General features: G+C 44.7%; 52 protein-coding genes (2 of these 52 cut by a window edge). 15 read left to right on the top strand and 37 right to left on the bottom strand.

Annotated features, from left to right (window positions below; translation table 11 throughout):
- Together ACAM39_RS01840 and ACAM39_RS01835 are read right to left on the bottom strand one after the other, a co-directional pair.
- Window positions 1-623, bottom strand: partial view of a metallophosphoesterase gene (locus ACAM39_RS01840; protein WP_369628018.1) — the 5' portion only. Its footprint begins 313 nt before the window's first position; the window shows 623 of its 936 coding nt (coding positions 1-623); it begins with the start codon at window positions 621-623; its stop codon lies off the left edge, out of view.
- Between the two features lie 105 nt (window positions 624-728).
- Window positions 729-1358: a rhomboid family intramembrane serine protease gene (locus ACAM39_RS01835; RefSeq protein WP_128680960.1), complete on the bottom strand. Its 630-nt coding sequence runs from the start codon at window positions 1356-1358 to the stop codon at window positions 729-731.
- A 517-nt stretch (window positions 1359-1875) separates the two neighbouring features.
- Between ACAM39_RS01835 and ACAM39_RS01830 the strand changes: the two genes are divergently transcribed.
- Window positions 1876-3087 carry an OmpA family protein gene (locus ACAM39_RS01830; RefSeq protein ID WP_369628017.1) on the top strand — a complete coding sequence of 404 codons (1212 nt, stop codon included), beginning with the start codon at window positions 1876-1878 and terminating at the stop codon, window positions 3085-3087.
- A 74-nt stretch (window positions 3088-3161) separates the two neighbouring features.
- Here the strand turns inward: ACAM39_RS01830 and ACAM39_RS01825 are convergent, their stop codons facing one another.
- Window positions 3162-4409, bottom strand: a complete 1248-nt coding sequence (locus ACAM39_RS01825) for an FAD-dependent monooxygenase (RefSeq protein WP_369628016.1) — start codon at window positions 4407-4409, stop codon at window positions 3162-3164.
- On the bottom strand, window positions 4406-5677 hold the full coding sequence (locus ACAM39_RS01820) for an FAD-dependent monooxygenase (protein ID WP_369628015.1): 1272 nt from the start codon (window positions 5675-5677) through the stop codon (window positions 4406-4408). Before ACAM39_RS01820 ends, ACAM39_RS01825 begins: the two co-directional genes overlap by 4 nt.
- Window positions 5678-5811: 134 nt before the next feature.
- Here ACAM39_RS01820 and ACAM39_RS01815 point away from each other — a divergent pair, with 134 nt between their 5' ends.
- The 7 genes from ACAM39_RS01815 to argG all read left to right on the top strand — a co-directional run bounded on the left by ACAM39_RS01815 (window position 5812) and on the right by argG (window position 14689).
- Entirely contained in the window at window positions 5812-6045 is a 234-nt protein-coding gene (locus tag ACAM39_RS01815; RefSeq protein ID WP_060995074.1) for a hypothetical protein, read from the top strand.
- 256 nt (window positions 6046-6301) lie between these two features.
- Window positions 6302-7495: a glutamine-hydrolyzing carbamoyl-phosphate synthase small subunit gene (gene carA / locus ACAM39_RS01810; RefSeq protein WP_369628014.1), complete on the top strand. Its 1194-nt coding sequence runs from the start codon at window positions 6302-6304 to the stop codon at window positions 7493-7495.
- Entirely contained in the window at window positions 7496-8359 is an 864-nt protein-coding gene (locus ACAM39_RS01805; RefSeq protein WP_369628013.1) for a PhzF family phenazine biosynthesis protein, read from the top strand.
- 111 nt (window positions 8360-8470) lie between these two features.
- Window positions 8471-11716 carry a carbamoyl-phosphate synthase large subunit gene (gene carB / locus ACAM39_RS01800; protein ID WP_369628012.1) on the top strand — a complete coding sequence of 1082 codons (3246 nt, stop codon included), beginning with the start codon at window positions 8471-8473 and terminating at the stop codon, window positions 11714-11716.
- Window positions 11717-11871: 155 nt separating this feature from the next.
- Window positions 11872-12423 (top strand): phosphatase PAP2 family protein, encoded by a 552-nt coding sequence (locus ACAM39_RS01795; protein WP_036594540.1) that lies wholly within the window; start codon window positions 11872-11874, stop codon window positions 12421-12423.
- 262 nt (window positions 12424-12685) lie between these two features.
- The gene (gene greA / locus ACAM39_RS01790; RefSeq protein WP_007116148.1) at window positions 12686-13162 is read left to right on the top strand and encodes a transcription elongation factor GreA; all 477 of its coding nucleotides are present in this window, start codon (window positions 12686-12688) and stop codon (window positions 13160-13162) included.
- 162 nt (window positions 13163-13324) lie between these two features.
- A complete protein-coding gene (argG, locus tag ACAM39_RS01785; RefSeq protein WP_159374191.1) occupies window positions 13325-14689 on the top strand; it encodes an argininosuccinate synthase in 1365 nt (454 codons plus the stop codon).
- Between the two features lie 56 nt (window positions 14690-14745).
- Here argG and ACAM39_RS01780 read toward each other — a convergent pair whose 3' ends face one another.
- From ACAM39_RS01780 to ACAM39_RS01770, 3 genes are all read right to left on the bottom strand, one after another.
- Window positions 14746-15285, bottom strand: coding sequence for a YecA/YgfB family protein (locus ACAM39_RS01780; protein ID WP_159374190.1), 540 nt, complete (start codon window positions 15283-15285; stop codon window positions 14746-14748).
- Window positions 15286-15366: 81 nt separating this feature from the next.
- Window positions 15367-15603, bottom strand: a complete 237-nt coding sequence (locus ACAM39_RS01775; protein ID WP_060995306.1) for a PA3496 family putative envelope integrity protein — start codon at window positions 15601-15603, stop codon at window positions 15367-15369.
- A gap of 109 nt (window positions 15604-15712) precedes the next feature.
- Window positions 15713-17098: a hypothetical protein gene (locus tag ACAM39_RS01770; protein WP_312276894.1), complete on the bottom strand. Its 1386-nt coding sequence runs from the start codon at window positions 17096-17098 to the stop codon at window positions 15713-15715.
- 81 nt (window positions 17099-17179) lie between these two features.
- On the opposite strand from ACAM39_RS01770, the gene serB reads away from it, so the two are divergent.
- A complete protein-coding gene (gene serB, locus ACAM39_RS01765; protein ID WP_369628011.1) occupies window positions 17180-18175 on the top strand; it encodes a phosphoserine phosphatase SerB in 996 nt (331 codons plus the stop codon).
- A 254-nt stretch (window positions 18176-18429) separates the two neighbouring features.
- Here serB and purC read toward each other — a convergent pair whose 3' ends face one another.
- The 4 genes from purC to ACAM39_RS01745 all read right to left on the bottom strand — a co-directional run bounded on the left by purC (window position 18430) and on the right by ACAM39_RS01745 (window position 21905).
- Window positions 18430-19158 (bottom strand): phosphoribosylaminoimidazolesuccinocarboxamide synthase, encoded by a 729-nt coding sequence (gene purC, locus ACAM39_RS01760; protein WP_050325481.1) that lies wholly within the window; start codon window positions 19156-19158, stop codon window positions 18430-18432.
- A 141-nt stretch (window positions 19159-19299) separates the two neighbouring features.
- Complete coding sequence (locus ACAM39_RS01755) at window positions 19300-19599, bottom strand: hypothetical protein (protein ID WP_369628010.1); 300 nt, start codon at window positions 19597-19599, stop codon at window positions 19300-19302.
- Window positions 19596-20489: a 4-hydroxy-tetrahydrodipicolinate synthase gene (gene dapA, locus ACAM39_RS01750; protein ID WP_369628009.1), complete on the bottom strand. Its 894-nt coding sequence runs from the start codon at window positions 20487-20489 to the stop codon at window positions 19596-19598. Before dapA ends, ACAM39_RS01755 begins: the two co-directional genes overlap by 4 nt.
- A gap of 225 nt (window positions 20490-20714) precedes the next feature.
- The gene (locus ACAM39_RS01745; protein ID WP_369628008.1) at window positions 20715-21905 is read right to left on the bottom strand and encodes a metallophosphoesterase; all 1191 of its coding nucleotides are present in this window, start codon (window positions 21903-21905) and stop codon (window positions 20715-20717) included.
- 510 nt (window positions 21906-22415) lie between these two features.
- Here ACAM39_RS01745 and nadB point away from each other — a divergent pair.
- Window positions 22416-24113, top strand: a complete 1698-nt coding sequence (gene nadB, locus ACAM39_RS01740) for an L-aspartate oxidase (RefSeq protein WP_369628007.1) — start codon at window positions 22416-22418, stop codon at window positions 24111-24113.
- Between the two features lie 96 nt (window positions 24114-24209).
- On the opposite strand, the gene tmk is transcribed toward nadB, so the two are convergent.
- The 4 genes from tmk to ACAM39_RS01720 form a co-directional block, all read right to left on the bottom strand.
- Window positions 24210-24851 carry a dTMP kinase gene (gene tmk, locus ACAM39_RS01735; RefSeq protein ID WP_369628006.1) on the bottom strand — a complete coding sequence of 214 codons (642 nt, stop codon included), beginning with the start codon at window positions 24849-24851 and terminating at the stop codon, window positions 24210-24212.
- A gap of 12 nt (window positions 24852-24863) precedes the next feature.
- Window positions 24864-26180 (bottom strand): endolytic transglycosylase MltG, encoded by a 1317-nt coding sequence (gene mltG / locus ACAM39_RS01730; protein WP_369628005.1) that lies wholly within the window; start codon window positions 26178-26180, stop codon window positions 24864-24866.
- An 86-nt stretch (window positions 26181-26266) separates the two neighbouring features.
- Entirely contained in the window at window positions 26267-27223 is a 957-nt protein-coding gene (locus ACAM39_RS01725; RefSeq protein WP_369628004.1) for an aminotransferase class IV, read from the bottom strand.
- A 60-nt stretch (window positions 27224-27283) separates the two neighbouring features.
- The gene (locus ACAM39_RS01720; protein ID WP_369628003.1) at window positions 27284-28075 is read right to left on the bottom strand and encodes a hypothetical protein; all 792 of its coding nucleotides are present in this window, start codon (window positions 28073-28075) and stop codon (window positions 27284-27286) included.
- Window positions 28076-28301: 226 nt separating this feature from the next.
- Between ACAM39_RS01720 and aroE the strand changes: the two genes are divergently transcribed.
- Window positions 28302-29120 (top strand): shikimate dehydrogenase, encoded by an 819-nt coding sequence (gene aroE / locus ACAM39_RS01715; protein WP_369628002.1) that lies wholly within the window; start codon window positions 28302-28304, stop codon window positions 29118-29120.
- Window positions 29121-29268: 148 nt separating this feature from the next.
- Here aroE and ACAM39_RS01710 read toward each other — a convergent pair whose 3' ends face one another.
- The 6 genes from ACAM39_RS01710 to rlmE form a co-directional block, all read right to left on the bottom strand.
- Window positions 29269-29991, bottom strand: a complete 723-nt coding sequence (locus ACAM39_RS01710) for a YidB family protein (protein ID WP_369628001.1) — start codon at window positions 29989-29991, stop codon at window positions 29269-29271.
- A gap of 169 nt (window positions 29992-30160) precedes the next feature.
- The gene (locus ACAM39_RS01705) at window positions 30161-30682 is read right to left on the bottom strand and encodes a hypothetical protein (protein ID WP_369628000.1); all 522 of its coding nucleotides are present in this window, start codon (window positions 30680-30682) and stop codon (window positions 30161-30163) included.
- A 9-nt stretch (window positions 30683-30691) separates the two neighbouring features.
- Entirely contained in the window at window positions 30692-30958 is a 267-nt protein-coding gene (locus ACAM39_RS01700) for an FAD assembly factor SdhE (protein WP_369627999.1), read from the bottom strand.
- A gap of 50 nt (window positions 30959-31008) precedes the next feature.
- A complete protein-coding gene (folP, locus tag ACAM39_RS01695; RefSeq protein WP_369627998.1) occupies window positions 31009-31887 on the bottom strand; it encodes a dihydropteroate synthase in 879 nt (292 codons plus the stop codon).
- 104 nt (window positions 31888-31991) lie between these two features.
- A complete protein-coding gene (gene ftsH / locus ACAM39_RS01690) occupies window positions 31992-33893 on the bottom strand; it encodes an ATP-dependent zinc metalloprotease FtsH (protein WP_040403605.1) in 1902 nt (633 codons plus the stop codon).
- Between the two features lie 243 nt (window positions 33894-34136).
- Complete coding sequence (gene rlmE, locus ACAM39_RS01685) at window positions 34137-34769, bottom strand: 23S rRNA (uridine(2552)-2'-O)-methyltransferase RlmE (RefSeq protein ID WP_135888532.1); 633 nt, start codon at window positions 34767-34769, stop codon at window positions 34137-34139.
- Between the two features lie 326 nt (window positions 34770-35095).
- Here rlmE and ACAM39_RS01680 point away from each other — a divergent pair, with 326 nt between their 5' ends.
- The gene (locus tag ACAM39_RS01680) at window positions 35096-35413 is read left to right on the top strand and encodes a YhbY family RNA-binding protein (protein WP_369627997.1); all 318 of its coding nucleotides are present in this window, start codon (window positions 35096-35098) and stop codon (window positions 35411-35413) included.
- Window positions 35414-35420: 7 nt separating this feature from the next.
- On the top strand, window positions 35421-36191 hold the full coding sequence (locus ACAM39_RS01675; protein WP_369627996.1) for a DOMON domain-containing protein: 771 nt from the start codon (window positions 35421-35423) through the stop codon (window positions 36189-36191).
- A gap of 103 nt (window positions 36192-36294) precedes the next feature.
- On the opposite strand, the gene ACAM39_RS01670 is transcribed toward ACAM39_RS01675, so the two are convergent.
- Entirely contained in the window at window positions 36295-36990 is a 696-nt protein-coding gene (locus ACAM39_RS01670) for a M23 family metallopeptidase (protein ID WP_369627995.1), read from the bottom strand.
- Between the two features lie 174 nt (window positions 36991-37164).
- Between ACAM39_RS01670 and ACAM39_RS01665 the strand changes: the two genes are divergently transcribed.
- A complete protein-coding gene (locus tag ACAM39_RS01665; protein ID WP_369627994.1) occupies window positions 37165-37653 on the top strand; it encodes a DciA family protein in 489 nt (162 codons plus the stop codon).
- Between the two features lie 339 nt (window positions 37654-37992).
- Here the strand turns inward: ACAM39_RS01665 and lpxC are convergent, their stop codons facing one another.
- The 7 genes from lpxC to murG all read right to left on the bottom strand — a co-directional run bounded on the left by lpxC (window position 37993) and on the right by murG (window position 46669).
- The gene (gene lpxC / locus ACAM39_RS01660; RefSeq protein ID WP_369627993.1) at window positions 37993-38868 is read right to left on the bottom strand and encodes a UDP-3-O-acyl-N-acetylglucosamine deacetylase; all 876 of its coding nucleotides are present in this window, start codon (window positions 38866-38868) and stop codon (window positions 37993-37995) included.
- Window positions 38869-39065: 197 nt separating this feature from the next.
- A complete protein-coding gene (gene ftsZ / locus ACAM39_RS01655; RefSeq protein ID WP_369627992.1) occupies window positions 39066-40283 on the bottom strand; it encodes a cell division protein FtsZ in 1218 nt (405 codons plus the stop codon).
- A gap of 149 nt (window positions 40284-40432) precedes the next feature.
- On the bottom strand, window positions 40433-41713 hold the full coding sequence (gene ftsA, locus ACAM39_RS01650; RefSeq protein WP_369627991.1) for a cell division protein FtsA: 1281 nt from the start codon (window positions 41711-41713) through the stop codon (window positions 40433-40435).
- A 25-nt stretch (window positions 41714-41738) separates the two neighbouring features.
- On the bottom strand, window positions 41739-42617 hold the full coding sequence (locus tag ACAM39_RS01645) for a cell division protein FtsQ/DivIB (RefSeq protein WP_369627990.1): 879 nt from the start codon (window positions 42615-42617) through the stop codon (window positions 41739-41741).
- A gap of 197 nt (window positions 42618-42814) precedes the next feature.
- Window positions 42815-43738 carry a D-alanine--D-alanine ligase gene (locus ACAM39_RS01640; RefSeq protein ID WP_369627989.1) on the bottom strand — a complete coding sequence of 308 codons (924 nt, stop codon included), beginning with the start codon at window positions 43736-43738 and terminating at the stop codon, window positions 42815-42817.
- A gap of 254 nt (window positions 43739-43992) precedes the next feature.
- Entirely contained in the window at window positions 43993-45402 is a 1410-nt protein-coding gene (gene murC, locus ACAM39_RS01635; RefSeq protein ID WP_051499983.1) for a UDP-N-acetylmuramate--L-alanine ligase, read from the bottom strand.
- Window positions 45403-45550: 148 nt separating this feature from the next.
- Entirely contained in the window at window positions 45551-46669 is a 1119-nt protein-coding gene (gene murG / locus ACAM39_RS01630) for an undecaprenyldiphospho-muramoylpentapeptide beta-N-acetylglucosaminyltransferase (RefSeq protein ID WP_369627988.1), read from the bottom strand.
- Between the two features lie 354 nt (window positions 46670-47023).
- Here murG and ACAM39_RS01625 point away from each other — a divergent pair, with 354 nt between their 5' ends.
- Window positions 47024-48997, top strand: coding sequence for a PhoX family protein (locus ACAM39_RS01625; protein ID WP_369627987.1), 1974 nt, complete (start codon window positions 47024-47026; stop codon window positions 48995-48997).
- 71 nt (window positions 48998-49068) lie between these two features.
- Here ACAM39_RS01625 and gshB read toward each other — a convergent pair whose 3' ends face one another.
- The 8 genes from gshB to ACAM39_RS01585 all read right to left on the bottom strand — a co-directional run.
- Entirely contained in the window at window positions 49069-50019 is a 951-nt protein-coding gene (gene gshB / locus ACAM39_RS01620; RefSeq protein WP_369627986.1) for a glutathione synthase, read from the bottom strand.
- A 41-nt stretch (window positions 50020-50060) separates the two neighbouring features.
- Entirely contained in the window at window positions 50061-50642 is a 582-nt protein-coding gene (locus ACAM39_RS01615; protein ID WP_369627985.1) for a hypothetical protein, read from the bottom strand.
- A gap of 126 nt (window positions 50643-50768) precedes the next feature.
- On the bottom strand, window positions 50769-51476 hold the full coding sequence (gene pyrE, locus ACAM39_RS01610; protein WP_369627984.1) for an orotate phosphoribosyltransferase: 708 nt from the start codon (window positions 51474-51476) through the stop codon (window positions 50769-50771).
- Window positions 51477-51512: 36 nt separating this feature from the next.
- Window positions 51513-52448, bottom strand: coding sequence for a hypothetical protein (locus tag ACAM39_RS01605; protein WP_369627983.1), 936 nt, complete (start codon window positions 52446-52448; stop codon window positions 51513-51515).
- Window positions 52449-52518: 70 nt separating this feature from the next.
- Window positions 52519-53385 carry an NAD-dependent epimerase/dehydratase family protein gene (locus tag ACAM39_RS01600; protein WP_369627982.1) on the bottom strand — a complete coding sequence of 289 codons (867 nt, stop codon included), beginning with the start codon at window positions 53383-53385 and terminating at the stop codon, window positions 52519-52521.
- A gap of 66 nt (window positions 53386-53451) precedes the next feature.
- Window positions 53452-54345, bottom strand: coding sequence for a carboxylating nicotinate-nucleotide diphosphorylase (gene nadC, locus ACAM39_RS01595; RefSeq protein ID WP_369627981.1), 894 nt, complete (start codon window positions 54343-54345; stop codon window positions 53452-53454).
- Between the two features lie 62 nt (window positions 54346-54407).
- Window positions 54408-56099: a DUF3999 family protein gene (locus ACAM39_RS01590; RefSeq protein WP_369627980.1), complete on the bottom strand. Its 1692-nt coding sequence runs from the start codon at window positions 56097-56099 to the stop codon at window positions 54408-54410.
- Window positions 56100-56623: 524 nt separating this feature from the next.
- On the bottom strand, window positions 56624-57671 hold the end of the coding sequence (locus ACAM39_RS01585; RefSeq protein ID WP_369627979.1) for a DUF2339 domain-containing protein. Its footprint extends 2081 nt past the window's final position; the window shows 1048 of its 3129 coding nt (coding positions 2082-3129); its start codon lies beyond the right edge, outside the window; its stop codon occupies window positions 56624-56626.

The raw sequence follows: 57671 nt of genomic DNA, 5'->3' as shown, positions 1-57671 counted from the left end.
CGTTGATGACCTTCTTTATCGACTAGAAGAATGCCTTCAGGTAGCGGTGCTTCCACACCTTTAAGCACTCTTTCCAGTGCCTCAAAAGGTGGCGTACCTTCCTCACTGGTTTTTTGTAGCGCAACGGGCGTCAAGCGATTGTCTATCGTTAACAGCGGTTTTAAAATCGCCATCGCGTCACTGTCCCAACAAGCATGCACAAAACACGCATCATCCAACGCTAGCCACAGTGGTAATTCATAAAACCGCTTGAGCCAAAACTGGTGCAACTCACTGCCAAACCCTACTTCATCAAGGAACGCTTGATGCTGCGAGGTATGTTTATCATCATGTTGTCGTAGATATTGGCTTGCATCGCGGGCATCGGGTGTGGCGTAAGCTAACGCATTATACTCGTGATTACCCATCACCGCGAGCGCTTGCCCGTGGTCAATCATCGCAAATACGATAGATAAGGTTTGCAGCTGTTGACTGCCCCGATCAATCAAGTCGCCGATAAAAATCGCTTGGTGATTGGGAGGCGCTTGAAAACACTGACCATTATCTTGATAGCCCAACTGCGTCAGTAGCCCAATGAGTTTATCTGCCCGACCATGCACATCACCAATCACATCATAAATCATGTTTTTTACCTTTTACTGCTTTTTACGACTTTACCGTTAATTAGCCAACCTGTGACTGGGCAACCTGCCACGCAATTTTTAGCCCCTATTTTTAGCCATTCAATGTTAGCCGCCAAAGCCTAAAAATCTTGGGTGCATTAATTGGTTAAAAAAATGCGCCACAATACCGGGCTCAATGGCAATGGTGGCTAACATACCAAAAATACCACCCACCAAATGTGCCGAATGATTGATACTGCCACGACCTTGCCCATCTGCCCACACACTATACGCCACATACGCCACTGCGAACACAATCGCAGGTACAGGAATCACAAACAGCAATAATGTCGACCAAGGATTCATCAAAATATAGCTAAAAATTACTGCTGAAACAGCGCCCGATGCGCCTAAGCTGCTATAGCGAGGATTGTTCTTTTGTTTAAGATAGGTTGGCATAATCGCCACCACCAAAGCGGCAAGATAAAACAGCACAAACCCTAGACTGCCGAGTTTGGACATGAACAATCCCTGCACCGCTTGTCCAAACGAGTACAGGGTAAACATATTAAAAAATAAGTGCATGCCATCGGCATGGATAAAACCATGGGTGACAAACCGATCGACTTGTCCACGCTGCACCGCAGGCGGATAAAAAATTAACCTTTGCATCAGTTGGGGCGATTGCCAAGCTAATAAACTGACAACCACCGTAATGATAATGATAAATAAAGTATGGTTAGAAAAAAGTGACATAGCACCTCAAAATAGCAATAAATAATGATAAGTAGGATTATGATAAAGATAGCGGATTATCTCAATAAGCCAAATGTGAATTTATTAATATAGGTGATACCTAGAGCTGCCTTGTAGTATTACTTTCACCTTGTAGCATGAAACTAATGACAAACCCTTCAAATTTGAGCAACACATTTTTACCCAAGTTTACCCAAAATGGGGACGATTTGAATTTTTAACACAATATTTACGCAATAGTTACCTTAACATAACTGAAGGCGAGCCGATTTTGCTTTAATTTATTAGTTATGTTTGAGTAATACTGCAAAAGACTTAACAAAATCTGTTGAGTCACCGCAGTTTTTCTCAGTATTGTTAAGCGTAAATTAAATAGCAATACAATAATAAACCCAACAACCATAAATAATAATTTTTGAAAACATATAATAGAATTATTGGCTAGTGTGCTGGATATAACAATAATACATTGGTTTTATGGTGGTTGATAACCCTTCATTTTGTTGAGGCTTGAATTATGAATATCATTGAACATTTAACCCGTACAGTAACACCCGTTCTTTTAAACAATGCAACTGACGAAAATCGCTCATCTTTATTAGAAAAATTATACGCTATCTTGGTTGCCCGTCTTGCTGACGGTACTGTTTCTAACAGCTTTGCTAATGCAACCATCGCTGATGATGACCACAGCTTTTTTGACCGTATACTACCAGATACCACCCACCGCACAGAGCTAGTGCAACAGCTTTCACGTCATTACAGTGTACCAGAGCAAGAAACTAGTTCGTTGGTAAGCCGTGCCGCGCCGCTGGTAATGCGTGAATTACGCTCACTAGCAGGTACGACACCACTCAATACTTTCTTATCAAACAATATTGCGTCTGTGGCTTCTGTGATTCCTGCTTGGGCATATGCATTTATCCCAGCGGGTATTTTAACCATGTTGAATTTGTCGCCTGTGCATGCAGCCACCACGCCTACTGTACAAACGACCACTCGTACAGAGGAGCATCTAGTTGCTACGCCTAAACGCGATGAAGGCGGCTTGATGAAAATGTTACTGCCAATCATTGGTTTGTTGATTTTAGGCGCATTGGCTTGGGCATTGTTAAAATCATGTAACAAAACTGAGCCAGTCGCGACGCCAGTTGTGGCTTCTACCACTGCTTCAACAACGACAACCACTACTATAACTGAAGTCTCTGCGGCAAGTGCCACAAACAGCATGGCAATGCCTGTAGCTTCAACTGACATGGCGGTAGCAAGCATGCCAATGGCATCTGGCACCACGATGACGACCACTGAGACAGTAGCGACGATCATCTCTAGTACTGAACCTTCAGTGGTATTTGAAAATGGTCGCTTAAGCTTCTACTTTGCTACAGGTAAAGCACAAGTTGCTGGTAATGCCACAGAAAAAGCCAATGATATCCTTGAAGCCGCTAAACAAGGCAAAAAAATCGGTATCAGTGGTTATACCGACAGCACAGGTAATGCTGCTGCCAATGAGAAGTTAGCAAAAGAGCGCGCCCAAGCGGTTAGATCATTCTTGGTAGCTAATGGTGTGCCTCAATCACAACTTGAATTGATCAAACCACAAGACACGACAGGTGCTGCGGGTAAAGACCAAGAAGGTCGCCGTGTCGATGCATACATTATTGATGACAACGCAATTCCTGCCACTGCTACTACAACTGTTACGACGGTTGCAAGCCTAGCGAAATAAATCACCTTTCACGGTTGATTCATCGTTAAAAATCCTCGATAGCTTATCGAGGATTTTTTTGCTGTTAAAAATTTTTAGATGCCACTGGCTTTTTGGGTAAAAAATTTCATCAAGGGTTTGATTTTGCTAATCACGCTGACGCCTTCACTGCGCAGCTGCTGAATCGGACGCAACTGTATACCAAAAATCCAATTAATCCCTGAAAAACTGTGCATCATCATCGCGTTATTAGCATAGCGTTGACGCTCATACCGCTGTAAGGTGGCAAAACTTGCCCATAGTTTGTTGCCTGAACGCTGGTAATCTTTTTGTAAAATATCGCTCAAGGCAATGATATCGAGCATACCCAAGTTTAAGCCTTGTCCCGCCAAAGGATGCACCCCATGCGCGGCATCGCCAACCAACGCTAAGTTGGCTTTGACATAATTTTTGGCATGTTGGGCACCCAGTGGGAAGCTGGCGATTGACTCAATCTCAGTGATATCCCCTAAGGCATAGCCACTGGCAAAGGCGAGTTCTTTAGCAAGCTCTTTTGGCGTCAGCGTGAGTAAATCAAGTGCAGCATTGGTCGGCAATGTCCATACCACTGATTGCCAATGTTGCGGGTTCGCCTGATCGTCAGCCGTCACATCTGCCAACGGTAAAAGTGCCAAAGGCCCTGTCGGCAAAAACACTTGTCTGGCTGTCGCCTTGTGTGGCTGCTCGGTTTTGATGGCGCAGCAGATTGCCGTTTGCTGATAGTCCAAAGTATCTAACGCAATCCCTGCCGCTTGGCGTACCATAGAGCCGCGCCCGTCAGCCCCGATTAATAGCTTACCTTGATGCGTGGTGCCATTATCTAAGCTAACTTGATATCCCAAATCTTCACCTTGCCAAGCGATATCAGTGACCTTATGCCCTGCAATATGGTGCAAATAGGATTGACCCTGATGGACAAGCCGCTCATCGTCAAAACCGTCATACAGCGCTTTTTCGATGATAAAGGGCTCAACCATACTACCCAATAATTGCGGTGTTTGAGCATCACCAAAATTTAGCTCACCCACGCCATTGGTTTGCCATACCTGCATTTGGGTATAGTCGGCTTTGCGTTTGCTTTGTTCGATACGCTGCCATGCACCGACCTCTTTGAGTAGGTTGATACTGGCAACGCTTAGGGCATAGACACGAGCATCACGCTGATTAAGTTTGTCGCGCCAATCGGCTGCTAAAAGTTTTGGGCGAGCATCGATTAAGGTGACAGGATGGCGCGCTTGGGCAAGCTTTAACGCCAATGTCGTGCCAACAACACCACCGCCGATGATTAATGTAGTGTTTTTCATGATTTCAGCCCCATCGCAAAGGTAGCCACAGCTGGCTTCACAAATGGCACTTTATCAAAGGCAATCAAGCCCACATTACGCGCGATTTTGAGCAAGGGATTTTGGTGCATAAAGCCATACACCACGGTATCGCAGAAAATTTCTACCCGTTTTTGGTCGGCTTTACGGCGTTTGGCATAAGTTTGTAGCATGCGACTATCACCAATATCTTCGCCGCGCATCACTTGCTGTGCCAGCATTTTGGCGAGCGTATCAGCATCGCGCATACATAGGTTAAAGCCTTGTCCTGCCACAGGGTGCAGGGTGTGGGCGGCATTGCCCATGATAACGCAGCGACCTTTGACTTGACTATCTGCCAATATTTTCACCAGTGGATACGCGCCGCGTTTACCCGCTTTGACAAACCTGCCTGCTAAGTTGCCAAAGGCTTGTTGAATGGTATCAAGAAAGTATTGGTCGTCGTCCAAATAGCGCTGTTCTTCGCCTTTTGGGCACACCCACACTACAGAGCGGCGGCAGCCTTGCTGGGCTTGTCGTCCATCCCCTTGACCGATATCAAACGCATCAACCAAAGGCAACACGGCAACTGCGCCCATTTTATTAAAGCGTTCAATCGCTTGATGATGGTGCGGTTTGTCCGTCATGACCACGCCCACGACACCTACTTGGCGATAATCGTGTGAAGTTACGCCAATGCCCAGTAGTTGACGGCTTGGCGAGTTTTGACCATCACAAGCCACCAATAAATCAGCCGTTAAGGTTTGGCTAGCTTGGTGAGCTTGGTCAAAGCGAATGGTGACATCGGTTGCCGTCTGTTGTATATCGGTCAAGGTGGCACCGTCTAGCAAAGTTATCAGCGGATTGTTTTGCACGGCGAGCAGTAATTTTTTGCCAAGCCACGCGTTTTCCATCACTTGTCCAAAACTTTCCACCCCTTCAGCTTCTTTATTGAGCGTCGCTTTACCAAAACTACCTTCTTCACTGATAGCGACTTCATCGATGCGGCAGGCATGGCTTTGCAAGTCATCCCATAGCGCTTTGCCATTCAAGGTGATACCACGATAAATTTGTACTGTACGGCGTGACAGCGCAATGTTACGGCTGTCAAATTGCTCGCGGTCTAAGTCATCATCAGGGCTGATGGTCGGATAGTTGGCTTTTTCTAGTAACGTACTTGAGATGCCTTTGTCAGCAAGCAGTAAAGCGAAGGATAAACCCACATTGCCGCCGCCGATAATCACCACAGTTTGGGGGGTAAGAATATTCATGCTTGTTCTCTTTTTTAAAGGGCCGTTAAAGCGCACCTTATCAGAATTTTTTACCAGTTTAGCACAAATCCTTACGCGCTTTGTGTCGGCAATTGGGTAAAATCCATAAAGCAAATGTTGAAGGAATAAGCAAAATGTCAGTACTGCAGTGGTTGTTGCTGTTTTTGCTTAGCAGTATATTTTATGGCTGGGTGCTGCTGGGAAATGGCGCAAAATGGCTAGAAGGTTGGCAATCGTGGTGGCTAATTGGCTGGTTTTCGCTAGATTGGACCGCCGAGCAAATCCGCTTGTATGTACTGATCATTTGGATTGTTGAAACGATTTGGTTTGTGGTCGGTTTGTTTCAACCAAGTTTACGTAGTTTTTAGACTGATTTCGACAAAAATTTTGGCTACCTTTTTTTGTGATGTTCTGTTAAAATAGGCAAAATCAAACCTTAGCGAGTTGGCATGATAAAGTTAATGGCACAGACTGGTAACGCATTAAAACCAGTTAGCTATTTTCTTTAAAATCAATGTCTTCTCGCTTTTTTGTGGGCGATACTTTTTACGGTATGTGCATTGACTGGGCATTGTATACCGTCGCACACATAGGTAGAACACAGGATACGAGCGGAGGCACTAGGTGAACACGAATTACGCAAAAGCAATTTTGGCATTAGCAGATGGTACGGTTTTTTATGGTCGAAGCATCGGCGCTAGCGGACACACCGTTGGTGAAGTCGTGTTTAATACAGCGATGACAGGTTACCAAGAAATCTTGACCGACCCAAGTTACGCCCAGCAAATCGTCACGTTAACCTACCCGCATATCGGTAACACTGGCACCAACGATGAAGACACAGAGTCAGGTCGCATTCATAAAGTGTGGGCAAACGGATTGATTATCCGTGATTTGACCATGGCGACCAGTAACTTTCGCTCAAGCCAATCACTGAGCGAGTATCTGATTAACCATAACACCGTTGCCATCGCTGATATCGACACCCGTAAACTCACTCGCCTACTGCGTGAAAAAGGCGCACAAAACGGTTGTATCATGACCGCCGATAGCGACGGTCAGCTCGATGAAGCCAAAGCAATCGAACTTGCCAAAAGTTTTGCTGGTATCAAAGGCATGGATTTGGCGAAAGTCTGCTGTGACCAAGCAGGTTTTACCTGGACGCAAGGCTCATGGCAATTGGTGAGTCCAGAAGTGAGCCCAACTTGTGGTCGCTTTAAAGAATTGGGCACTGACATTGAGCAAAAATTTAACATCGTGGCGTATGACTTCGGCGTCAAAACCAACATCTTGCGTATGCTCGTTGACCGCGGCTGTCATGTCACCGTTGTGCCTGCCCAAACGCCTATCAATGAAGTGCTCAAACACAACCCAGATGGTATTTTCTTGTCCAATGGTCCTGGCGACCCTGAACCTTGTACTTATGCCATTGATGCCATCAAACACATCATCACCCAAACCGATATTCCGCTGTTTGGGATTTGTCTAGGTCATCAGCTATTGGCACTCGCTAGCGGCGCGCAAACCCTAAAAATGAAATTTGGTCACCATGGTGCCAACCACCCTGTACAAGATATCGAGCAAGGTACGGTGATGATTACCTCACAAAATCACGGTTTTGCGGTAGATGAAAGTACGCTTCCTAGCAATATTAAAGTGACGCATCGCTCGTTGTTTGATGGCTCAAATCAAGGCATTGAGCTGACCGATAAGCCTGCGTTTAGCTTTCAAGGACATCCAGAGGCAAGCCCAGGACCTCATGACTGTGCGCCACTATTTGATAAATTCGCAGCTATGATGGCAAAGGCGAAAGCGTAAATGCAACAATACCCTTTTCACTTGGTTAATGTCTTTGCTGAAAGCCATTTTGGTGGTAATCCGCTTGCCGTATTTCCCCATGCCGATGGGCTAAATGATGAGCAAATGCAGTCGATTGCTCAGCAGTTTAACTTGAGTGAAACGGTGTTTATCTTTGCGCCAACTGATTTACACGCTACAAAAGCTGTCGCCAATTTACGTATTTTTACCCCAAATTATGAAATGCCACTGGCAGGACATCCCACGCTTGGCTCGGGATTTATTTTAAAAAGTCTCAATGACTTGCCCAGTCAATTTGTGGTTAATACACAAGCCAAGGCAGTAGAAATTTTTACCAGTAATAGCCGTATACAAATCAAAATTCAGGGTTATCAGGCTAAGCAAATTAATGCTGATAAGGCTAGTTTGGCAGCATTAAGTGGCATAAATACGGACGATTTTGTAGGTCATGCTTATTTTATCAATAGCGGCACACAACAAATCTTGGTTGAACTAACCAATCGCCAAGCGCTAGCCAATGTGCAAATTGATATGCCAAAACTTCGTGAGTTAAACATTGATAATCCCTTTAAAACCACCAAAGAGCCGTCTATTTATTATTGGTTTGATGATGGTGACATTATCCATTCACGGATGTTTTTTGAGCAAAATAATAGCTTGGTAGAAGACAGCGGCACAGGTTCGGCATGTGCCAATTTGGGGGCGTATTTTATTAGCCAAAATCACTATCCGATAAGCAAAGCCATTCACCAAGGCGATGACATGGGCAGACCCAACCGCTTGACGCTCAACGTCGATAACGAGCAAAACATTTTTGTGGGTGGCAATGTCATCGAAGTGGGCAAAGGTGAATTTTATTTATAATAAAAAGTGCGTTAATCGCGCTTTTTTTAAAATTAGGGTTTTAAAACATCAGTTAGTACTCAGTTTTTTATTTTAAATTTTAAGTAATGCAGTTAAAAAGGGTGTAAAGCAATGCCAAAACGTACCGACATCAAATCCATTCTTATCATTGGCGCAGGTCCTATCGTCATCGGACAAGCCTGTGAATTTGACTACTCAGGCGCGCAAGCCTGTAAAGCCTTACGTGAAGAAGGCTACCGCGTCATTCTGGTTAACTCAAATCCAGCCACCATCATGACTGACCCTGTCATGGCAGATGCCACCTACATCGAGCCCATCACCTGGCAAACGGTAGAGCGCATCATTGATAAAGAACGCCCCGATGCCATCTTGCCAACCATGGGCGGACAAACCGCGCTCAACTGTGCGTTAGACTTAGACAAGCATGGCGTACTGGAAAAATATGGCTGTGAGCTGATTGGCGCGACCAAAGACGCCATCGAAAAAGCCGAAGACCGCAACCTGTTTGACCAAGCAATGAAAAAAATCGGCTTAGAGTGCCCACGCGCCGAAGTGGCTGAAACCATGGAACAAGCCTTCGCCATTCAAGCCAAAGTCGGCTTTCCCTGCATCATTCGCCCGTCGTTTACCATGGGCGGTTCGGGTGGCGGTATTGCCTACAACCGTGACGAATTTGTCGAGATTTGTGAGCGCGGTTTTGACTTATCGCCCACTCACCAACTATTGATTGATGAAAGCTTAATCGGTTGGAAAGAGTACGAGATGGAAGTTGTCCGTGACAAAAAAGACAACTGCATCATCGTCTGTTCGATTGAAAACTTTGACCCTATGGGTGTGCATACAGGCGACTCTATCACTGTGGCACCTGCTCAGACGCTGACGGATAAAGAATACCAAATCATGCGTAATGCGTCATTGGCGGTGCTGCGTGAGATTGGTGTGGAGACCGGGGGTTCAAACGTACAATTTGGTATTGACCCAAAAACAGGTCGTATGGTCGTCATCGAGATGAACCCACGTGTCAGCCGTTCATCTGCCTTGGCATCTAAAGCCACGGGTTTCCCAATTGCCAAAATCGCGGCAAAACTTGCGGTTGGTTATACCCTCGATGAACTTAGCAATGACATTACAGGCGGCTTGACCCCAGCCAGCTTTGAGCCTGCTATTGATTATGTGGTGACCAAAGTACCGCGCTTTAACTTTGAAAAATTCCCCCAAGCTGACAGCACCTTATCTACCCAAATGAAATCGGTGGGTGAAGTGATGGCGATTGGTCGTAACTTCCAAGAGTCGATGCAAAAAGCGTTACGCGGTCTTGAGATTGGGGTGAATGGCTTTGATGAGTATCTTGATTTCAATCAAGACGACGATACCATTCGCAGTACCTTAAAAGTTAAATTAAAAACCCCTACACCCGACCGTATTTTCTACATTGCTGATGCCTTCCGTTTTGGTATGAGCGTGGATGAGGTGTTTGAGTTTACTCGCATTGACCCTTGGTTTTTAGTGCAAATTGAAGACATCGTCAAAACGGAAAAATTGGTGAAAGAGACGGGCTTTGGCGGTTTGAACAGCGATAACCTGCGTCAATTCAAACGTAAAGGGTTATCAGATTTACGCTTGGCAACGCTGCTTGGTATTTCACAAAAACAACTGCGTAAGAAACGTTGGGATTTGGGCGTGTATCCTGTGTACAAACGCGTGGATACCTGTGCCGCAGAGTTTTCGACTTCAACCGCTTACATGTATTCAAGCTATGATGACGAATGTGAAGCCAATCCAACCAACAACAAAAAAATCATGGTCATCGGCGGCGGTCCTAACCGCATTGGTCAAGGTATTGAATTTGACTATTGCTGTGTGCATGCCGCCTTGGCAATGCGTGAAGATGGTTATGAGACCATCATGGTCAACTGTAATCCTGAAACGGTTTCAACTGACTATGACACCTCTGACCGTCTGTACTTTGAGCCTATTACGTTAGAAGATGTGCTTGAAATCGTGCGCATCGAGAAGCCCGAAGGCGTGATTGTACAGTACGGTGGACAAACGCCATTAAAATTAGCGCGCGCACTGGAAGCCGCTGGCGTGCATATCATCGGTACCAGCCCAGATGCGATTGACCGTGCAGAAGACCGTGAACGTTTCCAACACATGATTCAGCAATTGGGCTTTACTCAGCCACCCAATGCCTTGGCGACCAGTACCGAAGACGGTATCGTCAAAGCGACGCAAGTGGGCTATCCCCTAGTTGTCCGTCCTTCTTACGTGTTGGGCGGTCGCGCGATGGAAATCGTTTATAACGAAAACGAACTGCGTCGTTATTTGCGTGAAGCCGTACAAGCGTCCAATGAAGCCCCTGTATTACTTGACCGCTTCTTGGATGATGCGATTGAAGTGGATGTGGATTGTATCTCTGACGGCACCAATGTGGTGATTGGCGGTATCATGCAGCATATCGAACAAGCGGGCGTGCATTCCGGCGATTCAGCGTGTTCAATCCCCCCGTATTCACTCAGCCAAGAAATTTGCGATGTGATGCGCGAACAAACCGTGGCGATGGCAAAAGAGCTGGGTGTGGTGGGCTTGATGAACGTCCAATACGCGGTCAAAGATGGTGTGGTTTATATTCTTGAAGTCAATCCGCGTGCCTCACGTACGGTGCCTTTCGTATCAAAATGCATCGGCACTTCACTTGCACAAGTCGCTGCGCGTTGTATGGCGGGCACAACGTTGGTGGAACAAAACTTTATCACTGAAGTGATTCCAACCTTTTTTGCGGTTAAAGAAGCGGTCTTCCCTTTTGCCAAATTCCCAGGCGTTGACCCCATCTTAAGCCCTGAGATGAAATCAACGGGTGAAGTCATGGGTGTAGGTCAGACCTTTGGTGAAGCTTACTACAAAGCCATCATCGGCAGTAATGATAGATTGCCCGGTTTGCCAGTGGAAAATGAAGTTAAAAAAGTGTTCTTATCGGTGCGTGAAAGCGACAAAGCCAATCTGGTACCAGTGGCAAAACAATTTGCCGAGTATGGCTTTAAACTCGTGGCAACCTCAGGTACACAAAAAATCTTGATCGAAGCAGGTATCCCCTGTGAGCGCATCAACAAAGTTACCGAGGGTCGCCCACATATCGTCGATGCCATCAAAAACGGTGAGATTGCGATTGTGGTCAATACCACTGAAGGCAAACAAGCGCATGAAGACTCGTTCTCGATTCGCCGCTCAGCCTTACAGCATAAAGTATTTAATGTGACTACCTTAAATGCCGCGGCAGCAGTTACCCAAGCGTATAAAGTGCAACTACCATTTGATGTGTATAAGCTCCAATCGCTACATACACAGACACAGGAATAACCATCCCTAGTCTAAAATACTGATAGCCAGCGCTGTCAGTATTTTTTTTATGGGTTAAGATAATTCTAAGGTTTGGGGTGTAGACTGGGTTTGCCCTAAGTATAGCCACGTTTATCAATGTTTTGACCACTAACCACAATCAGGGTGTGAATGCCATGAGACAACCTTCTAAGACCTTTAACGTCATACTGCTCGCTGCTGTATTAGCGCCGACGACAACGGTATATGCCAAAAGCGATAGCGAAAAAGCGGGCGATATATTGCATATTGCCATCCCGGTAGCAGGCTTAGGCATGGCACTTGCCAAACACGACCAAGAAGGCGTGTATCAACTAGGTAAAACCATGGCAACCAATTTGGCGGCTACCTATGCGCTCAAATACGCCACCAATGACACCGCGTGGGGCGAACGTCCCAATGGTGAAGATTACTCGTTTCCGTCTGGGCATGCTAGTGATTCTTGCGCGGGCGCGACTTTCATCGGTCAACGCTATGGCTGGCGCTATGGCTCGATGGCAATGATTCCTGCCGCCTATGTGGGCTGGTCACGGGTGGATGCCGACAAGCACCATACCCGTGATGTGGTTGCTGGCTGCGCGCTGGGTGTCATCAGTGGTTTGGTGATGACGCAACCGTTTGACAATGCCACTATTTTACCTTGGTATGAAAATAAAGCCGTGGGTGTTACCATCAGCTCAGCTTGGTAATGTCAGGGTTCATACAGTCAATTGAGTGAATGTTTTGCATCACAAGCCGTTATCAAGTAAAATACCGTTATTGTGGTGATTGACGCAGCACAGCAAATTTTTTACTAGAACCTTGTTAGGCAGTAACCCTGTCTAGCATGGTTTTTTTCATCTATACAAAATAGATAGCGGTCAATCACGAGAGTTGATGACCATTTTTTGTGACTTGTTACTTTGGCAATCTTGCCGTTTGAATCCCTATTTGTGACAAAAGGAATCCCCTATGCAACGTTATCCAATGACGCCTCAAGGTCACGCGGCTTTAGAAGAAGAGCTCAAACAGCTCAAAACCGTTGACCGTCCACGTATTACCGCGGCGATTGCCGAAGCGCGCGAACATGGCGACTTAAAAGAAAATGCCGAGTACCATGCTGCCCGTGAGCAGCAAGGATTTTGTGAAGCTCGTATTCGCGATATCGAAGCCAAACTGGGCGGGGCTGAAGTCATTGATCCGCTCAAACTACCGCAAGAAGGTCGCGTGGTGTTTGGCGTCACGGTAGTGATTGAAAATCTCGATACGGAAGAGCAAAAACGCTATAAAATTGTGGGTGATGACGAAGCGGATTTTAAAGCCAATAAAATCTCCATCAACTCGCCCATCGCGCGCGGTCTGATTGGCAAATCAGAAGGTGATGAAGCCAAAATCCAAACCCCAAGCGGTGAAGTCGAGTACGAAATCGTCGAAGTGTTGTACCAATGACCGCTATTTAGCCCATACAGCCAATCAAATGATTGGCTTTTTTATTGTGACAAATTATGGCTAATTGTCAAAAAATGGCGAAAAACACGTTGACAAAAATGTTACAATAATTCGATAGGTTGATTTTACAGATTATTTTTTGATGACTTGATAGGAAAGGTTATGAGCCACGATACCACAAACAATGCCACCAATAACGCCACCATTTTACAATCTGTCCCCGTCGGGCAAAAAGTCGGTATCGCGTTTTCAGGCGGACTTGATACCTCGGCTGCGCTACTTTGGATGAAGCAAAAAGGCGCGCTGCCATACGCTTATACCGCAAACTTAGGTCAACCTGACGAAGACGATTACAACGCCATTCCGAAAAAAGCCGACCAATACGGTGCGGTCAAAGCGCGTTTGATTGATTGCCGTTTGCAATTGGCGCTTGAAGGTATTGCCGCAATTCAATGTGGTGCGTTTCATGTCAGCACTGGTGGTATGCCCTACTTTAACACCACGCCACTGGGTCGTGCGGTCACAGGCACCATGCTAGTGACTGCCATGAAAGAAGATGATGTCAACATTTGGGGCGATGGCTCAACTTATAAAGGCAATGACATTGAGCGTTTTTACCGTTATGGGTTACTCACCAACCCTGCCCTTAAAATCTATAAACCGTGGCTTGACCAAACCTTCATTGATGAATTGGGGGGTCGTAGCGAGATGTCACAGTTCTTAATCGACAATGGCTTTGACTACAAAATGTCCAAAGAAAAAGCCTACTCAACCGACTCAAATATGCTCGGTGCGACGCATGAAGCCAAAGATTTGGAGTTTTTGGATGCCAGCATGCACATCGTTGAGCCGATTATGGGTGTGGCATTTTGGGATGAAAATGTCAAAATCGACAAAGAAACGGTGACCGTACGCTTTGAACAAGGCATGCCCGTGGCAATCAACGACGAAATCTTTGATAGCCCAGTGGATTTGATTTTAAAAGCCAACGAAATCGGCGGTCGTCATGGTCTTGGGATGAGTGACCAAATTGAGAACCGTATCATCGAAGCCAAATCACGGGGTATCTATGAAGCCCCTGCCATGGCGCTGTTACACATTGCCTATGAGCGTTTGGTCACTGGGATTCATAACGAAGACACCATCGAGCAGTACCGTATCAATGGCTTACGCCTAGGTCGCTTGTTGTACCAAGGTCGCTGGTTTGACTCACAAGCCTTGATGCTTCGTGAAACCGCCCAGCGCTGGGTCGCTAAAGCTATCACGGGTGAAGTCACCATCGAGCTACGCCGCGGTAATGACTATACCATCTTAAATACTAAATCTGACAATTTGACCTACCAACCAGAACGTCTATCAATGGAAAAAGTGGAAGATGCGGCGTTCACGCCAATGGATCGTATCGGTCAGCTTACCATGCGCAATCTAGATATTTCAGATACCCGGGCTAAATTGGCGTTATATAGCCAATCAGGTTTGTTATCCAATGCCCACGGCTCAGACGTACCACAACTAGAGCAAAAATAATGCGGTAAATAAAAAGGGCGTATTGAATACGCCCTTGGTTTGTTACGACCCATCATTTAGTCATTGGTATGAAATAACAAAAACAACTCAACGATGTTTTTTTCTATGGCTTGTGCCATCTGACTCATGGTTTCTGGGTCTTTGAGTAGCTCTTGCATATCCGGTTGGTCTTCATCAATGCCACTAAACAAAATCATCGGTAACGTCAGCATTGCCACATCTTCTTCGCTGTCGTCATCATCAAGCCAATCATCTTCTTCGTCATCGCTGGCATACATGGCATCAACAAAACCCACCGACCATTCGCTGATTTCTGAGTTTTCAATATCGAGATAATCAGTTTCGTCGACATCAAAAGGTAGCTCAATTTCACGCTCATCTTGCAGCATGGCTTGCAGCTCATCACGCCACTGTACAATGGCTGATAACACCTCTGGCTTGACTTGTTTTTCATGCCCTTCAAAAAGATAGGTTTGCCAATTGTCTAAAGGTTTGCCGACAATAGAGGCGGTTAAAAAGCCGTGTGTAGCGATGCTCGATAGCCCAAATTCATTATCATCACTGTCTAAAAAATCGATTAAATCATCAAAATCCATGGTGGTTATCCTAGTATGCTATCAAAAAAGCGGATTGAAAAAAGAAAGGTTAATACCTAGTGTATTAACCTTTTGCTTGACTTACAACTCATCATCGTCAAAATCGTCGTCATCGTCTAAGTCATCAAGATCGTCATCAAAACTGTCTTTAAGTGAGCGCTCTAGACGCTTTTCTTCCAATAAATTATCAATCAAACGACGTTTTTCAAGACTACTTGCCCGACTTCGACCCGATGCGTCGTCATCCACGAGTCGCGCGTCATCGTCATCATCAAAACTGTCATCTTCAAAGCTATCATCAATATCTGGATCAGCCATTTATTGCTCCTTTCGCTGGTCGATTCGATAAATTTGCAATTTCATAAAGCCTTATAATGGGTTTTGTCAGTCAAGTCAAGTGGCGAAAGAAAAAATAGCCATGATTCGTTTATTTTTCTGTGGCGGTCAAAATTTCATCGCGTTTGGCAATGAGTTCGGTCATCAAGGTTTCTGATAAACCGTTGTACCAAACCATCTCACGCTCTGTGATAGTGGTCGGATGTTGCAGGTTTTTAAACTGCACTTTGCCATCTAACGTTTTAAGTAAATCCAGTGGATACAGGAGCAATAAACCATCTTCTTTGGCGTGGTTTGCCATCAGTTTTTGTACGTCATCGAATTGATGACTGATACTGGTACCGATGGTTAATGGCAAAGCAAAACGCGATAGCTCACGGTGTTTTTCGTATACCACTTGGTTGAGGATAATCAACAATTTTGACAATAACACCGCTGCCAGTGGCAATTGCTCGGCTTTACCTGCTAGATGAACGACCGCGCCGTTGGCATTAAAATGCGAGTTGTCTTTGATATACACGTCTTTGATATAGCGATTTAACACATTGTTTGACGAGTTAAATAAACTGTTTGATGCGCGCATCAATAGCTGATTACACAATTGAAAATACGGTTTTGCAACTTCAGGTGCCACCCGTTTTAGCAGATGATACTGGTCGTAAAAATGAATTTGTAATTCGATTTCGGGTTGTTTTTGGCTGTCTACTGTCGCTTCTTGAGCCAGATTGTCAGTCATGTTGGTCGCTGTGGGCTGGGTTTGGGGAATGTCTTTAGCAGATTTTGATTTTTCTCGATTTAAAAAATCATTGATGGTTTTGCCAGTGGCGGCAGGTTGCGCGGCCGCGCTGCTATCTTCTGCTTGATTGTATAAGGCGTCATGGTCATCCAACTGCAATTCACCATCGGCTGTCAATACCCTGTTGCTGGGTGCTAAGCCGCCACGGGCAAGCGCGATATGCTGCTGCACTTTTTCACCCAATTGCGCAAGCTGTTCCTGCGTTGGGCGCGCCATATAGCCATAAATCAACCATAAAAACCCATGCAAAATTGCTGACCCTAATACAAACAACCACTGACTACTGACAATCTCACCTTTGGATACCGCTTTCATGGTGATGGTGGCGTGACCGAGGACTTGGTTGTTTTGGATAATGGGTTTGTCAATCACCTGCCCCACTTCGTTTTGCGCTTGTCCCGTTTGCACCAGCGGCTGATTGTTTTGGTCACTGATGACAAGCTTGGCAACTTCCTGATCAACTTGGTAGCGGTTTGCCAAGACGCTCAGGCTAATTCTATCTTGGCTCGTGATGCCCACCATGGCTTCTTTGGCTAACTGTTCAACAATTTTTTCACCCTTTTGGGTACGCTGCTCGTATTGGGATTTTTCACTACTAAAAGTAAGCATCAAAAAATGTAAACAAAAACTAATAAGTAGCACAATAGCGAATTTGCCTTGACGGGGGGCTAGATGATTCATGGGTAGATTAAACTTTCTTTAGGAGCGATTAAATGCTACATTATCATGTTTATTTTTTTGGCATACAAGGGGTAAACTACCATGACGACGAATTTTTTGTATCAACTTAATCAGCATTTTCCCCATAGTTACGCGATTACCCTAAGCGCTGCCAAGTTTGAATTGGGGCTATTGAGCCAAATTAGCCAAACCCTTGCAAGCCTTCATCCTGCCATTCGCCTCTTACATCAAGACACCTTAGTCAATGAGCTTGATTGGCAAGCCAATGACACACTCGCCCAAGCTGAGCAAACCAGCCCTGTGACGACGATTCGCTGGATTGTGACGCTGGAGTCAGATAGCGATATCAGCGACTTACCGCAACGGGTCAAACAAATCGCCGCCAACAATCTCTATCACGTAGATATCAATGTCATGCCTCTTGCGACATTGGTGCGCCCGCATAAACTGGCGTTGTTTGATATGGATTCAACGTTGATTGAGCAAGAAGTGATTGTGGAATTGGCAAAAAAAGCCGGGATTGGTGAACAAGTCGATACGATTACCGAATCTGCCATGCGCGGCGAAATTGATTTTACTGAAAGCTTTACTCGCCGTGTGGCTTTGCTTAAAGGGTTATCAAGTGAGGTGCTTGAAGACATTATTGCCAATCACATTACCTTTAGCCCAGGGGCAAAACGCTTGATTAGCGCACTGAAAAATCATGGTTACTATGTGGTATTGGTCTCAGGCGGCTTTAACTATTTTGCCGAATACGTAAAAAACAGCTTAGGGATGGATGAGAGTTATGCCAATGACCTAGATATCGTCGATAATCTAGTGACAGGTGAAATCACCTCAGCGATTGTAGATGGCAAGCGTAAAGCCGAAATTTTGCAAGCCGTGGCACAGCGTTTAGGCATTAAGCTGTCAGAGACTGTTGCTGTCGGTGATGGCGCTAATGACTTGCCAATGCTAGGGCTAGCCGATATCGGTATTGCCTATCGCGCCAAACCGATTGTGCGCGACCAAGCAGATTATGCGGTAACCGTCGCAGGACTCGATGGGGTGATGACTGTTTTGGGATTGGGCGATTGATAGACTCAGTCATACAACACCCATGACTAGGCGTCATAAAATTAACTCAAATAAGTGAGTCTTTTCGATCACTTGTTTTGATAACCTTACCGGTGGATAATTTTTATCGCTAAAAACCTAAATTTAAGCCTAAAAACACAAAACTGGAGCAAGCCCCAGTTTTAGATGTTTATCTATTTTACATTTCATCCAAGTTTAATTGGACTTAATTAGATTCGCTGTAGCGATTAGCTAGCTTGATGAATGCGTCCGATTTATCGACCTGACTCATCAACCAAAGACACGCCAATACGTTGGGCAACTTCTTCATAACCTTCGACCACATCACCTAGGCTTTGACGGAAACGGTCTTTATCCAGTTTTTTCTTGGTTTGTTTGTCCCAGACACGGCAACCATCTGGCGAGAACTCATCGCCCAGTACGATACGGTCTTTGAATACCCCAAATTCTAGTTTGAAATCCACCAGCATCAAACCACCGTCATCAAACATTTTTGATAACACGTCATTGACTTTGAAGGTTAAGGCTTTCATTTCATCCAGTTGTGCTTGCGTTGCCCAGCCGAGTGATACCGCTAATGAATCATTTACCATTGGGTCGCCCAGACCGTCATCTTTATAGAATAATTCAAAGGTAGGTGGCGTCAACGCTTGACCTTCTTGTAAGCCTAAGCGACGTACTAGGCTGCCTGCCGCATAGTTACGTACCACACACTCGACGGGAATCATTGTTAGGCGTTTGACCAGCACTTCTTCATCCGATAATTGCTGTTCAAAATGGGTTTCGATGCCTGCTTCGCTGAGCTTTTGCATGATAAAGGCATTAAAGCGGTTATTGACTTTGCCTTTACGCGCTAACTGTTCGATACGCTCGCCGTTGAAAGCAGAGGTATCATCACGAAATTCTAAAATCAGATAATCTGGATTGTCAGTTTCGAAGACTGATTTTGCTTTGCCTTTATAAAGTAAATCGAGTTTTTGCATGGTAATTCCCAAATGGCTGTTTAAGATTGGCTAAGATTGGCTCAGTGTAGCTAATTTATGACAGTTGCATTGATTGGCTGATACGCGGTTAGCAACACAAGCTGCCAACTATCATAGATCATAGATGCTATCAGCCACTCTTTATTTTACGGTGCTAATCGGACGCGGTAGCTCAAAACGCTTACTACCTTCTTTTGTGATTTTTAACGTATTTTCACCCGATTGCGGCACCGCATAGACTGGCGTAAAAGGTAGCGTTTGTGCATCTGCCGGTAATTGGATGGGTTCAAGTTTTTTGGTTTTGGTATAGTCCAAAGAATTGTCGCCAACTTTACGTTTAAAAGTAGTACAGCCTGTCATAGCAATGCTAGCAGAGGCAATAATCGCTAGGGCTAGCTGGACGTTGAATCGATTGCGGTTGGTGCTGCGTGTTTTTTTCATAGTAAACCTGCTTTGGCAAGTGCTTCATCCATCACTTGTTGGTGTTCTGGGGTAAGCCAAGTTAATGGTAAACGGATACCTTGCTCAATATGCCCCATTTTGTATAAGGCATATTTTGCAGGAATGGGACTTGACTCGATAAATAAATCTTGGTGTAAATGGGCTATTTTTTGGTTTAATGCTTCGGCTTGTTCAAACTCACCTTTGAGTGCCAAGCCAAAAATTTGGCTCATGATTTTTGGCGCGACATTGGCGGTCACTGAAATATTGCCTTTTGCCCCATGACGCATCAGCGTTAACGCGCTTTCATCATCTCCTGACAATACAATCATGCGACCTTTTACTGCTTCAATCAGTTTGGCACCACGCGCCACGTCACCTGTCGCATCTTTAATCGCGATGATATTTTCGATGTCCGCTAGGCGCTCGACAGTGGCTTGCTGCATATCCACGATGGTGCGCCCGGGTACGTTGTATAGCACTTGGGGAATGTCCACGGCTTCAGCAATGGCTTTATAGTGTAAGTATAGCCCTTCTTGGGTCGGTTTGTTGTAGTAGGGCACAACCAACAGCACGGCATCCGCCCCCGCTTGTTTGGCGTGCTGGGTCAGCTCAATGGCTTCAACTGTATTGTTAGCGCCTGTACCCGCGATGACGGGAATACGACCACCCACTTGCTTCATGGTAAATTCAATAACGTCCACATGCTCTTGCATGGATAAGGTTGCGGATTCACCCGTCGTACCAACCGATACCAGTACGTCCGTACCTTGCTCGATTTGCCAATCAATGAGATTTGCCAATGATTGCCAATCGACGTCACCATTGCTATGCATAGGTGTAATCAATGCGACCATAGAGCCTTGTAGTTTATCTAAAATGGGGGTCATAACAATACCTTGGACAAAACCTTAAGTAGAATATGTAACAGCTGCGATAATTTTTTGAAAATTTTTGTCTAGTGTAGCATACATTTGGGGCGAAGTTTAAGCGCTTTGATAGCAAACGCAAGTTTCTCCACCGCCATAGCCAATAAGGTTATAGACCCCACTCAACCAGATAATAAGGCAACAACTGGTTTATAGTCGCTGGCTTACGGTGGCGAATTATATGGGTTAAGTATCAGCCGTTTGAACTTGGATGGTTAGCACATCAATGGTAGGGGGACAATTAAAACGAAACGGCAACCCTGTCACGCCAATCCCAGTATTCACCCATACTTGGTAGCGTTTGCTGGGTTTGTTAGCCTCATTGAATGCTTTGGGATGATAGTCGGATTGTTTGGCTGTATCTGGTCTGCGTAACCCCGCCGCCAGTTTATTGCCTGTCAATGCTCTCACCATCAGCGGTGTCAGTATAGGTATATTGACCTGCCCACCATGGGTTTGTCCCGCAATCACCAAAGTATCGTTGTTGGCGTCACTTAAGGTTCGCGGATTGGCTTCTAACTGCTTGACATCATGGGTGGCAATCACTAATGGCTGCCCCGCTCGGCGCTGCTGTTCAATCACGCGCGGTAAATCCATTGTACTGCCATTATGAATACCTATGATGTTAATCCCGGCAATATGCAAGCCTTGCTCAGGCAATAATTGAATGCCAAAAGTTGGCAAGATGTTCATTAACTGTATATTGCTAGCAGGTTCGCTATTTTGCGCATCATCGATAACCTGCTGGGTATCGGCATCGCTAAGGACAGTATAGCAAGGCTTGTTCAGCGTTTTAAATGGGCTTAGTTGGGCATCCAAAGTTGTCGCTTGATATAACCAATCACCCAAAATAAGCACCGCATCAACATCCAAGCGATTAAGGCATTTTACCAAACGCGCTAACTGATGGGGGTTAGAAAATATACCCACATGGATATCACTCAGCACCGCAATTTTTGCAGCTTGTCGTTTGATAGGTTGTCGTTTGATAGGTTGTGACGATGGCGCAGCCAGTGAAATATCGGTCGCGGGCTGATAGGTCGCAGCTTGATAAGTCGCAGGTACAGTCAAATTAATTGAAAAGCGTGAAACGCGCAGCCGATTGGGCTCAACCCAGCTCATATAGATATACAATAGCGATAACGCGATAAGCAGCCAGTAGATGATTTGGTTGTCATACAGCATTTGCACGTTTGCCCACACCAATAACCAAACAAACCAATAGCGCGCGTAGAAACTGACCAGTTGCAGCAGGATTTGCAGATTATCTGTTCGGGCTTTGAGCTGCACGGTTTTTAGGCACGACCATAGGATTACCAAAACGGCAATGAGTGCTCCAAGATGACCTAGCCAACTGCCAATCATGCTACCACCCATATAAAGCGTTACCTAAATCTACTGAATAATCAATAATTTGCATGACAAGTACGTATAAAAAAAAGCGCCCATTATAAATGGCAATCATGGATATGACAATTTAAACTGTCATCATATCGCAAAAAATGGATGAACAGCTAGGCGAATTTTTTGTATTTAACTCATCCAAAAATGCCTGACTTTGCATTTTAGATTCTTTGTCTGTCAGTGACGGCAAAACAAAGACGAGCGCGTTTGCATACGTCGTACCCTGTTTAGCCTTAACCATGGGCTATTTGGATGGGATTGCTACTTAAACAACAAACCGTACAAAAAATCCGCCATCATTTATAAAAGCTGATATGATAGTTTTATTTTCACATAGCTTTTTAAACTTAGCCTTTTAACCATAGCTTTTAAAGATAGCCTTTTAAACAAAGCCTTTTAAATGTAGCACGGTGACCCAATTTGCTCAGCGCTTGCTTAGATTTTTTGGCTCTTTAACTCATTAATTTGAAGGACGTCAGCGTTATGACAGCAAGCGTTAATGTGTCAAACTCCCCTATCAAAGAAACTCTCCAGCCCCAAGCACAGGCTAACCATCGCCACGCGTTTGATGTGGTGATTGTCGGCAGTGGCGGTGCAGGTTTATCGTTAGCTTTATCCTTGCCAAGCCATCTATCGATTGCGGTTTTGGCAAAAGACAAGCTCACTGAAGCCAGCACTTTTTATGCCCAAGGCGGCGTGGCGGCGGTACTATCGGATGATGATTCGGTTGATGAGCATGTCGATGATACCTTGATTGCAGGGGCAGGTCTTTGTCATGAAGATGCGGTACGTTTTACGGTAGAGCATAGCCGAGAAGCGGTGGAGTTTTTGCTCAAACAAGGTGTCAAATTTACCTTGGATGAAAACGAAACCTTGCACCTGACGCGTGAAGGCGGTCATACCAAACGTCGTATCATCCATGCGGCAGATGCCACTGGGGTGGCCATTTCTACCACGTTAGCCAAACGTGTCAAACAATGCCCGAATGTCAAACTGTTTGAGTATGTTGCTGCCATTGATGTCATCACCACCCATAAACTTAGCAAACACAACTACAGTCCAATTACCGAGCCTAATCGTGCCGTGGGACTGTACGCGCTTGATTTGAACACCAATCAAGTGCTGACCTTTACCGCGCCCTTTATCGCCTTAGCCTGCGGCGGGGCATCAAAAGCGTATTTATATACATCTAACCCCGATATTGCCACGGGCGATGGTATCGCGATGGCATGGCGGGCAGGTTGCCGCGTTGCGAATTTGGAATTTAATCAGTTTCATCCTACTTGTCTCTATCATCCAGAAGCGCGTTCGTTTTTAATTACCGAAGCCATGCGCGGTGAAGGTGCCTACCTGCGCCTGCCAGCAACCAAAGAACACCCAGAAGGTGAGCGTTTTATGCTTCGCTTCGATGAACGGGGTGAGCTGGCACCGCGTGATATAGTGGCTCGCGCCATCGACTTTGAGATGAAGCGTTTGGGAATACGTCATGTTTGGTTAGATATTACGCATCAAGAACCAGCTTTTATTAAAGGTCATTTCCCTATGCTATATGAGCGGCTACTAGAGCTGGGCATTGACATGACCCAAGATAAAATCCCCGTGGTACCCGCCGCTCACTACACGTGTGGCGGGGTGATGGTCAATGAAAACGCCCAAACCGACGTGTTCAATCTATATGCCATGGGCGAAACGTCCTTTACGGGTCTGCATGGTGCCAATCGCATGGCGAGTAACTCGCTGTTAGAGTGTTTTGTGTACGGGATGAGTGCAGCGCGGCATATTGCCGCTGCATTTGCAGAAAATCGCGTTCCCCCCATTCCTACTATCCCTGATTGGGACAGCCAAGATGTAACCGACCCCGACGAAGAAGTCATCGTGCTGCAAAACTGGGATGAGCTGCGCCAAAGTATGTGGCACTACGTTGGTATTGTGCGCTCGGATAAACGCCTGCATCGCGCACTCAACCGCATTTTGTTGTTAAAACAAGAAGTAAATGATTACTACGCCAACTTCGTGGTCAGTAAAAATCTGATTGAATTGCGTAATTTGCTGCTAGTCTCTGAGCTGATTGTGCGCTCCGCGCTACGTCGCCACGAATCGCGCGGACTACATTACAATAAGGACTTTCCGCAAACTTTGCCAGTCGCGGCAGACGTGATTTTAACCCCATCTATGCCATAGTATGGGTTAAATAAAAAAGGGGATGTTTATCATCCCCTTTTTTTATAATAGTCCTAAAAGCTTTATGGTACTAAGTAATGACACTTAATAACGACATTAAATACCCAGCTGCGTTAGCACTTTTGCCAATACCTCATCAGGTGTACCATGTGCATCAATGCGTTTGACGCGCTGCGGTTGCTGCGCTGCTTGATAAGCAAATCCTTGATGTACCCGCTCAAAAAACGCTATCTGATTCTGTTCAAAACGGTCTAGTTTGCCACGATTTTTGGCACGGCTCATCCCTTCTGTGACGGGTAAATCTAGCCATATGGTCATATCTGGCATTTTTGCCACAAACTGCCTAATCAGTAATTCAATTTTGCTAAGTTCTGCCCTGTTGCCCTGTTTGCGCCCAAACCCTTGATAGGCAATGGTGGAATCGGTAAAGCGGTCGCACAGCACCCATTTACCCTGAGCAAGCGCTGGCAAAATCACTTGCGCCACATGATCGGCACGCGCCGCAAACATCAATAGCAGTTCACTGTCCTCTGTCATGGTCGTTGCAGGGTCAAGTAACATGGCGCGTAACTGCTCAGCAAACGGACTGCCGCCCGGTTCACGGGTCTGGATAAAGTCAATGCCTTGCGCGGTCAAATGCGCTGCCACATTGGCAATCAAGGTGGACTTACCCACCCCTTCGGTACCTTCAAATGAGATAAATTTTTGGCTAATGGGGGCTTTCGCAGCTGTTTGCATGGGTATCGTTTTTTACTGAGCTGATTGGCTGTTTTGGCTGGCGCGTTTTTCACGCATCACCCGCAAATAGTCTTGCACCGCTTGGTTATGGTCTTCTAAATTACTGGTAAATTTATGACCGCCATTGCCCGTTGCCACAAAATACAGCGAATCGGTTTGATTTGGGTGAAGTGCCGCTTTAATGGATGCAATACTTGGTAAGGCAATCGGGGTCGGTGGTAAGCCGTCAATTTGGTAGGTGTTGTAAGCGGTTTTTTCTTCAAGGTCAGATTTACGAATATTGCCATCGTAACGATCGCCCATGCCATAAATCACGGTGGGGTCGGTTTGTAGGCGCATATTTCTCTTCAGACGATTGACGAACACGCCTGCCACTTCACCCCGCTCACTTTCGACACTGGTTTCTTTTTCAATAATTGATGCCATAATCAGCGCTTCATACGGCGTCTTGTACGGCAAATTGGCTTGACGATTGTTCCAATTTTCCATCAACGCTGTGTGTTGACGGGTAAATAAATCCGTTAGTACTTTTTTGTCACTACTGCCTTCATTAAAATAATAGGTATCCGGTGAGAACCAACCTTCAAGGTTGCCATTCGGGTAATAATCAGCAGGGATATTAAGCCCAAGTTTATCGACGTCAACTTTGCTACCCTGGATAACTTCGTTTTTAATCCCTTTATTGTCCGTCAAATGCTGATATAAATCTTTGGCTGTTTTACCTTCAATGATTTGCACTTTAATAAAAGCAACTTTCTCACCTTGTTGTAGCATCGCTAAATAATTGGCAAAACTTGGATTTTCAGGCAGTTGATACACGCCTGAATGAAGCGGTTTATCCACCGTCATTTTGATATATAATTTGGCAAGTGGCGCGACGAACAGCTTTTTCTTTTTATCCCAGTCGTCTACCAGTGCATAGTAGGTTTGACCTTTATTGATGGTCACCATCTGCTTTGGTTGGGTGATAGTGCCATATAGGGTGTTATACCAGGCAAATAACAACCAGCCCAGCACCAATACAATAAAACCGAGCAGCCCCAGTAGACGGTATTTATTTTTTTTGTTTCTACCGGTGATGTGGTCATTGAATTCTCGCGTTGAACGATTAATCAGACAAGCATCATTGCCATTGACGTTTTTACTATGCGGGTCTTCGTCATCCTTGTCAGTGATATCCTTGTCATCGATACCGTTATCTTTGCTATGATTGTCCTGCAATTGAGAATCTGGAATATCCTCGGCGTGAGAGGCGTCACTGTGCTGAGTAGGATGATGCTCAGAACCGTCTGAGGGACTAGACAGGTTGTTATCAGATTGGTCGTTCATAGAGAAGGCTTATATTGACTCAATAAGCGAGAATTTAACAATTAATGACAAAAATAGCAATTTTTTTTAGTTACCAGCAACACGATTTAAGTTAATTTCTGCGTATAGATTGGGGTCAAATCAAGCGTTGTTGACTGCCCATTAGGTAGCATCAATGCCTGAATGGGCAAAATCCCCCGTACGGCATTGCAAAAGAACAAGCTTGTGATATTGGCTAAATCCTCGCTGGCTAAATACCGCTCTTTATGCGCCCTATTGGACTTAACAAACTTAGCCAATAACACCTGCCGCATCACCCCTTTTACCCCTGAGCGGTTGATGGGCGGTGTGTACCACACGTTTTCATGATTAAGCTGATAAAACACATTGCAAAAGGTACCTTCTACCCAATGCCCCATTACATCTTGTACCAACCCATCAATCATTTGCGCATTTTGAGTCTGGTGCTGCCACAGCTCGTGACTTGCCATCACTTTATCTTGGGCGTTTAGTAGCTTAAGCCCTACCAAGGGTTTGGGTATACAAGCAATTTGCTGCGTAAGACAGATGGCGGTAGCGGCAGGTTGGATGATGACTTGATTGGCTTGCTGTGCTAATGGCTTATCCGTGGGCATAAGCTTAATAAAAGCGTCAAATTCAGAGTTGCAAAATCCATAGCCTTTGATAGGTTGGTTTTTTCGGCAGACTATTAGCTTGAGCATACCATGATTGAGGGTTTTAGCAAAATTGGCTAATTGGCTATTAAAGTATGCGCGGATAGTGTGATTAGGGGATTCTAAATTGGCGGCGTCTAAATTGAAGGAGTCTAAATTGGCTGCGTCTAAATTGGCTGCATCTAAGTCCGCGTTGGTTAAATTGAGTTGTAACGCCTGGGCACTCTCGTCGATTCTATCTAAGTGGTAACTCAGCCAATTGATTTGTCCTGCAACCACCGCCATGGTGGTAAAGAACCCATCACCATACGCTATGACCCGTGAGTCAATATCGATAGCGGTGATTGGCGTTTGCTTGGCATACTGAACATCAGATAATGAATACCACATGGTTATTTGGCTACTTGATTAAATTGATAGTTGACTGTATGACGGTGAAAGCCGCATCAATTAGCCGCTTTTTTTAGCGGTTTTAGCGGTGACAGTGGGTTTTCTGACCACCAAATCACAATGATAATTGTCACAGCGTGCTAATTCTACCAAAATTCCGTGGTAGCTCGCATTTTTAATCGGCTGTCCTTGTACCATATGGGCAACAATGTCTGAGCCATCTTGTCCAAACCAATGTTGGGTCAGATGAAACGCTGTTTTGGCATGCCTGATGCTGATGTTTTTAACGCTGGCATTGTCATAGGCACTGGCATAATACCACTGTAACTCGATATACATAGGTGAATCAAGCAAATCAAAATACGGCTCACCGGTTTTGGCAAAACTATATTTAGTTGCCACATTGCTTCGGTAGTCCAAACTTTGCTTATCAATGGTGATGGGTTGACCTAACAATAACGTCATGGCTTCGGTATCGTGGATACTGACTTTGTTTGCCAGCATTTGTTGCTGCCATTCATTGACGGGATAAACCACAGGCGTTGGCTGCGAGGTAGGGCTGATAGACGGATTGGCGGCTGTGGTCGATGCGATAGTGCTAGCGGTCACACTGGCATTGCGTTGTGAGGCGATTTGTTTGACCTTATCACAGCCAGTTAAGGTGAATGCTAAGATAACGCAACCCCAGCCAAGATTGTTTGACCAACTGGGTTTATTTTGGTTAGCGCCTTTTTGGGTAGTGCCTTTTTGGGCAGCGCATTTTTTGGTAGTCCCTTTTTGGGTAGTGCCTATCGGATGTTCTAAGCGGTTTTGACGCGATAAAAAAAGCGGTTTGCGGGCAATTAGCTTCATTGTGTATTGTATAACGGGTTGGTGTGAATAGCGCATTGTAACAAGGCATTGATAGCAGTTAACAGTACGCTTTTGTTGTTATTTTTAGCCAAATCGATGAAATGCTACGCTTTACACCCACCCAATCGAAACCTAGCCAATCAAAACCCAGCATTGATATAGCAGCCACAGTTATTGTAAAGTGAGGGGAATTGGTAATTTTACTTATCTTATTATAGGTTTTCCCATGTCATCAATTCCTGATTCAAACGTCCGTTATCATTGCATGGTAATCGGCAATCCGATTGCCCATAGCAAATCGCCTAATTTGCACCAAGCGTTTGCCCAACAAACGGGTATCACTTTGTCTTACCAACGCCAATATTGTCCCAACGATGTCGACAGCTTTACCGCCGTCATCGAAGCATTTTTTGCAGGTGGTGGCACAGGGGCAAATGTAACCGTACCTTTTAAAGAGATGGCATTTGCGCTTTGTCAGCAGCGAGGTCAGCTATCTGAATACGCGCGCTTGGCGGGTGCAGTCAATACCCTTGCCATCAAAGCGGGCAAACTGTATGGCGACAATACCGATGGTCGCGGTTTGGTGGCGGATTTATTGTCGCAAGGCGTCAGGTTAAAAGACGCAAACGTTGCTATTTTGGGGGCAGGTGGGGCGACTCGTGGCGCGATTTTGCCGTTACTAGATGCGCAAGTAAAATCGCTGCATATTGCCAATCGCACAGTAGAAAAAGCAGAGAATTTAACCCGATTATTTGATACCGATAAGCTCACCTTTTCAAGTTTGACGGATTTGCCCAACGATATTGAGGTGATTATCAATGCAACGTCGATAGGTCTAAGCGGTGACACCTTGCCGTTTGCCCAGGATATGACTGTCGATTTTGCCTATGACATGATGTATGGTAAACCCTCGGCGTTTTTGGACTTTTTTAAGGCGAAAAATACCAAAACCTCGGATGGCTTGGGAATGCTGGTCAATCAAGGGGCATTAAGTTTTGCGCTTTGGACGGGTAAACAAGTGGATTTGACGGATTTTCACCTTTAGCTGTTTTATAAAAAAGCAGTCAGCACTCGCCTACGCTTTAGATAAACGCTTTAGATAAAATAGACAAAACCAAAATTTGACCAAGAGAGCGCAAGAACACCCAATAAAAAAAGCCAGTGACAAAACTGGCTTTTTTAGTCATGCTAATTTAGCGATTCGCCTTGCCTAATTGCGCCAAAATATCACTGATTTCTTTATTGGCTTGGCTTTCGGTTTGGGTGTCGCCATTTGGCGTCAAGTTATCAAATAACTGTGGCAAAAGCTCCGCCATACTTTGACGGACTTCGCTTTGCTCGACACCAGTTTGTGCCGCAACTTGCGCCAACTCATCATTATCAAATAGCTGATTGATATCATTGGCATCCAATGGTTGGTTTGATTGGTCCGCACTCATCCAAGAGTTGGCTTGATGCCCAAATCCCATATTTTGGATTTTATTAAAAGCACCTGATAGACCGCCATTACGCTGAATAAACATTAACGCAATTGGCAACAAAGCTGCCATTAACATACCCTTACCACCAAAGCTACTTTGGCTTTGTGGAAATTGGTTCATACCCACGTTATTGCCCATGCCACCGCTTAGGCCACCGCCCAAGCCACCCCCTAACACACTACCCAACACTTGTCCTAGCACGCCACCTTGTGACATACCTTGATTTTGGTTCATTGCCATACCGATGATATCATCCAACCCAAAACCATTTGACTGCATTTGTGGTTGCTGTGCCCCGCCGCCTAAAACATTACCAAAAATATTCCCTAGGCCGCCCATATCCGCTTGGCTTTGACCGCCCATTCTGCTTTGGCCCATTTTGCTTTGAATGGCACTTTGCGCCACTTGTGTTACTAGACTTGTTAATAAACCCATGGTCGTTCCCTTTTATCTTTTTTAATAATTGTCGTATATCACCAATGATAACGCGCTGACGCACGCCCATTGCCAACTGCACTTAAGCTCAAGCTAAAATGCGCACTCGCCTCAACACTTGGTTGATTTAATTGTAGCAATATTGACTATAACTTATACACCATTTTTGTTATCGCCCTACTGTGTTCGCTAGCACCTTAAATTGCCGCCATGTATCGCGATCCACTTGGTCTTGCCAAATGGTTACACTGATTTTAGCTGGCGCTGATTCTATCAAGCCAAATGTTAAAATCACCAAGCACCCCATATCAGAGATGCCCAGCAAATTTGCCTGCCACACCGCTTGCTTACGATGTCTAGGTACTTTGATAACCCCACGTACCCACTGGATTTGCCAAGTTAAAAAATCAAAGTTGTCACAGGGTAAGGTTTGATTGTTAGTTTGCGGTTTGGCGTGTAACGATGAAATAGCCAATAAGTGACAACTAGAGACTTGCCCTAACCAAAGACTGGCTATAGCGACCATACCTAGCAAAAGTTTGTAGGTAAGCGCCAAAGGTACGAGTGCCAAAATGCCAACAACCACCCATAAAAAAGCCCCCCAAAGCAGTTTTTTATCCACACTGGGTTTGAGCGTGGCATCAATGTCAATAAATGCGGTGTTATGACGCGATAAGTAGCGCTCGTTCATCTAAATCAATTAAGAAGAAGCTTTTAATGATTTGAGCTTGGCTATCAAATCAGCAAATTCTGGCTTGGTCGGCTGATTGTGTAAAAACCAATCCAGCAAATCAGGATCTTCTTCTTTCACCAATTCTGCAAAAATTTGCTGCTCTCGTGAGTCGGCTTTTAGATAGTGCGCTCTCACATACGGGTCAAAATAATAATCGAGTTCTTTTAGACCGCGTCTGGCACGATAGATGACTTTGCGCTGCTCTAATGTAGGTTCTGGCTGATTGTCACTCATGATAAATCCTTGTCGTTGCGCGTTAAATTCATGTATTTTTTTACCTGTTATTAAGCTTTTGCCTGTTGCGTCGCTTGCCACATCGCAAGCCCTGCTTTAGTCGCTGCTACATTATGGGTGCGCAAGATACACGCCCCTTGCTGCACAGCAAATAGCCCTGCAACCATACTAGCAACATCTCTATCGGTAGGGTCATGGGGTAGATTGGCTGACTTGAGGACTTCACCAACAAAGCGTTTACGGGATAATGCCACCATGACAGGTAAGTTAAACGTATGCAACCGATAAAATTCATTCAGCCATGCCAGATTTTGCTGGGCGTTTTTGGCAAAGCCAAACCCTGGGTCAATGATAAGATTGTCACGTCTGACCCCACCCTCCATAACCTCATCAATGCGCTGCTGTAACTCGCTAATAACATCGGTATATAAATCTTGATAATTATCTAGCTGATTCATGGTCGTTGGCTCACCGCGCATGTGCATGAGCATGACAGGGATATCGAGTTTGGCAGCGGTAGCAATGGCATCGGGGCGCGTCAAGGCTCGTACATCATTCCAAATTTTGGCGCCGACTTGACTGGCGAGTGTCATCACGGTCGGGCTACTGGTATCGACCGACACCCACACTTGCTCACCAAAGTTACGATTAATCGCTTCAACCACTTTGATGACGCGGTCAACTTCTTCTTGCTCACTCACAGGGCTGGCATTTGGGCGAGTAGATTCACCACCCACATCGATAATCGTCGCCCCGTCTTTGATCATCTGCTCGGTATGACGCAAGCCTTGGTCAATATGATTATATCGACCACCATCAGAAAATGAATCTGGGGTGACATTTAAAATACCCATGATATGGGGATTAGATAAATCGAGCGTTTGATTATGATAATGAATGGCAAAGTTGGGAATGGGCTGTAACTGCATGATGTCCACAATGATTGCTAAAATTTTTTACTATTTTAAGTGAAAAACAAAAAAACCGCTATCAAGTTGGTAGCGGTTTTTGGGTAGCTCATATTATGGATAATTTACATTGCAGGTAACGGCGGTGGCGTTAAGCCCGACCCACTTGACGGTGGATTGCTTGGTTTATCAAAATTTACTCTAACAGGCTCTTGATAAACTTTAGGCTCGCGTGGTGGGATACCCGCCATAATGTCTTGCAATTGGTCACGATCGATAGTTTCCCATTTCATTAACGCATCGACCATGGCATGCATTTTATCCGCATTACCTTCAATTAATGCACGTGCGATATCATACTGCGCTTCTAGGATACGACGAACTTCATCGTCCACTTTCTGCTGGGTCGCTTCTGAGATAGTACGAGATGATGCCCCAAAATAACCTTGGTTTTCATCTTCTTCATATACCATCACACCCATGGCATCTGACATACCGTATTTGGTAACCATCGCACGTGCCATTTTAGTAGCACGTTCAAAGTCATTTGACGCGCCAGTCGATTGCTGATTGATAAAGACTTCTTCAGCGATACGACCACCAAATAAAATTGCAATATCATTTAGCATTTTTGACTTATAAACGCTGGTCTGATCATGCTCTGGCAATTGCCAAGTGACACCCAACGCCCAGCCACGCGGCATAATAGTGACCTTGTGGACAGGATCGGTACCCGGTAGCATTTCAGCCACTAAGGCATGCCCTGCTTCATGATAAGCCGTTGCACGACGCTCTTCTTCACGCAGTACCATCGATTTACGTTCTGGACCCATATAAAGCTTATCTTTGGCTTCTTCAAAGTCATTCATATCGACTGACGCTTTGTTGTTACGTGCAGCAAATAGCGCCGCCTCGTTCACCAAATTCGCTAATTGCGCACCACTGAAACCTGGCGTACCACGCGCCAATGAACGAATGTCCACGCCAATTGTTGACGGCAATTTTTTCATATGTACACGAAGAATTTGCTCACGGCCTTTGATATCAGGCAAACCAACTTGCACTTGACGATCGAAACGACCTGGGCGTAACAATGCTTTATCGAGTACATCGACGCGGTTGGTTGCAGCAATCACGATTACCCCATCATTGCCTTCAAAACCATCCATCTCAACCAATAACTGGTTTAAAGTTTGTTCACGTTCGTCATGACCACCGCCCATGCCTGCGCCGCGATGACGACCGACAGCATCAATCTCATCAATAAAGATAATACAAGGGGCATTTTTCTTGGCTTGTTCAAACATATCACGAACACGGCTTGCACCGACACCCACAAACATCTCAACAAAGTCAGAACCTGAAATTGAGAAGAATGGTACTTTGGCTTCACCTGCAATCGCTTTAGCAAGCAAGGTTTTACCAGTACCGGGCGGGCCTACCATCAACACACCACGTGGAATAGTCGCGCCAAGTTTGGTAAATTTCTCTGGGTCACGTAAGAAGTCAACAATTTCTGTCACTTCTTGCTTGGCTTCATCACACCCTGCCACATCTGCAAATGTCACTTTGATTTGGTCTTCGGATAGCATTTTGGCTTTAGATTTACCAAAACTCATCGGACCCATGCCGCGACCACCACCTGCACCACCACCGCTCATATTACGCATGATGAACAAGAACAAACCAATAATCAATAGCACTGGGAAGCTTGCAATCAGTAATTGCATCATTACGCCTTGACGTTCAGGGGTGGCGCCTTGAACTTCAACATTATGCTTGATAAGCTTTGGCATTAGCTCAGTGTCAGTGACGGCAGGACGCACTGTCTCAAAAGTTGAGCCATTTTTCTTTTCGCCAGAAATTTGCTCACCGTCAATTTTGACACTTTTGACCTGGTCAGTTGCCACCGCAGTGACAAATTGGGAGTAATTGAGCTTATCAGGTTCATTGCGGGTATCAAAATTGCTAAAGACTAGCACTAATACCCCTATCACAACTAACCACAATAAGGTATTTTTTACCATGTCGCTCACGTTGTTTTTCATCCTTCGCGTTAGGGGGTTGATTAAAAAGTGGGGTTAAATCAAAATGTTTACCAAAGATAGGTAGATGTTTCACCAAAAATAGACGTTACATTAATCTTTCAATATAGCATGATATATGGATTTACCTTAACATTATCAAGCGAATTCTCTGTTATTTTCTAGTAAAAACATATTACCAATTTTTATCCAGCCAACTTCACCGATAGACTGAAGCAAATTACCTTATTTGGTGGCAATCCAATACATTTCTTTTGAGCGTGCGCGTGACGCTGCAGGCTTAATACTACGCACTTTACTAAAACGCTGCTGCATATTTTTTCGTAAGGCGTCAGAGCCTTCGCCCTGGAATACCTTAATCACTAAGGTGCCACCTTCAGGGAGCACTTGCTCAGCAAAGTCCATGGCAAGCTCACACAAATAAATCATGCGTGGCTGATCGACTGCAGAAAACCCCGAGGTATTGGGCGCCATGTCAGATAGCACCACTTCCACTTTTTTATCAGCGACTTCTGCCATAATGTTGTCAAAGACTTCTTGCTCACGAAAATCACCTTGGATAAAGGTCACATTCTCTAACGTATCCATCGGCAAGATGTCTGAGGCGATGAGTTTGCCGGTATCACCGACTAGTTTGCCAGCAACTTGCGACCAGCTGCCTGGGGCAGAACCCAAGTCGACCACCGTCATGCCTTTTTTAATCAGCTGCAGTTTTTCGTTGATTTCTAGTAATTTGTAAGCCGCTCTTGCCCGATAGCCATCGCGCTGGGCAAGTTTGACATAGTGGTCGTCAATGTGCTCTTTCATCCACGCACGGCTACTTTTGGACAATTTTTTGTTGGTAATACGCGTTGCCATAATTCTCTACAAACTACCCTTTATAGTTTAAAAATTCTTCACTTGGGATTTGGCTAAAAAACCCAAAGCCATCCTAGAATGACCATCGGTAAATTTTGACAATCTCAAGGGTTAAGGCTGTTATTTTAGCATATTTCACCCAGTTAGCTTGTGTTAACTCATGGATTGGCTATTGATTTTTCTTAATCCAGTGATTTTTGTAGATTGATAAGTCATGAGAGCGTTTTGCCTATGTGTTTTTGCCTATGTATTGCCCATAATTTATTAGGCAAAATGATTAATATGGTATAATGCTAGCTAATTTTTTTATAGGTCAATTGACAGTTATGGCAAATTCAAGCTTATCAAATGCTGATATCAAACATTTAAAAGGCATCGGTCACCAGCTGAACCCGGTGGTAATGATTGGGGGTCAAGGCGTTACCCCAACCGTTATTGAAGAAATTGGGCGCGCACTGAACGATCATGAGCTGATTAAAGTAAAAATCCCAGCCGGTAGCAAAGCAGATCGTGACGCTGTGGCAAATGCGATTGCTGAAGCCACTGATGCGATTTTGGTCACCAGTATCGGTCGTATGGTGTTATTAGTACGTCACAATCCAGAAGCCAATCCTAAGTTATCAAACTTGGCACGTTTTGGCTAAGGCTACAATGGACGCTTTACAGGGTATGACATTCGCACTGACGAGCACGGTTGAACCACTCACCGTATCGGCAACACTGGACTACCAGCTCTCAGTACATGTGGTCGCTGATAGTAAATTTTTAACTATCTTATTTGATGCTGCCCATCCCAAGATTGATGATAGTCAAACCGCTCTACAAGCTGGTCTATGGGCAAATTTTCCGACATTTAGCCGATTGGCACTTGAACATGTGATGCGCCAAGATTATTTATGGCAAGCAGATTGTTTTGAGTGTTTTATTGCCAAAGATAACCAAGTGGATAGCTCGTATCTTGAGGTCAATTTGGCGACCAGTGGTGAATTTAATCTTTATTATTTTGACAGCTATCGGACACCCAATGCATTACCACCTCGGCGCTTGCCTATCACAGCGCTGACTTATGGCGAAGATATCAATTTTTTTAGCCAAGCCGTTACACAAGATAGCGAGCTTCCGCTTGTTTTTTGGTGTTCTGCAAGTCCAATGCTCCTTACCCATGTAAGATCGGTAGAGCAGCAACATGCGTTTAGCGTTGGTACTTTTCGTGTCGGTATGACATTTGCTAAATCAGCATTGGACAAGTTAGTGGGTGCAAATGGTAATTATGCGCTAAATCCAACGCGTGTGATTCAGCAAACGTCTGACAGTGGCTTAGCAAAAAACTTAGCTCCAACCGTCGATGAAATGAGTTATTGGGCTATACAGCATGCACATCCAACGGACTTTCATAACAAGGCACACTGGATAAACACCTAAATTATGATGGTTTTAAACCGTTTTAAACCATAGCACAGCGAAAAATAAAAAACTGGCTTATAAGCCAGTTTTTTTACATACCGATATCGAGATATTGTTACGATTAACGCGCTGGCGCCATTGCTAAGTAAGTTTGCGGATTGACGGCTTGACCATTTTGGCGTACTTCATAATGTAAGTGGGCGCCTGTTGAACGACCCGTGTTGCCTACCGCAGCGATTTGCTGGTTTGCATACACCGTATCGCCAACGTTAACATAGTTTGCAGAGGTATGTGCGTAACGCGTGACAGTACCGTTGCCATGATCTACTTCAACATAACGACCATACCCTGTACCCCAACCTGAGAAAGTCACCACACCATTACCTGTGGCATAAATAGGGGTGCCGATGGGAGCAGCAAAGTCCATGCCTTTATGAAACTGTGATTTACCAGTGACAGGGTGGATACGATAGCCGAAACCTGAACTCATGCGCGCAGATGAAACAATCGGACGTACGGTCAACATGCCATTACCTGCATAGCTGCCCATGGCAGGCATGTTGATAATGGTGGTTGGCTGAGTCGATAGCTTTTGTGCTAAACTTGCGAGGCGGTCTTCTTTTTGCTGGGTTTGCTGGCTTAGATTTTTGATAGCGGCATTGACGGCGTCTGAAGGCAGATAATAATCTTCACCATCGTCTTCACGAACAATAACTTGACTGGTTTTACCGGCATTGGTAATCGATAGAATTTGAGCTTGTGCAACACTCATTGTGGTTAAAGCAACAACTGGCAATGCGATTAGAGCTAACTTCATCTTTTATCCTTTGTTAAACCTTATGCTATTAAACCCTGTGCCAATGTCATTTGAACGCATTGGCAAGATTTAATTCACTATAATTTGGTCTTAAAATCACCTACACTAAGACCTAACACTAAGACTAAATCAAAATTTTTGTCGCTTAACTACCCACCACACTGCGCATTGACTATGAAAAAACCAACCAACCATCTTGCTTCTCGCACTGAGCGTCTTGCCAACTATCAATTACCGTTTCAAAAAAAACTGCAGCAATTACAGCAGTTGACGGACGATGTTCGCAGCGCTTGGCAAAACGTGTTGCCTCAAGAAGTCTTAGCAAGCTTACAAGTGATTGCTTGTGAATCGTTTATACTTGTGGTTAGTACAAATAGTCATACCCTTGCCAATCACCTCAATTACAACCAGCAGCACCTACTGTCAACCCTGCAAGCGTTCGATAACAATTTTCATCAATTTAATCAGTTACGTTTTCGCGTGGTGATTGTCAAAGCTAGTTATGACTCGCAAATGCCAAATTTACAGTGTAATCACAATGTTAGCAATGTAAAGAAGTGTGAGCTAAGCGAATCTACGAAGCGAAATATAACACAGCTATGTGACCTTGTCACGGACAACGAGCCACTTAGAGCGGCGTTACAAAAACTGATAAAAGACTAAAATAACCAAGTTACAATGTAACTTTATGTAAATTATGTTGCTGATATCGCAAGATTTATCAATAGATTAATGGCTTATGCAAGTGAAAGTAAAAATATAGGGAGAAATTTACAATCAGCCTCGTAGATAAAGATATCTTTTTTTTTATTTTTACTGCGCTTATAGTAACCAATGGCTAAAAAAAAGATATCCAAAAATGAAATATTAAAGTTGGTTGGTTACGTTTATTTAGTGTAATAAAATGATAACTTCTTGATAAAAAAATGTTACTAATCAAGCCATCTGTAAAATTTTTTCATTAGTAAAAATACACAATAAAATTAATACAGTTAAATAAATCTAGTTAACATTGTTATACTTTGTTACAACTTTATAGTTATTTTCATCACTAAATAAGGCTCGTAACAATTTATTATTGAGCGCATGCCCTGACTTATACGCATAAAACTCGCCCAAAATCTGGTGCCCGGCAAGGTATAAGTCACCAATCGCATCTAGTACTTTATGGCGCACAAATTCATCGTCAAAACGTAACCCTTCAGGATTAAGCACGCCGCTATCATCTAAAACAATGGCATTCTGCATACTCCCCCCTAGCCCTAAGTTATTGCTTTTTAGGTACTCAATATCTTTTAAAAAGCCGAATGTGCGCGCTTTGGCAATATGCTCGATAAAATTGCCTTCATTAAAATCCAATTTAAACTTTTGATGTGAGGCATTAAACGCAGGGTGATTAAAGTCAATTTGGAAATCTAACACAAATCCATCGTAGGGACGAAATCCTGCGACTTTATCCTCCACGCGAACCTCAATCGGTTGCAACACCTGAATATAGCGTTTGGCAGAGGTTTGCTCGGCAATACCCGCTTGTTGCAATACTTGCACAAATTCGATGGCACTACCATCCATAATTGGGATTTCAGGCGCTGACACTTCGATTTGTAAATTATCAATTTGAAGCGCAGCGATTGCACTCATCAAATGCTCGACTGTCCCAATGCGCTGACCTAGCGCATTGGTGAGATTTGAGGACATCATGGTATCGGTTACCGCATGATAGATAGCGGGTATGGGCTGTGCATTTGCCACATCACTACGTAAAAACTGAATCCCATAGTCAATGGGTGCAGGAGAAAAGCGCAGGTGTACAGGGTTACCGCTATGTAAGCCGATGCCTTCAAGATTGATGGGTTGTTGAATAGTACGCTGCTGCATAATGCCCCCTAGTAGATTGCAATCATCCTTAGCCAAAGCTAGGTTGATATAATTTGTTACATTTGGTTATTCTACCATTGTCCCTTGCTACATCATAGTGATGCTTGATTGATTTTATCGACCCTTATGATTGACTACAGTGATAAAAAAACCCCACAACGATTAAGCTGTGAGGCTGTTAAAAGTCATACGGTATCTTAGCGATTTTGCTGGCGACGTAGATAGTCTTGAATACTGTTGCCTGTGCGCTGTGGCTGCGATGATTGCGGTGCTGGCGCAGGCTCGATAGTTTGCTGTACAGGTGGCTGAGGTGTAGGGATGGATTGTGGTATATCACGGCGTGCCGCATACGCAGGTTCATGCGTGCCTGCTTCCACTTTGTGGGTGCTAGAGGCATCTGAGACAAAATCTCTAGCTGGGTGCTTTGGGGTATTATCTAGGGTAAGACCCGTTGCCACCACTGTCACTTGGATTTCATCGCCCATGTCTTCATCAAATACCACGCCGTAGAAGATGTTGGCTTCGTCAATATCCACCAAGCTATGCACTTTTTGGGTGATGCGCTCTTGCTCTTCAAAATTGAAATCTGAACTTGCCACTACGTTGACCAATAGACCTTTGGCATTTTTGAGCAATAAGTTGTCAAGTAATGGGCTTTTGATGGCTTTTTCAGCAGCGATCTCAGCGCGGTCTTCCCCACTGCCTTTACCGATACCCATCATCGCATGACCCCTTGAGGTCATTGCCGTGCGAATATCGTTAAAGTCGATGTTAATAAAACCATCTTTTGAAATCATATTAGAGATACCTTGCACCGCTTGAAGTAAGACTTCATCGGCTTTTTTGAAGGCATCTTTCATAGAGATTTTGCCATACACCGTCATCAATTTATCGTTAGGGATAGTGATAATGGAGTCGACAAAGTTAGAAAGCTGCTCAATACCTTCTTTAGCCACTTTATTACGTCTGCCACCTTCAAAGGTAAACGGCATGGTCACTACGGCAACGGTCAAGACGCCCAGCTCTTTGGCAAGTCTGGCAATGACTGGCGCAGCGCCTGTACCTGTACCACCGCCCATACCCGCGGTAATAAATACCATGTCAGAATTTTCTAACAATTGGCGAATTTGTTCTTCATCGCTCTCAGCTGCTTCACGCCCTACTTCTGGGTTGGCACCTGCGCCCAAGCCGCGGTTGTTATTTTTGATACCGAGCTGGATTTTATTGGGCGCTGACAGGCGGTCAAGCGCTTGTCTATCGGTATTGGCACAGACAAAGGTAATCCCTTTTACACCATTTTGTACCATGGTTTCAACGGCATTTCCACCGCCACCACCGACACCGATAACGGTTAAACGGGCTGAATCGGCAAATGTATCAGTGTGATCTTGTACAATACTAAACTTCGCTTCCATAATTGAAAATCTCCGTATGCTGTCAAGTAGGCTTGAGTAGCATAAATAGCAAACATATTAAATTAAATATCAATTAAATCATTACACAATTAGTGGATTTTAGAGTTAATCATAACATGAGCACTCTTAAAATACTAAACATCTCTTTTTTAGAAAAATTTACCAAAAAATTTATTCACAGTTTTGAGTTTTTCTCGCATAGGCTTAACTTGCAAAGAGTCAGGTGAGCTTTTCTCGCTATGATGAAACGCCTCACTTTGACTATATAACAGTGTGCCAAACGCGGTCTGGTATTTACGCTCACCAATCATTGCCGCAATGGTACGAAGCTTGTCATCATCGCCATATTGGGTATAGGCAGAAATCGCTGAGTGTTGATTGACCTTGTTTACTTTATTGGCAAAGATTTTTTTGGCTAGTGGCAATAATCCGCGCATTTCAGCTCCACCGCCCGTGATCACATAGCCTTGCTGTAAAAACTCACTTAGCCCTTCTTTATCCAGCTCTTTTTTAATATGACCTAAAATACTGATATAGCGGGCTTCCGTGACTTCAAGGAGTTCAAGCATATTAATGGTTTTTTCATCATCATGCTGTGAACGCTTAATGGTAAAAAATTGGCTTGAGTCAATCCCATGACGATCAACATTGGCGTGGGATTTTTTCATATTCTCTGCTTCAGCAATGGTGACATCTAGCAGCATAGAGATATCCAGTGTTGCGTGATGACCGCCCTCGGCAAAACAATGGGTATAAATCAGCTTATCTTCACGGTAAACGCAGATACTGGTCGTCGATGCCCCAATATCAATCAGACATACGCCATGGTATTTTTCTTCAGGTAATAAACCATATTCGGCGGTAGATACGGCATCAAATAGCATTTGGTCAATACTAACATCACATTCTTGCAGCAGTTGCTGCAAATTTTGGCGACCTTTGACGGGCATCATCATCAGATGATAGAGCACCATCAAGTCACTCGCTTGCATCCCAATCGCATCATCAATCATCTCAGCATTGCCATCTAAAGCAATACCTTGCTGGGCATAATGCATTAAATACAAATCATCTTGGAGATGTTTATTTTTGGCTTGGGTCAGCGCGGCGACCACGTCTTTGGCTTGTACGATATCGTGTTTAATTTTGACTTCGCCCACACTATTGACGCTTTGCAAATCTGGGGTAGAAAAGCTCAGCCAAACACTGTTTACGCGGCAATTTGCCATGTCTTCGGCATTTTGAATAGATTGCTTGATAGCAGATTTTAGACGTTCGCGGTGGCGAATGGTACCTTGGGCGAAATCATGGTTTTTGACAGTAGATAAACCGATAATACGAATATCTTGGGCACTGTGGATTTGACCAATCACAGTATGAATAGCAGTAGCACTTAGGTGGACGACGACGATCAGATCTGGCTTTTTCATAGAACACTACAAAATTATGTTTCACCTAATGGCTGGGGTTGGCGGTGGTTTTTAAGGCTTTGGTTTTCGAATCGGTTGTTGAGTTGGCATCGGTCACGGATTTAGTATCATCTGATTTGGCATTGACGGCAGTTGTATCACCAGCTTGCTGTATCACAGGTCGTTTGGTAATTGCCATGCCGTTTTTATAGCGTAAATCCACCGTTTGCAGCGTTTTGAGCTGTGGTTTAAGCTGATTTTGTAACATGATGCTCAGTCGATACAGTTTTTCTGACGTATTGTCATTATCAACCAGTACCCGAAGTCCGTTATCAAAGCGAAATAACCATGCCATTCTGGGCGTTACGATGACTTCTTCAATTTTCATACCCAGTGGCATAAACCAATCACTAACTTGCTTGATTTGCTGCATCATGACAACGGCATTTTGGCTATCGCCTTGTAGCTGCATCAAGCTAGGGTTATTTAAGTCATTGCTATCGGCGGGCTTAAATACCGTACCATTGGCGTCGACTAAACGTTCACTACCAAACTTGGCAACGGCTTGGCGCGGTACTACATTGACCACAATACCTTGTTGCCAATCACGGCGCACATCGGCTTGCCCTACCCAATCTACCGTCTCAAGTTTTGCTAGATAGCTTTGCAAATCAGCTTTGAGTAGATTTGTGTCTGCTTTTTCGCCCAATAATTGCTGAAGCTGCAGGGTTTGCTGGGTATTTAACCCCTTATCCTGCAAACTAATTGCTGCATTGGGTAATTTATTGAAAACATTAATCGCCAAAGCCGCTAATATCAGCAACAATAACACAACGCCAAGCATTAACAACTTTGGCAGCAGCTGATGAAAGCGATTGGGGAGCGTAGTATCTAGAGAAGCAGTTGCCACAAATGAATTTGCCATATTGACCAATCATAACTCGGTCTAAAATTATTAATTACTAAAATATCAACAACAAAAATCAAAATAACTAAAAATATTACAAGGATTTATGCTTAGAAGCATATCATAACAAATTCAATGAAATGAATGGTAAATAGATAATACGCTTCTAGACAATTCAAGTACTTTTTTTGTAAACAAATATAAACGAAAATAACTTATTCGTTCAACGTTTGTTCTAAGATACGCACGCATAGCGTCGCAAAATCTATACCACGTGCTTTTGCTGCCATCGGCACCAGACTATGACTGGTCATACCGGGCACCGTATTGAGTTCAAGCAGATATAGCGTGCCTTTGTCATCTCGTAAAAAATCCACGCGTGACCAACCTTTGCCGCCAATGGCAGCAAACGCTTTTTTTGCGATTTGTTGCATGGTTTGTTCTTGCGCCTCGCTCAAATCGGATGGGCATTGGTAGACGGTATCATCACGATTGTATTTGGCTTCATAGTCATAAAACTCAGTTGTTGGAATGATGCGAATACTGGGCAACACCTCATCACCGAGGATTGAGCAAGCATACTCACCGCCTGTGATGGCTTTTTCTGCCAAAATAGCGCCATGGTATTGTTTAAGCTGTGGGTAGGTCTTGGCAAGCTCGCCCGCTTCTTTAATTTTAAAGACACCGACACTACTGCCTTCAGCGGCGGGTTTGACAAACAGTGGTAAACCTAGCTGCTGTTCGATAGCGGTAAAATTGGTATCGTCATCAAGCACGACATAAGGTACGTTTGGTAAATCTAACGCTTGCCAAACTAAGCGGTTGCGAAACTTATCCATGGCAATTGCAGAGGCTAATACGCCACAACCGGTATACGGAATATTAAAACCATCTAGCACCCCTTGTAGGCTACCATCTTCGCCAAAAGTGCCATGCAGCACATTAAATACGCGGTCATAGTCGCGCAGTTTTGATATATCTGTTTCTTTGGGGTCAAAGTGATGGGCGTCCACGCCTTTAGTGAGTAGCGCATCAAGCACAGCTTTACCGCTAGTCAGGGATACTTCACGCTCAGCACTCCAGCCGCCACAGACGACCGCCACTTTACCAAATTGTTTGACATCGATAAGCTCTGACATATTGATTCCTAATCTTTTGTTAACCGAATTCATTGCTATAATTATTTCACCCAAATTTGTTAAACTATCGCTTGGCTATGACTTAGCTAGGGTTTGGGTATGGCTTAGTAATTTTAGCTCATTCATAAAATAATCGCCTGCTGGCAGCATGGGCAAGCTACAACAGCCTTTCAATACCTTAAGTTTCATAACCGCTTACCGCCTGGTTTTTTAACCAATCGGTTTTTCAATCAATCGGTTGTTCAATCAAGCCGTTATTTGTCCGCTAGAAATAAGTTGTTTTTTGCCAAATCTAGACAGAGTTGACCCACGTTACCCGCCCCTTGGGTAATCAGCAAATCATTGGCTTTTAACATACTACCTAGCACCTGACGGATTTGATCCATGTCATTGATGTTCAGCATAATCGGCTCAACTTGTCCGCGGGTGCGGATGGTACGGGCAAGACTGCGACTATCCGCGCCTTCAATCATGGCTTCACCTGCACTATACACATCGAGTAGCATCAACACATCGACTTGTGACAATACGTCCACAAAATCATCGAAGCAATCACGGGTACGGGTAAAACGGTGAGGCTGGAAAATCATCACCAAGCGGCGATCGGGATAGCTTTGGCGAGCCGCTTTGATAGTCATTGCCACTTCAGTTGGGTGGTGACCATAGTCGTCAATCAGTAGCACATCGCCTGCGCCATCTTTCACAGGGTAGTTACCATTGTTTTCAAAACGTCTGCCCACGCCAGCAAATTTTTTGACCGCTTGGCAAATGGCTTCATCACTGACACCTTCATCGGTGGAGATGGTGATAGCCGCTAAGGCGTTATAGACATTATGAATACCAGGAATGTTCAAAGTAATCGGCAGTGGCTCACGGTCTTTACGCAGTACGGTAAAATGGGTTTTGGTGCCATCTGCCACCACATCAATGGCTTGCACATCGTTATGTTTTTCTAACCCATAAGTCAACACAGGGCGCGCGATTTTATCAATCAGTCCGTACAACTCTTTGTCATCACCGCACAATACGGCTAACCCATAAAACGGCATATTTTGTAAAAACTGCACATACGCGGCTTTTAGTTTGTCAAAACTGCCGCCATAGGTTTCCATATGGTCTTGGTCGATATTGGTGACAATCGCTGCCATCGGACGCAGCGATAAAAATGACGCATCTGACTCATCCGCTTCTGCCACCAAATAACGGCTTTGACCTAATGAGGCGTTTTTACCTGAGGCATTAAGTTTACCGCCAATCACATAAGTAGGATCCAAACCCGCTTCGGTTAAAATCATGGTAAGCAGACTCGTGGTGGTAGTTTTGCCATGCGCACCCGCTACTGCAATACCATGACGGTAACGCATCAGCTCGCCTAACATATCGGCGCGGCGTACCACAGGAATACGTCCTGACAAGGCGGCTTGGATTTCTGGATTGGTATGATCAATGGCTGATGACACCACGACCACATCGGCTTCACTGATGTTTTTGGAATCATGCCCGATAAACACTTGAATGCCCATTTGGGTCAAACGGTCGGTCACTGGGCTTTGTTTGATGTCTGAACCGCTAACCATATAGCCATGATTATGGACGACTTCGGCAATACCGCACATCCCTGCCCCACCAATACCGACAAAATGCACGTGGCGAATACGGCGCATCTCTGGGATTTCGACCACGCGCTTGGTAATTTTTTTGGTGACACTGTTGGTTTTTTCAGGTTTTTCAGTGGATTGGGCAGTGGCAGTTTTGGCTGATTTTGACATAGACAGGCTCAATGATAAATGACTTATAAGTTGTAGAAAATAATTAAGGTTTTAACTGGGATAAAATGGCATCGGCAGCCAGCTGTGTGGCATTGGGTTTGGCAAATTCACGCGCTTTTTCTGCCATCGCTAAAATTTGATGACGGTCGAGCTTGGCTAAAATGGCACTTAAACTCTCTGCCGTTAATTCTTTTTGCGGCATTAAAAACGCGGCGCCATGTTCTGCTAGGGTTTTGGCATTTGCCGTTTGGTGATCATCGACCGCATGGGGCAGTGGCACAAACACCGCAGGCAATCCAACCGTGGCAACTTCTGTGACCGTGAGCGCCCCAGCACGGCAGACAATCACATCTGCCCAGCTGTATGCTGCTGCCATATCTTTAACAAATGGCAAAATCTCATACTGGGTTGATTGGAGCTGTGCTTCGCTATATACCGCTTGGGTAGCTTCTTGGTTGTTTTTACCACATTGATGCCGCACTTGCCACGGCTTGGCATCTGGCATACTTTCTAATTTTTTTAGCGTAGGCGCGATATGATTATTTAGTGCCTGAGCACCCAGAGAACCGCCAATCACCAATAGCTTTAAAGGACTGCTATCATTGACATCAATACGGGCTTTTGGTGGCGGTACTTGTACGATAGCCTCACGTACGGGGTTGCCAACTGTCATCACTTTACTAGAAGGTAGTTCGGTGAAGGTATTTGGGAAGGCTTCTAACACTTGATTAGCAAGCTTAGATAGGTAGTTATTACTCATGCCTGCGATGGCATTTTGTTCATGAATTAAAATTGGTATTTTACAAAATTTGGCGGCCAATCCACCGGGTGCGGTCACATAACCCCCAAACCCTACCACGATGTCGATTTTATTGGTTTTGATGATTTTGATAGCCGCTAATGTTGCTTTAAGTAAGGTTGACGGGGCTTTAAATAAGCGTTTGATACCGTTACCGCGTAATCCCTGCATATTGATGGCATGGTAGGTAAAGTCGTAATGTTGTAGCAACTCATTTTCCATACCGACTAGGGTGCCAAGCCAATGCACTTGGGCACCTGATTGTTGTAACGCTTGAGCCACCGCAATCGCGGGAAACACATGCCCACCCGTGCCTGCTGCCATCATCAGCACGCGCGGTTTTTGCATCGTTGGCTCACTCATCTTATTATCCTTGACCAATCCAATCCAATCTAATCTAATCTAGGTGAGGTGGGGATTAGAAAACCCCGTATGACTGACCGTTTATCGGAAAAAACAATCACCATAAAAATGGCAAAATCATAGCATTATTTCACTCAATAATAAAGTAAATCACTTTAATTGCTAAGTAGCATCAAGATTTTGCAGCCATGGTATCGCTTTATATTCAAACCGGATGATTAGTTGTCACCGTTCTGTCATGAATCAGTCAAGCCACTGTCACATATCCCCTCTAACATACTCAGCATAATTGTTTCTGCATTATTTCAATAAAATTTATTTCGTAGCCAACTGCTAACAGCAAGGAATTCACTCATGACTGAAATTAATCAATTAGACCAAACCATTAGCCGCCGTAATGTCATTCGTTTTTTGGCAGGGGTGCCTGCGTTGCCACTTGCCACAGGCTCTGTTGCCACCTTATTAACAGGTTGTGATAGTGATAGTGATACTAATAGCACAGCAGGTATACTCAATAATACACAAAAAACCATTAAAGCGACTGAATTTGTCGGTATGGCTGCACCAAATTTATCAAATCCTGCCAATATGGCAACGGTGTATGTCGATTCAAAGCTAAAAGCAACCTTTGATGACAATACCACGACTGACTATAAGCTACAGTATCAACCTTTTTTTATAACAGGCGATAAATTAAAAGACTTAAAGGGTAATGACATCATTGCAGGCGGCTATTTTGATATCTATAACAAGCCTATCATGGATAGTTCAGTGCTAGCCTCTACGCGCCAGTTTTTCTCTGATTGCCCCGATGGTTCTTCATTATTGACAGTTAAAGGCGCGCGCGTGGCAGGTGTAACAGGTAATACCGTATTTGCGGTGGTGCAGTTTGAATATACAAGTAAAGACCAAGCAGGCAGCAATACTTACGGTACACTACCTTCACCCATTGCGGTAGTCACGCTTGACCAAAACCCACAAACAGGCGAACTCAAAGTCGTCAAATACCACAATGTGGATATGTCAAAAGTGTATGGGTTATGGATTACTTGTGGTGCATCACTTTCACCATGGAATACGCATTTGTCATCAGAAGAGTATGAACCAGACGCTTTCATGGCTAAAAGCAGCGCCCAATTTAAAGCATTTAGTAAAAACTTATACGGTGATGAAACCAAAGCAAACCCATACCACTATGGTCATTTACCAGAAATCGTAGTCAATGCGGATGGGTCTGGTATCGCCAAAAAACATTTCAATCTAGGTCGTATCTCTCACGAACTGATTCAAGTGATGCCTGACCAACGTACTGCGTTGATGGGTGATGACTTCACTAACAGTGGTTTATTCATGTTTGTTGCCGATAAAGCAGCTGACCTATCTGCAGGTAACCTCTATGTTGCCAAAATCACCCAAACGTCAGCCAAAGGTGGCCCTGCGGCTGCCAGCGATTTTAGCATCAAATGGATGCATCTGGGACATGCGACCAGCGCTGAAATCGAAGCCCTAGCCAATACAGTAGTACCAACCGATATCATGGATGTCAAATACACTGACCCCAATGATACCTCTTACAAAAAAATCGGCTATGACGGGGCAAATAACTGGGTAAAACTTGCGCCAAATAGCAAATTACCGGCAGACAAACTCACCCAAGCGGCGGCATTTTTAGAAACCCACCGCTACGCAGCGCTGCAAGGTGCATCAATGGCGTTTAGCAAAATGGAAGGCACGACGGTCAATATCAAAGATAAAATTGCCTACTCTGCCATGTCGCGCATTGAAAAATCCATGACCACGGACGAGTACGATGTCAAAGTGGCTCAGTTAAAATCAGGCGCAGTCTACGCCCATGAGCTTAAAGGCGGTCAGGTTGATAACAATGGTAAAGCGATTAACTCTGAGTGGGTCTCTACCCGTATGTATGTACCTGAAGGCTTAGCAGGGGAAGACATTGCCAAAGATGCGCTCGGTAATACGTCTAACATTGATAAAATCTCTTGCCCGGACAACCTAAAATTCTCTGAAAAAATGCGTACTTTATTTATCGGTGAAGACTCTGGCTACCATGTTAACAACTATCTTTGGGCATACAATGTTGATACCAAAAAATTAGCGCGTATCCTGTCAACACCAGCAGGGGCTGAGTCAACGGGTCTACACGCGGTCGATGAAGTCAATGGCTATACTTATATCATGTCAAACTTCCAACACCCAGGTGATATGACCTTTGTCCCCGCCGTTGAGACAGCAGTTCGCCCGCTCATTAACCAAAACTTCAAAGATGGCTACAGTGCTGAGGTGGGTTATTTGGCGTTTAAAGCTTAATACCCTGCCAAGCGATGATATAACAAACCAAGTCAATGACTGGGTTTGTTATTTTGCTTTGACAATGATAGCTAGTGAATTTGCGTTTCAATAAACGCAATAAAATCCTCTGCGATATGCGTGCCGCATTGGTCGTCAATCTCACGCACACAGGTGGGGCTAGTCACGTTAATCTCTGTCACTTTACCACCAATCACATCAAGTCCGACAAAGTACAAGCCTTTTTGTAGTAGCACAGGCGCCACTTGCTCAGCAACTTGGCGCTCTTGCGCTGACAGTGGCATGGCGACCCCACGACCACCTGCGGCTAGATTACCGCGCGTTTCGCCTTGGCTTGGGATACGCGCCAAGCAATAATCCACGGGCTTGCCACCGACAATTAAAATGCGTTTATCCCCGTCCTTGATTTCAGGCAAGTATTTTTGCGCCATCACAGGCAAGCTTTCAAGCTGGGTTAGCATCTCAAGGGTTGAGCCAATATTAGGGCTATCGGCGGTCAGACGAAAAATACCCATCCCCCCCATACCATCAAGCGGTTTGACGATGACATCTTGATGGGTTTTGATAAAATCACGGATATGGGTTTGTTTGTTGGTCACAATCGTCGGTGTCATCAGCTCAGGAAATTGCGTCGCAAACAGTTTTTCGTTACAGTCACGTACGCTTTCTGGGTTGTTGACCACCAATACACCTGCTCGCTGAGCGTATTCTAGCAAGTACAGGCTATACAAAAACTGCATGTCAAACGGGGGGTCTTTACGCATCAAGATGACGTCAAACGCCGTAGCAGGCTGCGTGGTTTTTTCACCCAGTTCATAAAAATGTGCAGGGTCTTTAAACGTTTTGAGCGATTGGCTATCAATTTGCAATGCGCCATTATCGAGCCACAAATCGTGAATTTGGCAATAATGCGCCGTGTGACCACGATCTGCAATCGCCCACAGCATAGCAAGCGTGGTGTCTTTTTTATAATTAATAGTGTGGATATCGTCCATGACGATCAGAAAATTCAGTGGTTTCATTATGATCCTTGTTCAATTGTTATCAATTATTCGTTTTGCTATTAAAACATCGATTCGACCGCGTTGCCATTGTTATCGTAGCGCATACCGCTGGTCGGTTGTTCATTGGTGAACCAAAAATGGTATTCAGGATTTCCGGCTTGGTTGTAAACAATCGCTTCTTGTACCCCACCCTGACGGAATAACACTTTTTGTTTGATACGGCTATCGGACAATCGATACGTCACCCAACCATGATATAAACCGTTAACCAAATCGGTGCGAAGCTGGGTCACAAAGTTTGGGTAGTAGACCACCAAAAATTCATCGAAGTAACCATTTTTGACAAAGGTGGTAAATTGCTCGCCTTCTGGCATCACGCCATTATAAGGACCATCGGCAATGCCTTGTGGCGCAGCTTGCGGTGATTTTGGCGGCAAGATAAGGCTATTTAAAGCGTCATAAAACGGCTGTTGGTCAGTTGCTACATTGACAATCGCAGGCGGTTTGCTACCCTCTGCCATCAGTTCATTGATACTACTGCAACCTGCAAGCGCAAATAATATTGCCGATAAGGTAAGTGCAGTGCCGACACGCAAAAGGTGTGTCGTTGTTAGTGTGGTGGGCAAGGCTTTTGTCAACATAGCCGTCCTCTTCAACGGTTAATTTAAAAACAATCTATCGTTAGCGGGGTTGGGTGATGGATTTTATATAACATGATGTAAAAAACTATCTGTGAAATCATCATCACCCAGGATGATGGCAATCGCTTATTGAACGCCGTATTGCTCGCGGTAAGCTTGCATTTTGGCAAGTTCCTCCTGCGTGCCATTTTTGGCGACATACTCAGTAATGTCATCCATCGTGACCAAGGCAAGTACCGGTACATTGAGGCTTTGCGCCAATTCTTGAATGGCAGATTGTTCGCTTTGACCTTTTTCTTTACGATCTAGCGCAACGATAATCCCCGCGACTTTGGCGTCTGATTTTTCTAGGAGTGCCACGACTTCGCGCATTGCCGTACCTGCGGTCATCACATCATCAATCACCCAAACCGATTTGCCTTTGAGATCGGCTCCAACCAGCATACCACCTTCCCCGTGGTCTTTGGCTTCTTTGCGGTTGTAGCCCCAATCGGCATTGATTTGGTGATTGTTCCACAGTGCTTGCGCGGTCGCCGCCACAAACGGAATACCCTTATATGCCGCCCCAAAAATCACCAAATCGCTACTATCGGTAGATTGTAGCTGCTTGGCAAGGGCATCCGCATACCCATTTGCCAACACCGACAACAGCTCACCGGTTGATAACAAACCTGCATTAAAAAAATACGGGCTTATACGACCTGATTTTAAGGTAAATTCGCCAAATTTTAGTACGTTATTTTTGAGTGCCACTTCAATAAAATGCTGAGGAATAAACTGCGGCGAGTGAAAAACTTGGGTTTGAGATGATTGGGTTTGAGATAATTGCGACATACGCGACTCCAAAAAAGAACAAGTTAAAAAATACTATTAGCCGCCTGTTATGGGGTTTTGCGAGCTAATGGTAATCGTACGTTTGCTGATGGCTGTTTGCTTACCCACTTGCCAATCCATGGCAATGGCAGCAAGCTCAACATGCGTCGGTTCGATATATAAATCGTCATGCCGGGTCAAAAAATGCAATTGCGTGCGATGCGCCTCGATGTATTGATTGATAGCGTCGGCCAAGTCTTGCAAGGTGATTTGTGGGTTGAGTGATTTGCGTGATTTGCATTGGCATAGCAAAAACACACAAAGCATAATATGGTACATTTGTCCCATCAGATACAGTTTGGTTTCGATATTGAGTAGCGCTTGGTTATAGGTGGCGTCAGACTGTGTGCTGGGGGCATCGCTAGCTTGATGTTCATAGGAATTTTGCACTGTCTGCGGTGACAAAGATGTTGTAAGCATATTCATACTCGCTAAATGTGGGTATTGACCCATCACCGCTTTCATCAGTGAAACACTACTGTCATTGACGAGCTGTGGCAACAACGACAGCGGTAAATGCAATGACGGGTGTTTGCTTTGGCTGCTATTGGCCTGCTGTTGTTGCTGCTTGATAAAGTGCCGCATCTCAATGGTTTGGTCAGATAGTAACTGCTCTAGCATGTCAGATTGATGATTTTGCGGATTTTTTTTAGGGGTTTTTGTTGTGTTATCCTTCGTTGGGTGGGGCTTGGCAACGTCTTTTATACTAGCGGCGAGATTGTTTTTGGTATCCGCTACTGGCAATGAAAGCGGTTTTTGCATATAGACGTCAATGGTATGACGCGCGGGTATGACGCGCTTATCAATCGGGCGACAAGGATCGGGTAAAGCCAATCTTTCTGCCTCTGTCATCACATTGGGATGGCGTAGCTGGTCTCTGTCTTTAACCACTTGGTTTTTTGCGGCGTGGCGCTCGGTGTTGGAATAAGTCATGGCATACACGGCTATAAAATCACTGATAGGTAAATGATGAAAAATTTTTGTTGAAACCCACCACCCATAACTATTCGCCTAAACTCGACAAAATATGCTGATAGCCTGACTGCCAATCTGGGTAGTTAAACCAACTAGCTGGCAAGTTAGTGATAATGCGTTTGCCCGTTGTTGGCTCCATACAGGGCAGCGATAAGTTCAAGCCCTGTGCAGTCGCCAAATAGTTTAGCACAGTATAAAGCGGGACTGGCGCGTTATCTGTCGCCAAGTAAACTGGCAAGGTTTGACCCGCATTGATGACAGTGACAATGATACTCACTAAGTCTGTGTCCATAATACGATTAGTCCATGTGTTACTCGGATAATCGCTAGCTGTATTTTCTGACTGCGCTGCTAACTGTTTTGCCATGGTCAGTAAACGCAGCCGTGACTGCCCATAAATCCCACTTGGGCGAATGATAACGCTCTTATCTTCAAAGTGCTGCTGCAATAACTGCTCAGTCTGTAAAATCACTTGAGAAGTGGCGCTCGCTGGCGCTGACACAGGGGTATTGATATCAATGATTTCGCCCGCGTTTTGTCCGTAAACGCCTGTCGAAGAAATAAATACCACACGCTTGAGGTTTGGCAGATGGTCACCCAATCGCACCACATTCTCGGCAATCGCATAATAACTGTCATGGTAACCTTGTAGCGACAGGCTATCTGGACTGACAATAATGCAGATTTGGTTAATTTGGCTTGTCCATTGACTTAGCTGGGCAATGGCTAACGTGCGCGCATCACTTGCCACAAAGTATAGGTTATCAAAATCTTGTGCAAGGTCTTTGGGTCTTGTACGGCTGACACCAATCACGCAATGTCCCTGCGCCGCTAATTGCTTAGCAACAGGTAAACCAATTTTACCCAGTCCAATCATTAAAATCGTTTGCATCATGCTATGACCTATCGCAAATGGCATAAAAAAAACTGACTATTTTTAATCGATGTATGTTTAACCGATTTATTGCTGAAAACGCATCGATAAATCAATGGCTTTGATGTGCTTCGTCAATGCACCCATTGAGATAAAGTCCACTCCTGTTTCTGCCACTTGGCGTAGATGGGTAAGGCTAATATCACCTGAAGCTTCAAGCTGGCAAGGCTTGCCCAGACTAGCAACCAACTCGACCGCTTTTTGGGTATCTTCAATGGTAAAATTATCGAGCATGACGATATCGGCATTGGCAGCGATGGCTTGCTGCAACTCATCAAAATTTTCTACTTCAACTTCCACTGGCTTATTGGCAATCTGACGCGCCTGACTGACTGCTTGGGCGATACCGCCACACGCCATGATATGGTTTTCTTTTATCAAAAAGGCATCGTATAGCCCGATACGGTGATTATTGCCGCCGCCACAAAGCATGGCGTATTTTTGCGCATGGCGTAGCATTGGGAGGGTTTTACGCGTATCTAACAATTTGGTCGGCAGTTCTGCGATAACCGCCACATGGTTGGCAACCACAGTGGCAGTGGATGATAAAGTCTGTAAGAAGTTCAGCGCGGTACGTTCACCCGTCAGTAGCGCACGGGTGTTACCGATGAGCGTCACCAAAATTTGATTGGCTGCCACGGCGTCACCGTCTTTGACTGCCCAATCAAGCTGCATGTTGGGGTCAAGCTGGCGAAATACTTCATCCACCCATGCTTTGCCCGCGACCACCATCGGTTCACGACAAATAATGGTTGCCGTATCGCGCTGTGTGTCGGGTATTAACTGCGCATTAATATCCCCAGTGGCGATGTCTTCTTGCAGCGCAAGTGCGACTTGTTTGGCGATTTCAATACGTAGTAGTGAGGTGATGTGGGGCGTGGTGGCCGAGGTGTCACTAATGGTTTGGCTAGCAGCAGACATGCAAATAATCCCTTATTGTCGATGGGGCATTTTCGATGAAGTATGTTCGATTGTATTATCGCCTATTCTTTGGGGACTTGGGTAGTAGTTTGTTGATATAAACGCAGGGCAATCAACGCCAAAGCCGCTACAATCGCGGCGAGTACACCCCACAGTGCCCATGTTTTGTAGCGTTCAAACGACGCGTTGGGATTGTTCAATGCCTCGATATTTTGCATTTGTCCTTCAACGGTATTGCCAAGGCTGGTAAGTTGTTGGTTAGATAGCGTGATATTGGGTTGTTGTAATACGCGTGGCTCGTTAATCACCAGTCGGTAAGGTGCTGTGCCTTGTGCTAAAAAGTACATCTCATACATGGGCGTTAACAGATTGACCGGCAAATCATCTTGCTGCATTTGACCGCCCAATTGCAGCGACTTGGTCAGTGTCGGTTGCCAACTGACCGTGGTATGGTTTTTATCAATTTGTGAATTGGCTAAATTTTTATCATTACTTACATTGGCAGTCTTGTTGATTTTAGCCAATTGATTGGCTTCTTGTTCAGGTACGTTGATGCTCACTTGCCACAGCTGATTTTCGGGCACAAAAAAACTTACCCCTGTGGTCAACATGGGCTGAGCAAGGCTAAGCCGCCATTGGCTGGTATCATCTTTGGTTTTTGAAAAACTGGCGCGGGTCAAGAAGAAACTTGCCTCACTCACCATGCGATTTAAGCTTGCTGCCTCAAGATTGATAGGCTGATTTGCCACTACTTGCCAATACCGATAATTGGCTTGCTGCGGCTCGATGGCAATAGCATTGCCTGTCGCTATCGGCTGATTAGTACCGTCAGCTTGCGGCGCTACCATTTGGCTATGTTGGGTAGGTTGAGTAGCCTGGCTAGGTTGACCAAGTTGGCTAGTGTCAAAGGGGCTGACTACCGTTTGGCTGACCATCTGCCAGCTTTGCAAGTCATCACTGCCATAAATTTGCAGTTGCAGTGGGCGCTTGCTGGGCTGTGCTGAATTCACGGGTAAAAATTTTAGCCAAAGATTGACCGCTTGCTCGGTCGATAAAGTAGGTTGGTTTTTGGCAAAGTTAGGATTGGTTAACCACCAAGTTCTGACAGGGCTATTGGTAACAGCAGCGACTGGGTTTGAGGGTAAATTGCTAAGGTCAATGTTAATCGATTGTTGATTGTCTGGGTTATCAAGCTGTACAGTTAACGCATGGCGTAATTTTTCCACCGCATTGGGGTTATCCGTCTCTACGCTCACTACTTGCAATACTTGATTGACAGATGATTGTTTGCTGACAGGGCGAATCGCCATCGGCATAATATGACCTTTGGCATCAATCAAGCGGTAATTTTGTTTATCACTAATATTTACCCCATTTTGCTGCATAATTAAAGCTAACAAACTGGGTGTTAACGACGAAAATTTTACTAGCTGGGCGCTGTTGGGGTTGTCATCTAGGTCTTCGACCGGTAAATCAATATCGATTGCAAAGCTATTTTGCAATGCCTCAAGGCCATAACTGATACTGTCAATGTCATGCTCTTGCTCTGAATTGTCAACGATGGCGGGTGTTACCGTGGTCGTGGTAGTTTGTGTTTGCGAAGTAATACTGGCGGATGCCGTTTGCGTGGGGTTTTGGGCATCTGCTTGTGTGTAAATGATAGCTACTAACAATAGCGGCGAAACTAAAGTTGCCGATAAAATACAGGCGCGGTGTTTGGCTAATCTCACGTGACAGTGCTGATTGTTTTTCATTTTTACTTCATTGTTAATTCATAGTTACTATAGAATTCATAGCTCCTATATAATTGATATGACTTTACAAGCTAACCCATTGCGATGGACATTGACAAAAACCCCGAAGCACCAGATTAATCACCCAAAAAAACAGCGTAGCGTCTGTTTGGGTATCAACTAAAGCCATCAGTTATAGTTAATCTAAAAAAACCATAGCATCACATGGTTAGCATCAGTAGGCAGTATCAACCTTAATTTGTTATGTTAGAAAAATGATAAATAGCATTCTAACTCATTGATAGTAATTAGATTTAAAATTTGGTTGATAGGAAGATTTGCCCTATAAGGATATTAACAATACCCACTCAAAACTTCTATACCATGCTACAAACCACTAACAAGAGAACCCATATTTTGGATAAATTCTAGCCAGCTGTTACAATTTAAAAACAATTGGGCAGCAAGTCTTTGTGGATTTAGCTAAGCCTACCTGCCGTAAATAAGACAAATAACCCACGTTATTCACGATTTTTAGCAGGGGTCTACTTATCTTTTTTGGCTGCATTGGGTTTGCCTGAATTGAGTTTACCTGATTTGGGTTTAGCTACTTTGGGGGGTAAAGGTGCAAGATAACCAATCACGAGCATCAACAGGCCTGCCCCAATAAAAGACACCACACGCAGTACCGCACTGGTATTCGACATATCAATCAATACCAACTTGGCAACCACAATGGTCAATAATGCGATACCAGCAAACCATACCAAGCGAATGGCTTTTTTGTTTGCCAAGAACATTAATACCATTGCTATGACGGTCCATAAGATAGTCAGCCCCGTCTGTACCATACTGACCGACCAAGCACCATGTTCCCACGTCGGTGTCCCCCAAACGCTGGCAAACCCACGCACCAACATACTACTAACCGTCACGAATGCCCCTAGACCGCAAGCCACCAAAACGATAGTACGATAGTTGGTATCAACTTTGAGTGCCACATAAGATTGGTACAGTAAAATGCTGATTAAGGTCAAATCCAGCGGATTGAGCAGCGGCAGATAAACACCCAACAGCTGACCGCTTAACGAAAAATTCGCAGACAAACTCCAAATAAAGGTCATCGGTACCAAAATATAAGCGCTATTTTTAAGTAGCCTATCAACCGCTAACCAACCAAGCAAACGAGCCCTCAGCGCCTGAAGTTTTGGCAGCAACAACAAACTCATCAGCCCCAGCACAGCCAGCACGGTCGGTAAAATAGTGATAATGGCTCGAAGCTCTTGGGCATGCTGCCAATAATTAAATGGCACTTGTTGCAGCATCCAAGTTAGCATGGCAATCAGTACCAAAAACCAAACGAGCGCGTCAACGCTTGTATCCAGTCGGTCGCGGTGCCAGCGACTAAGCAGCCACCCCCCTAGCAATTTTGCGATGGCTAAACAGCCGAGCATGGCGAGCAAATAACGCCCCAACCCGCTAAATGCTTTGATATGATAATCGTTTAAGTCTAAAACCGTCTCGACCTTAACATGGGTGAGACAGACTAGCACCCAGCTCATCATCGCAAACGGTAAAATCAAGCGGCTCACC

The sequence above is a fragment of the Moraxella sp. K02 genome, assembly GCF_041154755.1.
Lineage (GTDB): Bacteria > Pseudomonadota > Gammaproteobacteria > Pseudomonadales > Moraxellaceae > Faucicola.
Note: the sequence above shows the minus strand (reverse complement) of the source record. Positions and strands in the feature narration are given on the sequence as shown.

Excerpts from the sequence above, each read along its gene's own strand:
- dapA (WP_369628009.1), bottom strand. The coding sequence starts at position 20,489 with ATGACCCCCATTTTAGATAAACTACAAGGCTCTATGGTCGCATTGATT.
- ACAM39_RS01710 (WP_369628001.1), bottom strand. The coding sequence starts at position 29,991 with ATGGGTTTATTAACAAGTCTAGTAACACAAGTGGCGCAAAGTGCCATT.
- ACAM39_RS01805 (WP_369628013.1), top strand. The coding sequence starts at position 7,496 with ATGCAACAATACCCTTTTCACTTGGTTAATGTCTTTGCTGAAAGCCAT.
- ACAM39_RS01640 (WP_369627989.1), bottom strand. The coding sequence starts at position 43,738 with ATGTCAGAGCTTATCGATGTCAAACAATTTGGTAAAGTGGCGGTCGTC.
- ACAM39_RS01835 (WP_128680960.1), bottom strand. The coding sequence starts at position 1,358 with ATGTCACTTTTTTCTAACCATACTTTATTTATCATTATCATTACGGTG.
- pyrE (WP_369627984.1), bottom strand. The coding sequence starts at position 51,476 with ATGTCGCAATTATCTCAAACCCAATCATCTCAAACCCAAGTTTTTCAC.
- ACAM39_RS01830 (WP_369628017.1), top strand. The coding sequence starts at position 1,876 with ATGAATATCATTGAACATTTAACCCGTACAGTAACACCCGTTCTTTTA.
- ACAM39_RS01615 (WP_369627985.1), bottom strand. The coding sequence starts at position 50,642 with ATGTTGACAAAAGCCTTGCCCACCACACTAACAACGACACACCTTTTG.
- ACAM39_RS01745 (WP_369628008.1), bottom strand. The coding sequence starts at position 21,905 with ATGGGTGGTAGCATGATTGGCAGTTGGCTAGGTCATCTTGGAGCACTC.
- ftsA (WP_369627991.1), bottom strand. The coding sequence starts at position 41,713 with ATGAAAAAGCCAGATCTGATCGTCGTCGTCCACCTAAGTGCTACTGCT.
- ACAM39_RS01670 (WP_369627995.1), bottom strand. The coding sequence starts at position 36,990 with ATGAAGTTAGCTCTAATCGCATTGCCAGTTGTTGCTTTAACCACAATG.
- ACAM39_RS01795 (WP_036594540.1), top strand. The coding sequence starts at position 11,872 with ATGAGACAACCTTCTAAGACCTTTAACGTCATACTGCTCGCTGCTGTA.
- purC (WP_050325481.1), bottom strand. The coding sequence starts at position 19,158 with ATGCAAAAACTCGATTTACTTTATAAAGGCAAAGCAAAATCAGTCTTC.
- ACAM39_RS01590 (WP_369627980.1), bottom strand. The coding sequence starts at position 56,099 with ATGAAAAACAATCAGCACTGTCACGTGAGATTAGCCAAACACCGCGCC.
- ACAM39_RS01720 (WP_369628003.1), bottom strand. The coding sequence starts at position 28,075 with ATGAAGCTAATTGCCCGCAAACCGCTTTTTTTATCGCGTCAAAACCGC.
- lpxC (WP_369627993.1), bottom strand. The coding sequence starts at position 38,868 with ATGCAGCAGCGTACTATTCAACAACCCATCAATCTTGAAGGCATCGGC.
- ACAM39_RS01825 (WP_369628016.1), bottom strand. The coding sequence starts at position 4,409 with ATGAAAAACACTACATTAATCATCGGCGGTGGTGTTGTTGGCACGACA.
- greA (WP_007116148.1), top strand. The coding sequence starts at position 12,686 with ATGCAACGTTATCCAATGACGCCTCAAGGTCACGCGGCTTTAGAAGAA.
- ACAM39_RS01600 (WP_369627982.1), bottom strand. The coding sequence starts at position 53,385 with ATGATGCAAACGATTTTAATGATTGGACTGGGTAAAATTGGTTTACCT.
- ftsZ (WP_369627992.1), bottom strand. The coding sequence starts at position 40,283 with ATGGAAGCGAAGTTTAGTATTGTACAAGATCACACTGATACATTTGCC.
- gshB (WP_369627986.1), bottom strand. The coding sequence starts at position 50,019 with ATGAAACCACTGAATTTTCTGATCGTCATGGACGATATCCACACTATT.
- ACAM39_RS01645 (WP_369627990.1), bottom strand. The coding sequence starts at position 42,617 with ATGGCAAATTCATTTGTGGCAACTGCTTCTCTAGATACTACGCTCCCC.
- argG (WP_159374191.1), top strand. The coding sequence starts at position 13,325 with ATGAGCCACGATACCACAAACAATGCCACCAATAACGCCACCATTTTA.
- mltG (WP_369628005.1), bottom strand. The coding sequence starts at position 26,180 with ATGAACGACCAATCTGATAACAACCTGTCTAGTCCCTCAGACGGTTCT.
- ACAM39_RS01665 (WP_369627994.1), top strand. The coding sequence starts at position 37,165 with ATGAAAAAACCAACCAACCATCTTGCTTCTCGCACTGAGCGTCTTGCC.
- nadB (WP_369628007.1), top strand. The coding sequence starts at position 22,416 with ATGACAGCAAGCGTTAATGTGTCAAACTCCCCTATCAAAGAAACTCTC.
- murC (WP_051499983.1), bottom strand. The coding sequence starts at position 45,402 with ATGCGCCGTATTCGCCACGTGCATTTTGTCGGTATTGGTGGGGCAGGG.
- ACAM39_RS01705 (WP_369628000.1), bottom strand. The coding sequence starts at position 30,682 with ATGAACGAGCGCTACTTATCGCGTCATAACACCGCATTTATTGACATT.
- ACAM39_RS01770 (WP_312276894.1), bottom strand. The coding sequence starts at position 17,098 with ATGAATCATCTAGCCCCCCGTCAAGGCAAATTCGCTATTGTGCTACTT.
- ACAM39_RS01780 (WP_159374190.1), bottom strand. The coding sequence starts at position 15,285 with ATGGATTTTGATGATTTAATCGATTTTTTAGACAGTGATGATAATGAA.
- ACAM39_RS01675 (WP_369627996.1), top strand. The coding sequence starts at position 35,421 with ATGGACGCTTTACAGGGTATGACATTCGCACTGACGAGCACGGTTGAA.
- ACAM39_RS01625 (WP_369627987.1), top strand. The coding sequence starts at position 47,024 with ATGACTGAAATTAATCAATTAGACCAAACCATTAGCCGCCGTAATGTC.
- nadC (WP_369627981.1), bottom strand. The coding sequence starts at position 54,345 with ATGTCTGCTGCTAGCCAAACCATTAGTGACACCTCGGCCACCACGCCC.
- ACAM39_RS01820 (WP_369628015.1), bottom strand. The coding sequence starts at position 5,677 with ATGAATATTCTTACCCCCCAAACTGTGGTGATTATCGGCGGCGGCAAT.
- carB (WP_369628012.1), top strand. The coding sequence starts at position 8,471 with ATGCCAAAACGTACCGACATCAAATCCATTCTTATCATTGGCGCAGGT.
- serB (WP_369628011.1), top strand. The coding sequence starts at position 17,180 with ATGACGACGAATTTTTTGTATCAACTTAATCAGCATTTTCCCCATAGT.
- tmk (WP_369628006.1), bottom strand. The coding sequence starts at position 24,851 with ATGCAAACAGCTGCGAAAGCCCCCATTAGCCAAAAATTTATCTCATTT.
- folP (WP_369627998.1), bottom strand. The coding sequence starts at position 31,887 with ATGCAGTTACAGCCCATTCCCAACTTTGCCATTCATTATCATAATCAA.
- ACAM39_RS01755 (WP_369628010.1), bottom strand. The coding sequence starts at position 19,599 with ATGAAAAAAACACGCAGCACCAACCGCAATCGATTCAACGTCCAGCTA.
- ACAM39_RS01815 (WP_060995074.1), top strand. The coding sequence starts at position 5,812 with ATGTCAGTACTGCAGTGGTTGTTGCTGTTTTTGCTTAGCAGTATATTT.
- ACAM39_RS01775 (WP_060995306.1), bottom strand. The coding sequence starts at position 15,603 with ATGGCTGATCCAGATATTGATGATAGCTTTGAAGATGACAGTTTTGAT.
- rlmE (WP_135888532.1), bottom strand. The coding sequence starts at position 34,769 with ATGGCAACGCGTATTACCAACAAAAAATTGTCCAAAAGTAGCCGTGCG.
- ACAM39_RS01605 (WP_369627983.1), bottom strand. The coding sequence starts at position 52,448 with ATGACTTATTCCAACACCGAGCGCCACGCCGCAAAAAACCAAGTGGTT.
- aroE (WP_369628002.1), top strand. The coding sequence starts at position 28,302 with ATGTCATCAATTCCTGATTCAAACGTCCGTTATCATTGCATGGTAATC.
- ACAM39_RS01725 (WP_369628004.1), bottom strand. The coding sequence starts at position 27,223 with ATGTGGTATTCATTATCTGATGTTCAGTATGCCAAGCAAACGCCAATC.
- ACAM39_RS01680 (WP_369627997.1), top strand. The coding sequence starts at position 35,096 with ATGGCAAATTCAAGCTTATCAAATGCTGATATCAAACATTTAAAAGGC.
- ftsH (WP_040403605.1), bottom strand. The coding sequence starts at position 33,893 with ATGGTAAAAAATACCTTATTGTGGTTAGTTGTGATAGGGGTATTAGTG.
- murG (WP_369627988.1), bottom strand. The coding sequence starts at position 46,669 with ATGAGTGAGCCAACGATGCAAAAACCGCGCGTGCTGATGATGGCAGCA.
- ACAM39_RS01700 (WP_369627999.1), bottom strand. The coding sequence starts at position 30,958 with ATGAGTGACAATCAGCCAGAACCTACATTAGAGCAGCGCAAAGTCATC.